General features: G+C 51.8%; 52 protein-coding genes (2 of these 52 running past the window's edge). 21 read left to right on the top strand and 31 right to left on the bottom strand.

All coding sequences use genetic code 11. The features are described from left to right. Nucleotides 1-690 carry the end of an aldehyde dehydrogenase family protein gene (locus ACO08I_RS06805; RefSeq protein ID WP_421948881.1) on the top strand. Its footprint begins 735 nt before the window's first position, so only the last 690 of its 1,425 coding nucleotides appear in the window; its start codon lies beyond the left edge, outside the window; the stop codon is at nucleotides 688-690. A gap of 87 nt (nucleotides 691-777) precedes the next feature. Further along, a complete protein-coding gene (locus tag ACO08I_RS06800; RefSeq protein ID WP_421948880.1) occupies nucleotides 778-4,005 on the top strand; it encodes a reprolysin-like metallopeptidase in 3,228 nt (1,075 codons plus the stop codon). Nucleotide 4,006: 1 nt separating this feature from the next. Here ACO08I_RS06800 and ACO08I_RS06795 read toward each other — a convergent pair whose 3' ends face one another. Next, a complete protein-coding gene (locus ACO08I_RS06795) occupies nucleotides 4,007-4,339 on the bottom strand; it encodes a hypothetical protein (RefSeq protein WP_044229204.1) in 333 nt (110 codons plus the stop codon). A 204-nt stretch (nucleotides 4,340-4,543) separates the two neighbouring features. Here ACO08I_RS06795 and ACO08I_RS06790 point away from each other — a divergent pair, with 204 nt between their 5' ends. The 8 genes from ACO08I_RS06790 to ACO08I_RS06755 all read left to right on the top strand — a co-directional run bounded on the left by ACO08I_RS06790 (nucleotide 4,544) and on the right by ACO08I_RS06755 (nucleotide 12,908). Continuing rightward, nucleotides 4,544-5,284: an electron transfer flavoprotein subunit beta/FixA family protein gene (locus tag ACO08I_RS06790; protein WP_282779319.1), complete on the top strand. Its 741-nt coding sequence runs from the start codon at nucleotides 4,544-4,546 to the stop codon at nucleotides 5,282-5,284. A gap of 39 nt (nucleotides 5,285-5,323) precedes the next feature. Further along, nucleotides 5,324-6,286 (top strand): electron transfer flavoprotein subunit alpha/FixB family protein, encoded by a 963-nt coding sequence (locus ACO08I_RS06785; RefSeq protein ID WP_173426326.1) that lies wholly within the window; start codon nucleotides 5,324-5,326, stop codon nucleotides 6,284-6,286. Between the two features lie 86 nt (nucleotides 6,287-6,372). Beyond that, complete coding sequence (gene rpsO, locus ACO08I_RS06780) at nucleotides 6,373-6,648, top strand: 30S ribosomal protein S15 (protein ID WP_044229196.1); 276 nt, start codon at nucleotides 6,373-6,375, stop codon at nucleotides 6,646-6,648. 455 nt (nucleotides 6,649-7,103) lie between these two features. After that, nucleotides 7,104-9,308, top strand: coding sequence for a polyribonucleotide nucleotidyltransferase (gene pnp / locus ACO08I_RS06775; protein WP_282779323.1), 2,205 nt, complete (start codon nucleotides 7,104-7,106; stop codon nucleotides 9,306-9,308). 336 nt (nucleotides 9,309-9,644) lie between these two features. Continuing rightward, complete coding sequence (locus ACO08I_RS06770) at nucleotides 9,645-10,514, top strand: sigma-70 family RNA polymerase sigma factor (protein ID WP_282779324.1); 870 nt, start codon at nucleotides 9,645-9,647, stop codon at nucleotides 10,512-10,514. Nucleotides 10,515-10,592: 78 nt separating this feature from the next. Next, entirely contained in the window at nucleotides 10,593-11,678 is a 1,086-nt protein-coding gene (locus tag ACO08I_RS06765; RefSeq protein WP_421948879.1) for an SH3 domain-containing protein, read from the top strand. Nucleotides 11,679-11,707: 29 nt separating this feature from the next. Beyond that, nucleotides 11,708-12,376: a hypothetical protein gene (locus ACO08I_RS06760; protein ID WP_282779327.1), complete on the top strand. Its 669-nt coding sequence runs from the start codon at nucleotides 11,708-11,710 to the stop codon at nucleotides 12,374-12,376. A gap of 109 nt (nucleotides 12,377-12,485) precedes the next feature. Next, nucleotides 12,486-12,908, top strand: a complete 423-nt coding sequence (locus ACO08I_RS06755) for a hypothetical protein (protein ID WP_282779329.1) — start codon at nucleotides 12,486-12,488, stop codon at nucleotides 12,906-12,908. A gap of 64 nt (nucleotides 12,909-12,972) precedes the next feature. On the opposite strand, the gene cmk is transcribed toward ACO08I_RS06755, so the two are convergent. The 7 genes from cmk to ACO08I_RS06720 form a co-directional block, all read right to left on the bottom strand. After that, entirely contained in the window at nucleotides 12,973-13,635 is a 663-nt protein-coding gene (gene cmk, locus ACO08I_RS06750; protein ID WP_421948878.1) for a (d)CMP kinase, read from the bottom strand. Between the two features lie 198 nt (nucleotides 13,636-13,833). Next, a complete protein-coding gene (locus ACO08I_RS06745) occupies nucleotides 13,834-15,345 on the bottom strand; it encodes a hypothetical protein (protein WP_421948877.1) in 1,512 nt (503 codons plus the stop codon). A 265-nt stretch (nucleotides 15,346-15,610) separates the two neighbouring features. After that, entirely contained in the window at nucleotides 15,611-15,832 is a 222-nt protein-coding gene (locus ACO08I_RS06740; protein WP_044146732.1) for a DUF2795 domain-containing protein, read from the bottom strand. Nucleotides 15,833-16,107: 275 nt separating this feature from the next. After that, nucleotides 16,108-17,301, bottom strand: a complete 1,194-nt coding sequence (locus tag ACO08I_RS06735; RefSeq protein ID WP_282779340.1) for a hypothetical protein — start codon at nucleotides 17,299-17,301, stop codon at nucleotides 16,108-16,110. 184 nt (nucleotides 17,302-17,485) lie between these two features. After that, nucleotides 17,486-18,550, bottom strand: coding sequence for a tRNA preQ1(34) S-adenosylmethionine ribosyltransferase-isomerase QueA (gene queA, locus ACO08I_RS06730; protein WP_044229173.1), 1,065 nt, complete (start codon nucleotides 18,548-18,550; stop codon nucleotides 17,486-17,488). Between the two features lie 159 nt (nucleotides 18,551-18,709). Next, a complete protein-coding gene (locus ACO08I_RS06725) occupies nucleotides 18,710-21,004 on the bottom strand; it encodes a BamA/TamA family outer membrane protein (RefSeq protein ID WP_421948876.1) in 2,295 nt (764 codons plus the stop codon). After that, nucleotides 20,997-25,991 (bottom strand): translocation/assembly module TamB domain-containing protein, encoded by a 4,995-nt coding sequence (locus tag ACO08I_RS06720; protein ID WP_421948875.1) that lies wholly within the window; start codon nucleotides 25,989-25,991, stop codon nucleotides 20,997-20,999. The genes ACO08I_RS06725 and ACO08I_RS06720 overlap by 8 nt, the downstream gene beginning before the upstream one ends. Nucleotides 25,992-26,505: 514 nt before the next feature. Between ACO08I_RS06720 and ACO08I_RS06715 the strand changes: the two genes are divergently transcribed. Beyond that, the gene (locus tag ACO08I_RS06715; protein WP_421948874.1) at nucleotides 26,506-27,108 is read left to right on the top strand and encodes a Uma2 family endonuclease; all 603 of its coding nucleotides are present in this window, start codon (nucleotides 26,506-26,508) and stop codon (nucleotides 27,106-27,108) included. A 12-nt stretch (nucleotides 27,109-27,120) separates the two neighbouring features. After that, nucleotides 27,121-27,600 (top strand): HAD domain-containing protein, encoded by a 480-nt coding sequence (locus ACO08I_RS06710; protein WP_421948873.1) that lies wholly within the window; start codon nucleotides 27,121-27,123, stop codon nucleotides 27,598-27,600. A gap of 73 nt (nucleotides 27,601-27,673) precedes the next feature. Here the strand turns inward: ACO08I_RS06710 and ACO08I_RS06705 are convergent, their stop codons facing one another. Beyond that, entirely contained in the window at nucleotides 27,674-28,093 is a 420-nt protein-coding gene (locus tag ACO08I_RS06705; RefSeq protein ID WP_044229163.1) for a nucleoside-diphosphate kinase, read from the bottom strand. A gap of 292 nt (nucleotides 28,094-28,385) precedes the next feature. On the opposite strand from ACO08I_RS06705, the gene ACO08I_RS06700 reads away from it, so the two are divergent. The 5 genes from ACO08I_RS06700 to ACO08I_RS06680 all read left to right on the top strand — a co-directional run bounded on the left by ACO08I_RS06700 (nucleotide 28,386) and on the right by ACO08I_RS06680 (nucleotide 33,217). Then, entirely contained in the window at nucleotides 28,386-29,399 is a 1,014-nt protein-coding gene (locus ACO08I_RS06700) for a DHH family phosphoesterase (RefSeq protein WP_282779357.1), read from the top strand. A gap of 37 nt (nucleotides 29,400-29,436) precedes the next feature. Then, nucleotides 29,437-30,330 carry an FKBP-type peptidyl-prolyl cis-trans isomerase gene (locus tag ACO08I_RS06695; protein WP_282779359.1) on the top strand — a complete coding sequence of 298 codons (894 nt, stop codon included), beginning with the start codon at nucleotides 29,437-29,439 and terminating at the stop codon, nucleotides 30,328-30,330. Nucleotides 30,331-30,443: 113 nt separating this feature from the next. Then, a protein-coding gene (prfB, locus tag ACO08I_RS06690) for a peptide chain release factor 2 (RefSeq protein ID WP_282779361.1) occupies nucleotides 30,444-31,536 on the top strand; the annotation gives its coding sequence in 2 pieces (ribosomal slippage) (nucleotides 30,444-30,503 and nucleotides 30,505-31,536; 1,092 coding nt in all). Between the two features lie 183 nt (nucleotides 31,537-31,719). Beyond that, nucleotides 31,720-32,067, top strand: a complete 348-nt coding sequence (locus tag ACO08I_RS06685) for a hypothetical protein (protein ID WP_282779367.1) — start codon at nucleotides 31,720-31,722, stop codon at nucleotides 32,065-32,067. A gap of 250 nt (nucleotides 32,068-32,317) precedes the next feature. Beyond that, nucleotides 32,318-33,217, top strand: coding sequence for a hypothetical protein (locus ACO08I_RS06680; RefSeq protein WP_421948872.1), 900 nt, complete (start codon nucleotides 32,318-32,320; stop codon nucleotides 33,215-33,217). On the opposite strand, the gene pfkA is transcribed toward ACO08I_RS06680, so the two are convergent. Together pfkA and ACO08I_RS06670 are read right to left on the bottom strand one after the other, a co-directional pair. After that, nucleotides 33,206-34,177: a 6-phosphofructokinase gene (pfkA, locus tag ACO08I_RS06675; RefSeq protein WP_421949711.1), complete on the bottom strand. Its 972-nt coding sequence runs from the start codon at nucleotides 34,175-34,177 to the stop codon at nucleotides 33,206-33,208. The two genes, ACO08I_RS06680 and pfkA, sit on opposite strands and share 12 nt — an antisense overlap. 148 nt (nucleotides 34,178-34,325) lie before the next feature. Continuing rightward, complete coding sequence (locus ACO08I_RS06670) at nucleotides 34,326-35,165, bottom strand: hypothetical protein (RefSeq protein WP_282779373.1); 840 nt, start codon at nucleotides 35,163-35,165, stop codon at nucleotides 34,326-34,328. A 232-nt stretch (nucleotides 35,166-35,397) separates the two neighbouring features. Between ACO08I_RS06670 and ccsA the strand changes: the two genes are divergently transcribed. After that, a complete protein-coding gene (gene ccsA, locus ACO08I_RS06665; RefSeq protein WP_421948871.1) occupies nucleotides 35,398-36,450 on the top strand; it encodes a cytochrome c biogenesis protein CcsA in 1,053 nt (350 codons plus the stop codon). A gap of 80 nt (nucleotides 36,451-36,530) precedes the next feature. Then, a complete protein-coding gene (locus ACO08I_RS06660) occupies nucleotides 36,531-38,117 on the top strand; it encodes an FMN-binding glutamate synthase family protein (RefSeq protein ID WP_282779377.1) in 1,587 nt (528 codons plus the stop codon). Here the strand turns inward: ACO08I_RS06660 and ACO08I_RS06655 are convergent. The 19 genes from ACO08I_RS06655 to ACO08I_RS06565 all read right to left on the bottom strand — a co-directional run bounded on the left by ACO08I_RS06655 (nucleotide 38,114) and on the right by ACO08I_RS06565 (nucleotide 56,005). Continuing rightward, nucleotides 38,114-38,968: an FRG domain-containing protein gene (locus tag ACO08I_RS06655; RefSeq protein WP_282779379.1), complete on the bottom strand. Its 855-nt coding sequence runs from the start codon at nucleotides 38,966-38,968 to the stop codon at nucleotides 38,114-38,116. The genes ACO08I_RS06660 and ACO08I_RS06655 overlap by 4 nt on opposite strands. 219 nt (nucleotides 38,969-39,187) lie before the next feature. Beyond that, nucleotides 39,188-39,970 carry a LytR/AlgR family response regulator transcription factor gene (locus ACO08I_RS06650; protein WP_421948870.1) on the bottom strand — a complete coding sequence of 261 codons (783 nt, stop codon included), beginning with the start codon at nucleotides 39,968-39,970 and terminating at the stop codon, nucleotides 39,188-39,190. Further along, nucleotides 39,967-41,070, bottom strand: coding sequence for a sensor histidine kinase (locus tag ACO08I_RS06645; RefSeq protein ID WP_421948869.1), 1,104 nt, complete (start codon nucleotides 41,068-41,070; stop codon nucleotides 39,967-39,969). Before ACO08I_RS06645 ends, ACO08I_RS06650 begins: the two co-directional genes overlap by 4 nt. Before the next feature lie 68 nt (nucleotides 41,071-41,138). Next, nucleotides 41,139-42,092: a D-2-hydroxyacid dehydrogenase gene (locus tag ACO08I_RS06640; protein ID WP_421948868.1), complete on the bottom strand. Its 954-nt coding sequence runs from the start codon at nucleotides 42,090-42,092 to the stop codon at nucleotides 41,139-41,141. 65 nt (nucleotides 42,093-42,157) lie between these two features. Then, nucleotides 42,158-43,318, bottom strand: a complete 1,161-nt coding sequence (locus ACO08I_RS06635) for an ArsA family ATPase (RefSeq protein ID WP_421948867.1) — start codon at nucleotides 43,316-43,318, stop codon at nucleotides 42,158-42,160. Between the two features lie 90 nt (nucleotides 43,319-43,408). After that, nucleotides 43,409-43,999 (bottom strand): DUF547 domain-containing protein, encoded by a 591-nt coding sequence (locus ACO08I_RS06630; RefSeq protein ID WP_282782123.1) that lies wholly within the window; start codon nucleotides 43,997-43,999, stop codon nucleotides 43,409-43,411. Between the two features lie 127 nt (nucleotides 44,000-44,126). Further along, nucleotides 44,127-46,136, bottom strand: a complete 2,010-nt coding sequence (locus tag ACO08I_RS06625; RefSeq protein WP_421948866.1) for a thioredoxin domain-containing protein — start codon at nucleotides 46,134-46,136, stop codon at nucleotides 44,127-44,129. A gap of 7 nt (nucleotides 46,137-46,143) precedes the next feature. Beyond that, nucleotides 46,144-46,767 carry a Tll0287-like domain-containing protein gene (locus ACO08I_RS06620; protein ID WP_421948865.1) on the bottom strand — a complete coding sequence of 208 codons (624 nt, stop codon included), beginning with the start codon at nucleotides 46,765-46,767 and terminating at the stop codon, nucleotides 46,144-46,146. A gap of 80 nt (nucleotides 46,768-46,847) precedes the next feature. Next, entirely contained in the window at nucleotides 46,848-48,299 is a 1,452-nt protein-coding gene (locus ACO08I_RS06615) for an MBL fold metallo-hydrolase (RefSeq protein WP_282782117.1), read from the bottom strand. A 181-nt stretch (nucleotides 48,300-48,480) separates the two neighbouring features. Further along, the gene (locus tag ACO08I_RS06610) at nucleotides 48,481-48,861 is read right to left on the bottom strand and encodes a hypothetical protein (RefSeq protein ID WP_282782116.1); all 381 of its coding nucleotides are present in this window, start codon (nucleotides 48,859-48,861) and stop codon (nucleotides 48,481-48,483) included. A 13-nt stretch (nucleotides 48,862-48,874) separates the two neighbouring features. Next, the gene (locus ACO08I_RS06605; protein ID WP_282782115.1) at nucleotides 48,875-49,297 is read right to left on the bottom strand and encodes an HPP family protein; all 423 of its coding nucleotides are present in this window, start codon (nucleotides 49,295-49,297) and stop codon (nucleotides 48,875-48,877) included. An 87-nt stretch (nucleotides 49,298-49,384) separates the two neighbouring features. Continuing rightward, nucleotides 49,385-50,071 carry a hypothetical protein gene (locus ACO08I_RS06600; protein WP_421948864.1) on the bottom strand — a complete coding sequence of 229 codons (687 nt, stop codon included), beginning with the start codon at nucleotides 50,069-50,071 and terminating at the stop codon, nucleotides 49,385-49,387. A gap of 164 nt (nucleotides 50,072-50,235) precedes the next feature. Further along, on the bottom strand, nucleotides 50,236-51,075 hold the full coding sequence (locus ACO08I_RS06595; protein ID WP_421948863.1) for a LytTR family DNA-binding domain-containing protein: 840 nt from the start codon (nucleotides 51,073-51,075) through the stop codon (nucleotides 50,236-50,238). Nucleotides 51,076-51,098: 23 nt separating this feature from the next. Continuing rightward, entirely contained in the window at nucleotides 51,099-51,965 is an 867-nt protein-coding gene (locus tag ACO08I_RS06590) for a hypothetical protein (RefSeq protein ID WP_421948862.1), read from the bottom strand. 58 nt (nucleotides 51,966-52,023) lie between these two features. Beyond that, on the bottom strand, nucleotides 52,024-52,485 hold the full coding sequence (locus ACO08I_RS06585) for a GNAT family N-acetyltransferase (protein WP_282774011.1): 462 nt from the start codon (nucleotides 52,483-52,485) through the stop codon (nucleotides 52,024-52,026). After that, nucleotides 52,482-52,931 (bottom strand): nuclear transport factor 2 family protein, encoded by a 450-nt coding sequence (locus tag ACO08I_RS06580; RefSeq protein WP_282774013.1) that lies wholly within the window; start codon nucleotides 52,929-52,931, stop codon nucleotides 52,482-52,484. The genes ACO08I_RS06585 and ACO08I_RS06580 overlap by 4 nt, the downstream gene beginning before the upstream one ends. A gap of 88 nt (nucleotides 52,932-53,019) precedes the next feature. Beyond that, entirely contained in the window at nucleotides 53,020-54,054 is a 1,035-nt protein-coding gene (cydB, locus tag ACO08I_RS06575; protein ID WP_282774015.1) for a cytochrome d ubiquinol oxidase subunit II, read from the bottom strand. 20 nt (nucleotides 54,055-54,074) lie between these two features. Further along, on the bottom strand, nucleotides 54,075-55,454 hold the full coding sequence (locus ACO08I_RS06570; protein WP_282774017.1) for a cytochrome ubiquinol oxidase subunit I: 1,380 nt from the start codon (nucleotides 55,452-55,454) through the stop codon (nucleotides 54,075-54,077). A 149-nt stretch (nucleotides 55,455-55,603) separates the two neighbouring features. Continuing rightward, entirely contained in the window at nucleotides 55,604-56,005 is a 402-nt protein-coding gene (locus ACO08I_RS06565) for a hypothetical protein (protein WP_421948861.1), read from the bottom strand. 87 nt (nucleotides 56,006-56,092) lie between these two features. On the opposite strand from ACO08I_RS06565, the gene ACO08I_RS06560 reads away from it, so the two are divergent. Then, nucleotides 56,093-56,413: a hypothetical protein gene (locus tag ACO08I_RS06560; protein ID WP_421948860.1), complete on the top strand. Its 321-nt coding sequence runs from the start codon at nucleotides 56,093-56,095 to the stop codon at nucleotides 56,411-56,413. A 32-nt stretch (nucleotides 56,414-56,445) separates the two neighbouring features. Further along, complete coding sequence (locus ACO08I_RS06555) at nucleotides 56,446-57,054, top strand: hypothetical protein (protein WP_421948859.1); 609 nt, start codon at nucleotides 56,446-56,448, stop codon at nucleotides 57,052-57,054. Here ACO08I_RS06555 and ACO08I_RS06550 read toward each other — a convergent pair. After that, nucleotides 57,051-57,671 carry the 3' portion of a potassium channel family protein gene (locus tag ACO08I_RS06550; protein ID WP_282774023.1) on the bottom strand. 87 nt of this gene lie beyond the right edge of the window, so only the last 621 of its 708 coding nucleotides appear in the window; its start codon lies beyond the right edge, outside the window — the gene reads right to left on this strand; the stop codon is at nucleotides 57,051-57,053. The two genes, ACO08I_RS06555 and ACO08I_RS06550, sit on opposite strands and share 4 nt — an antisense overlap.

The raw sequence follows: 57,671 nt of genomic DNA, 5'->3' as shown, positions 1-57,671 counted from the left end.
AAATTCCTGAACAGCGGGCAGATTTGCATTGCCCCGGATTACCTGTTTGTGCACGAAAGCCGGAAAGACGAGTTCGTCCGTTTGATGGCCGCTCAGCTGAAAGCCTTGTATGGAGAAGATGCCGCCCAATCCGGTGCCTACAACCGGATGGTCAACGGGAAGCACTTTGAGCGCGTGGCAGGCTACCTGAAGGACGCAGAGGAGCGGGGCGCGGTGGTGGAAATCGGCGGGCGGCAAGACCCGGAAACAGACTTTATCGAACCTACCCTGGTCAGCAGCGTGCCCGATGATGCCGATTTGATGCAAGAGGAAATCTTTGGCCCGGTGCTGCCCATTCGCACTTTCCGGGATTTATCTGAGCCCCTGCAGGTCATCAACGAAAAGGAAAAGCCTCTGGCCCTCTACATTTACAGCAAGGACGAGCGAAACATTAAGCGTATTATTCAGGAAACACGGGCAGGGGGCACCTGCATCAACAACAACGATGTGCATTTCATGCAGCCCAATCTGCCCTTCGGCGGCTCCAACAACAGCGGTATCGGTAAAAGCCACGGTTGGTATGGTTTCGAGGCATTTTCCAATGCCCGTGCCATTTACCGGCAACATCTGCCCGGTGCACTGGAGGTGCTCATGCCGCCTTATACCGATTTTAAGCAGCGCCTGATCGACTTAACGCTGAAGTGGTTTTGATTCTGTAGGGTGCCAGACATTCCGGCGATCTCTAAACCTTTTGGCGGGGTCTATCCTTTACATTCGCAAAAAAACAACTGAATTAGTATGAAGAGGACGACCCTGTTGATGCTGCTGTGGCTGAGCGGGCTTACCGCCGGTCTGGCGCAGCAACGCAATTACTGGAAAGACACCGCAACACCTGCGATTGGCTGGGCACAGCGCCTGATTGAACCGGAGGCTGCCCGGATTGTTGACATCGATAAAGCCACTTTGGAGGAGCTGCTTGAAGCCGCCCCGGTAGAAGGCAGCGTTACTGCTGCTCAGTCGGATTTTATTTTCACTCTGCCCACGCCAGATGGGGGTACGGAGCAGTTCCGGCTGGTCAACTCGCCCATCATGGCGCCCGGACTGGCCCGGCAGTTCCCCGGTATGCGGACCTTCCTGGGCAAAAGCCTGGACGACGGGCATGCCCTTGCCCGCATCGATTACACCCATAAAGGCTTCCATGCGATGGTGCTAAAGGGCAGCGATACCTATTATATAGACCCGTTTTACCATAACTACGATCATAGTGCACATCAGGTGTATTTCCGCCGGGATTTTACATCAGAAGAGACTTTCAACTGTGAGGTGGATCATGCGGAACCCATTGCCGGAAATACTGGCGGGAGCAGCGCTTTAGTGGGAGAGGAACTGCGGACCTACCGTTTGGCAGTAGCTGCAACGGGCGAATATACCCAGTTTCACGGTGGCACGGTGGCCGATGCTATGGCTGCTATTGTCACCACTATGAACCGGGTCAATGGCGTATACGAAACGGACATTTCCTCCCGGATGATCCTGATCGACAGCAACCATCTTATTGTCTACACCAACAGCGGCAGTGATCCTTATTCGGGCGGTAGCGGTGCTCACCTGGGGCAGAATCAGACCAACCTGGATACGACAATTGGTAATGCCAGCTATGATGTGGGCCATGTTTTCCATCGGGCTGGTGGGGGAGGAGTAGCTTCCCTGCGCTCGGTTTGTGATGATGAAGATAAAGCCCGGGGCTTTACCTCACAGTCGGTACCGGTAGGCGACCCCTTCGATATTGACTATGTAGCCCATGAGCTGGGGCACCAATTTGGCGGCAACCACACCCAAAACAACAACTGCAACCGGGTGTCTTCAGCTGCCATGGAGCCCGGCAGTGCCTCTACCATCATGGGGTATGCAGGGATTTGCCCGCCGGATTTGCAAAACAACAGCGACCCCTACTTCCATGCTATCAGCCAGGAGGAGATGATTGAGCATACGATTTTCGGAGGGGGTAACACCTGCGCAACAATTATTCCCACCGGTAATACGCCACCGGTAGTGGAAGCCGGAGAGAACGGGCTGTTTTTGCCCGTTTCCACGCCCTTTGAGCTCACGGGTACCGCAACAGACCTGGAAGGCGACTCCCTGACCTACTGCTGGGAGCAATTTGACCTGGGGCCATCCGCTCCACCCAATAACCCGGAGGGCAACTCGCCAATTTTCCGCTCCTTCGAGCCCACTACAGACTCCACGCGTGTGTTCCCACGCCTGCAGGACCTGGTTGCCAATACCACCACGATTGGTGAATATCTGCCGGACTACAACCGGGGGCTCCGTTTCCGGCTTACAGTGCGGGACAATCATGGCTTTGGTACCGGGATCAGTTTTGATGACCGTACGTTCAATGTGACTGAGCAGGCCGGGCCGTTCCGTGTACTCACACAGAATACGCCTGATACCTGGGAAGCAGGCAGCCTGCAGACAGTGGAATGGGACGTAGCCAATACCAATGTGCCTCCCGTAGCCGCCACCGGTGTAGATATCTTTCTTTCTGCAGATGGCGGGTTTACCTATCCCTATCAGCTGGCAGCAGGCGTGCCCAATGATGGTGCGGCACTTATTACCGTGCCAGATACGCTTTCCGGAACTGCTTTCCGGTATAAAATCAAAGCTGCGAATAACGTTTTTTTTGATATTAACAATGCGAATATTACAATTGAAGCGGTCACTGCGCCCGGGCTGGCCTTAGGCACGGAGAATGCCGAAGCTGAAGTCTGTGCTGGCGAAACCGCAGTCTACACGGTACAGGCGCAACCAATTTTAGGGCTGGCTACTGAGGTGGAATGGACGGTGGAAGGCCTGCCGGCATCGTTTTCCGTTGCGGTTATTGATCCGGTTACCCTGCCAGCCGAGGTCAGTGTGGAAGTCACTACGGTCAACGGCTTAACTACCGGTATTTATCCTTTTCAGTTGATTGGGAATAGCGGGGCAGCTGCGGACACGCTGGAGTTGGAAATCTCCTACGCTGCTCAGGCTCCCGGTGCCATAACGCTTCTGGCTCCGCAGGAGGGGAACAATAACACCCCGGTCACGCCTACTTTTACCTGGGCATCGAACCCTGATGCTTCTGCCTATGATATTGAGGTGGCGGCTGATGCTGGCTTTGCAGATATTCTGCTTGCCGCTGAAAGTATTGCAGATACCTTCTTAACCGTGACGAACCCTTTACCTGACAGCACTACCTTATTTTGGCGCGTCAGAGGGCGGAACTCAGCCTGTGGAGCAGGTAGTTTTACCATTCAGTCTTTCGAAACAGAAGGGCTCCGTTGTGAAATCTTTGAAGCTACGGATGTCCCGATTGATTTGGGTGCTCCCGGTCCCTTCGTAACCTCGCTGATCGAGGTGGAAGCCGATGCCCCGGTCCGGGATGTCAATATTGTTGAAATAGCAGGAAATTACAGTCCGCTCGATCGTATTGACTTCCGTCTGCGCGGCCCCAACGGTGATCTGCAGGATATATTTGTCGATAATGACTGCTCAGGTGGCTTCCTGTTCAATTTCTCAATTGATGATGCAGCCAATAGTGAAGTGCCCTGCCCACCTATAGGCGGCCCTTACCGTCCGGCAGAGCCTTTGGCGGTGTATAATGGTGCCTCTGCAGCAGGAGCCTGGCGCCTGGTGATGTTCAAGACCGGGCAGAATGGCTCGCTGGCACGTTGGTCGATTGAAATCTGCTACGGAGTGCCCATCATGACAAGTATAAGAGAAACACAGGCTGCCGCAGCGCTGCAGGTGTTCCCCAACCCGGCTCAGGAAAGAGTCACTGTAGCCTTTCCAGCAGGGGCACAGGTGCAGGGGCAGGTTGAGTTATTCAGCGCTACCGGCCAATTGCTGAAAACCGTTCCCATTCAGCCGGGCGACCGTGAGATCAGCCTGTCTGTAGACCAGTATCCTACGGGTCTGTATACTTTGGGATGGCGGAGCAGGGACGGCGCTATGCTAAGCATACAAAAACTGATCATTCAGCGATAAGCTATTCAAAGTCTTCCTCATCGCCCAGGGCGAGCTTGGCGCCTGCCAGTTCGCTCAGTGCATGTTGGTCACCGGCCCGTTTGGCGGCTTCCATACCTGTTTTGTAGGTTTGGAAGGCGTCAGCGGGCCGGTCCAGTTTTTCGTACAGCTTGCCGAGGTGGTAATAAGTACCAACGTAATCCGGGTCGTTTTGGGCGAGCGTTTCGTAGGCCATCCGGGCTTCGGGCCACTGCTCGTATTTTTCGTATTCTTTGGCAATGGCAAACTGTAAAAATGAGCTGCCAGGGTCCTCTTCGAGTAGCGACTGGAGCTGCTTAAGTCTTGTATTGTTCATTTGTTTATGTTTAAAAAATTGAATAGCAATGGTTTGATTCGGTGATTTGCTAAACTGTCATAGTTCAGCGAAAATTCGCTAAGCTACTTTTGGGTGTGAATAAAAGTAAGTATATTTGCACGAATTACAATTTTAGTGAAATAAGCGGCTTTTAGGCTGTCAACAGCCTAAGCCTAGCCAAAGAAACCACAAAAATACCCATTCATGAAATTATTGGTTTGTGTCAGTAAGACTCCGGAAACCACAGCCAAGATTGCTTTTACGGAGAGCAACACCCAATTTGATACTTCAGGCGTACAGTTCATCATGAACCCTTATGATGAATGGTATGCGCTGGTTCGTGCACTCGAACTGAAAGAAGCCAACGGCGGTAGCGTCACTCTTATCAATGTTGGCCCGGCTGCCAACGATACGGTAATCCGCAAAGGTCTTGCAATTGGGGCTGATGAGGCGGTACGGGTGGATGCAGAGCCGTCCAGTGCGCTTTTCGTTGCCAAACAGATTGCGGCTTATGCCAGGAAGGAAGCCTTCGATGTGGTCTTCCTGGGCAAGGAAACCATTGACTATAATGGTTCTGAGGTTGGCGCAATGGTGGCAGAATTACTTGATGTGCCTTTCATTTCCTATGCTTCTCATATGGAGATGGATGGCGATACGGCAACGGTCACGCGTGATATCGAGGGTGGTAACGAAGTTGTGGAGGTCAAAGCGCCATTCGTTGTTTCCGCAGCAAAAGGCCTGGCGGAGCAGCGCATCCCTAATATGCGGGGCATTATGATGGCGAAGCGCAAGCCTTTGAAAGTGGAACCAGCCGTGGAAGCGGAAGACCTTTCCGTAGCCGTGCACTACGAGCTGCCACCGGAAAAAGGCGATGTTAAGCTGGTTGATCCGGAGAACATGGACGAACTGGTCCGCCTCCTGCACGAAGAAGCCAAAGCGATATAATCGCGCTATTTCAGAACCCTCTCAAAGTCAATACATATTATGGTTTTAATATTTGCAGAAACCCAAAAAGGAAAATTCAAAAAAGCCGCTTACGAGCTGGCCTACTATGGCTACCAAACGGCTCAGGCATTGGGCACGGAATGTGCAGCCCTGGTGCTGGGCACTGCCGAAGGTGCAGAAGAGTTGGGTAAGTATGGGGCTTCAAAGGTCTATCATGTCACTGATACGGCACTGGATACTTTCGACAGTCAGGCTTACACCAAGGTGATCGCTGCGGCTGCGGAAAAGGCAGGTGCGAATGTGGTGATCGTAGGGCATACCTCCACGGGTAAGTCGTTGCTTGGGCGCCTGGCTGTGCGTATGAATGCCGGTTCTGTGCCTGCAGTCAATGCCATTCCCACTGTGGAAGGCGGCACTTTCAAGGTACGTAAACCTGTTTTTTCCGGTAAGGCTTTCGCAGATTACGAAGTGAAGTCAGAGAACAAAGTCCTTTCTCTCATGGGCAACTCCCTGCAGCCACAGGAAGTAGGGGAGCCCGCAAGCGTGGAAGCCCTGGACGTGGAAGTGCCGGCTGCACAGGTTACGGTGAAGGAAGTGAAGCGTATGGAAGGCCGCACGCCACTGCCGGAAGCTGAGCTGGTGGTCTCTGCCGGCCGCGGCATGAAAGGGCCGGAAAACTGGGGGATTATTGAAGAACTGGCAGAAACGATGGGTGCAACCACAGCTTGTTCCCGTCCGGTAGCGGATGCAGACTGGCGCCCTCACCACGAGCATGTGGGGCAGACCGGCGTTGCTATTCGGCCTAACCTCTACTTCGCTATTGGTATTTCCGGCGCGATTCAGCACCTTGCAGGGGTAAACAGCTCCAAGACCATTGTGGTGATCAATAAAGACCCGGAAGCGCCATTTTTTAAGGCTGCTGACTACGGTGTGGTTGGGGATCTGTTTGATGTGGTGCCCCGGCTAAACGAAGCCATGAAGAAGTTCAAAGCAGAGAATTAAGCTTTTGCCTTGCAAATTCCGGCAATTCGCGTATCTTTGCGCCGCTGTAACTGATTTATACAATCACTAACGGTTAAAAAAATATCATGGCAGAATACTTAACGAAAGAAAAGAAAGCTGAAATCTTTAATGAATTCGGCGGTTCTGAGAAAAACACCGGCTCCACAGAAGCACAGGTGGCATTGTTTACTTACCGGATCAAGGAGCTTTCCAAGCACCTGAATGACAATCCAAAAGACCACTCTTCCCGCCGTGCGCTACTGACGCTGGTAGGTAAGCGTAAGCGTCTGCTGGGCTATCTGGCGAAGAAAAACCTGGATGGATACCGTGCACTCATCGAGAAGCTGAATATCCGTAAATAATCCGGCTTTTGTCGGTGTATATGGCAGGGGCGTTCCTTACAAAGGAGCGCCCCTGTCTTAGTTCTGCATCTTTCTGTCCAATAATTTGTATGACTGCGCAGAAAATCGTAACAAAATTACGTATATTCGCCTCCGATAAAAGAAGCTAAGACAAACTAACGGGAGCAAGACCACTAGTGCGACGAGTCCGGTTTAACCGGTGACTGTTCCGGAATCCAAGGGTAAGAAAGTTACCTGTCCGGGAGCATTCAAGCACTTTTGAATCAATCCACTAGCAAAAAACCCGGCTAACGAAGGAAAATGAAGGTCACGATACCATCTCACAACCCTTATTCCTCCCTCAATTGCTGAAGACGGTTTCTCACGGGGTGTTTTCACCTCAGACCGGTCCCCTTGCATTTCGTTGTGATGCTTACGCAAAATGATTATTAGAAGTTAAACCAATCAAATTAAAGATGGGATTACAAACTCCTATTACCACGTCCTTTGACCTACCTGATGGACGGACCGTAACTATTGAAACCGGTAAGTTGGCGACTCAGGCTGATGGCTCGGTTGTGATCCGTGTCGGAGACACGATGCTCTTTTGTTCCGTGGTTTCTGCCAAAGAAGCCCGGGAAGGACAGCCTTTCTTCCCCCTCTCCGTCGATTATCAGGAAAAGTACGCCTCAGCAGGCCGTATCCCCGGCAACTTCTTCCGCCGGGAAGCCAAGTTATCTGATTACGAAGTACTGATTTCGCGTTTGGTAGACCGGGCGATCCGTCCGCTCTTCCCGGATGGCTATATGAACGATACACAGGTCATTATCAACCTCATTTCCGGTGAACAGGAAGTGTTACCTGATGCATTTGCGGCCCTGGCTGCTTCTTCAGCCCTGGCGGTATCCGATATTCCTTTCGCCGGACCAATTTCTGAGGTGCGTGTAGCGCGTATCAACGGACGCTATGTCGTTAACCCTTTCCGCTCCGATCTGGAAGACGCAGATCTGGACATCATCGTGGCCGCAACGATGGACAACGTAATGATGGTGGAAGGCGAAGCCAGCGAAGTGCCTGAAAGCGCCCTGATCGAAGCTATTAAGATTGGGCATGAAGCGATTAAGGTGCAGTGCCAGGCACAGCTGGAACTTGCTGAAAAAGTAGGGGAAAAAGCGACTGTCAAGCGGGAGTTCATCCCACCAGTGGTTGATGATACCGTGAAGGAAATCGTAGAAAGCAACACCCGCGATAAAATCCATGAAGTAGCTGCCGGCGCGCTGGATAAAGTGGCGCGTAAGGAGGGCTTCAAAGCCATCATCGAGGAGCTGATGGAAAAGCTGAAGGAAGAGAAGAGCGAGGAGTTCATGGAGGAGTACGGTGATGAGATCAAGGGCTACTACGATAAATTCAAGAAAGAAGTTATCCGTGAGATGGTGCTGACGGACAGCCGCCGCCTCGATGGCCGTAAGTTTGATGAAATCCGTGACATTTGGTGCGAGGTAGACTACCTGCCTTCCGCTCATGGTTCAGCTGTGTTCACCCGCGGCGAAACCCAGTCACTGACATCCCTGACCCTGGGTACCAAGCAGGATGAGCTGATGGTGGACACTGCTATGGACCACAGTTTCTCCAACTTTATCCTGCACTACAACTTCCCGGCATTCTCCGTAGGGGAAATTAAGCCAATGCGTGGACCTGGCCGCCGTGAGGTGGGGCATGCCAACCTGGCAGCCCGGTCACTGAAAAAAGTAATGCCGGAAGAAATGCCCTATACCATTCGGATCGTTTCCGATATTCTGGAGTCCAATGGTTCATCTTCCATGGCAACTGTTTGTGCAGGAGCGCTGGCTCTGATGGACGGAGGTATCCAAATCAAGGCACCGGTTTCCGGTATCGCAATGGGGATGATTTCTGACGGTAAAAGAACGGCTATCCTCTCTGATATCCTGGGCGACGAGGATGCACTGGGAGATATGGACTTCAAAGTGACGGGTACCGAAAATGGTATCACGGCCTGCCAGATGGACATCAAAATTGATGGCCTGCCCTATGAGGAACTGGAGAAAGCACTGAATCAGGCGCGTGAAGGACGGCTTCACATCCTCAATGAGATGAAAAAAGCCCTCGAAGCACCACGCGAAGACCTCAAGCCGCATGCACCGCGCATCGTTGAGATTATTATCGACAAGAGCTTTATCGGAGCCGTAATTGGCCCGGGTGGTAAAGTGATACAGGAGATTCAGGCAGAGACCGGCACCAATATCAACATCGAAGAAGTTGGGGACGAAGGTGTGGTCAGCATTGCCAGTGAGAACAAAGAGTCGATTGATGCTGCTCTTGCGCGCATCCGCCGCATTACATTCACCCCATCTGTGGGCGACACATATGATGCTGTGGTGAAAACCGTTATGCCTTACGGGGTTTTTGTAGACTTTATGGGCAAGAGCGGGCTACTGCACGTTTCAGAGATTGACCACGCCCGCGTTGATCGTGTGGAGGACTTCTTCCAGGAAGGGGATGAGGTACGCGTGAAACTTATTGGTGTAGATAAAAAGACTGGTAAGCTGCGTTTGTCCCGCAAAGCACTACTGCCAAGACCGGAAGGTGGTGGTGGAGACCGTGATAACGGACGCGGACGCGATGATAACCGTGGGGGTGGCAACCGCCGCAACCGCGACTAATACCATACTAGTGAATTAACAGATTAGCCGGGCTTCCGCAATTGGGGGCCTGGCTTTTTTGTTAGGGTAGTGACAAAATGTTGAATAGAAAAAATGCACTAAAAAAAAGGCTAAACGGCTTTAAAAGCTAAGAGAATCAGAAGAAACTGCCATATAGTGTGCGGCAACTAATCTCAGTTACGGAACTATTTTCAAATAATAGTTGTATTTTAAGTGGAAAAGGCGCATTTAATGCCTTTTTACTAAAAAGTCAAGTTTCCATAAAAGGGGCAACTTTTCTGCCTGTTTAGCGTAAATTTACAGTGTGGAATAGCTAACCCTAAAATTACCTTGCTTATGCGTCAGTTGAAAATTACAAATAAAATCACGGCCAGGGAGAGCCTTGCCCTGGACAAGTATTTGAATGATATTGGTAAGATTCCAATGCTTGCTCCGGAGGAAGAAGCCGAACTAGCCCGGCGCATCCGACAGGGCGATCAGGAAGCACTCGACAAGCTAACCCGCTCTAATCTCCGTTTTGTTGTATCTGTAGCCAAACAATATCAGAATCAGGGGCTATCCCTGAGCGATTTGATCAACGAAGGGAATGTCGGCCTCATGAAAGCTGCCCGCCGTTTTGATGAAACTAAAGGCTTTAAGTTTATCTCCTACGCCGTTTGGTGGATTCGGCAGTCTATCCTGCAAGCCATCGTGGAATACTCGCGGATTGTCCGGCTGCCGCTCAATAAGGTCGGCTCCTATAATAAAGTCAACGAGGCATTCCTGGCTTTTGTGCAGGAGTTCGAACGGGAGCCTACGCATGAAGAACTGGCTGAGTTGCTGGGCATGACACCTAAGGAAATTTCCAATATGCTGAAAGGCAATGGCCGGCATGTTTCCGTTGATGCCCCTATGAGTGGAGAAGATGGCGACAGCACTATGCTGGATGTCATTTCTATAGATGAAGAAGGCGCAAGCCCCGATGGCTCTCTAATGGATCAGTCACTTAAAGATGAAGTGCAGCAGGGCCTGTCTATACTCTCGCCCCGCGAAGTGGAGGTACTGTCTTCCTACTACGGGCTCAACGGCCAAAAGTCACTGACGCTGGAAGAAATCGGTGATCTCTATGGATTGACCCGTGAACGGGTCCGGCAAATAAAGGAGCGGGCCATCCGCCGCCTGCGCAAATCATATAACCGGAATGCGCTGAAGTCTTATCTGGGATAAAGTGCATTAACGTGATATAAAAAATTAGCGCCCATTTCAGGCAAGAGTCTGGAGTGGGCGTTTTTTCAATTGGGATTGATGAAAAGAGGCTTTTTTTTATTATCCATTATTTGCAGTTTACTGATTCTAAGCTGTGGTGAAGCTGCGGTCCCGGATGCAGCAGCCGGGATGGAGGAAAAACCAAACAGTGAAGATTCCGGGAAAACCAGCCCGGCATATCCGGCTGTTGAATTGGGCGTGCCCCTTTTTCAAATCCGTGAAGCTCCGGATGTTGAAAGCCTAGGGCTGGGCAATCTTCAAAAAGGCGACCTGCTTGAATTACTGGGCCCCGTTAGTGCGCATACCACCCGACTTACCATTGGGGAAAAGACCTTTTATCAGCCCTGGTTGTTGGTGCGTACCAAAGCGGGGACCGAAGGATGGGTGCATGCGGCAGTTATCGCCGGAGAAATTCCGGAAGGGCTCCGGCTAAAAGCCTTGATCGGAAAGGAGCTTGCTCAGGAAGCCGAAAGGTATGATCAGGCATTTCATGAGATGGAAGAGGCTGCTTCGGTGGTGCAAACCATACGGCAGGCGCATCAGTTATGTGAAGAGCTCACCTTGGTAATGCAGTTACAGCCGCCCGATATGGCATCGGAAGTTGCCCGTCTCCTTCCTGCACTATCTGTATCCTGGGTTGCATCAGCGGGTAGCTGGCATTTTTATGTTGATTATAAAGCTTTTAGTATGGCAGCTCGCCGTTCTGAAAGCTCCGCTGATGAGGCGCTGCTGGAGCTTTTTTATGCTGCTTACCCGGTAGACAGCATTGGCTATTTGTACCCGGCCTGGAAGCTGGAGGTGGATAACAGGAGCGTTTTCAGCCTGCTCGGCAAAGGCGTGCACACTTCTTTTTTGAACCGGTTAGACCAAACCAAACATCACCGGGACATAGCCGGGCCGGAAATCGAACAGCTCAAAGCACTTCTGATCAACGATATGACCGAACCAACTGTTTTGTACTGGGAGGCAAGGGAAAAAGTGCTTCAGGAACTGGAATCCATACTTGACAATACATTTACTGTGTTAACGACTTCAGATACCTTAGCTTTGCATCAGCGCCTGATGGGGTTGCGGGATACGGCAATCACAGATGAACGCCGCTTTAATTTCAGAGCAGGTCTTTAATTAAGAAGCTTACCAATCACAACAATCGAATGGGTTTATTTGCATTAATCACACTATTGGTCGTACTAACCGGAGCTGTACTCCTGGCGCGGGGGCTCAAAAACTTTATGCCGGGCGACAAACGCTTGTTCCAGGATATGCAACAATTAAAAGAAGAGATGCAGGAGTGGAAACCTGACCTGGTCCCGGTTTCCTCCGAAGAACTCGATGCCTTCTCCTTTAATCAGGTACAACGCTCTGTGCGTAAGCGGTTTGGGAAAACGGCAAAAGGGGTGTTTACGACCATTTACCACGAGCCCATATTGGCTTACACTTATAAGGAGTACTCCGGGCCGGGGCAGAAGGCTATTCTTTATGCAGAAACAGGAGAAAAGTCTTACTCATACATCAAAGACAAAAACGGAGTGCGTATTGCCGCCGGGCAGCGGCAGCTTGGTACCCTGAAAGAAGACGGTACGCTCTACGCCCCTAAAGGGAATAAGGCGGTAGCCAAGCTTGGGCAGCCTGCCAACCGTCTGCTGCCCGTGCGTACCGCCGACCGGGAGCTGGGCAGCCTGGTGGACCCACCGGAAGCGGCAGATGATGCCCTCGGACAACGTGCTTTTCAATTTGTACCGAATGACCTGGCTGAAGAGGAAAAAGATGTATTTCTTGCTCTGGCTACTCTGGAACTGGTGCATCGCACGTTGAAATCGTAAAAAAAACTGAAAATCATTTCTGGTTTCTCATCCATTCGCCTAGCTTTGATGAACCATTTGTATGTATGCCTGTTTGGCAACTGAATTCGATAGGTCAATTCAATATACTATGAAGTTACGGAAGAAAGCTAACCTTATCATATACCGGTTCCGTGAGCAGGGGCTCGAAATCTTTTTGGTCAATGCGGATGAAAAAGGTACCAAATGGGACCTGCCTCAGGGCGCAATGGACAATGATAAGTCCCGCACCTTCATTGAGGAAGACCGTCTGATCGAATTAGACCCGGTGGCGCAGGATAGCGGCGACCTGGAGAATGCAGTAGCGGTAGAGGGCGACTGGCACGAAATCCCATCACTGAAATCTATGCTCTCAGAGGATGCGCAGTACCTTAAGGATAAGATAAAGAGCGTAGAAAAAGGCACCTACTTTGCTCTGAAAGAGGCCGTAAAAAAAGTAATGCCTCACCAATATGAATTCCTGAAGGAGTTAAAAGATATTTTGGTAGACCGTAACTCGGTTAAAGACCTGTAGGAGAATCATAAGCAGAAAATAAAAGCGTGGGCAGCCTGAAAAAGGCAGCCCACGCTTTTTTGCTTCAGGCACCGGCCTGCCGGGCCAGAAAAATTGCCCGGTCCAGTTGCTCTTCCCGGTTCAGCAAAGTATTATCAATAATTACAGCATCGGCTGCCTGCCGCAGGGGGCTGTCCTCACGGGTGGAATCAATACGATCACGGTGGGTCAGATTCGCCTTCACTTCCTCCAGGGTTGCTTCCTGGCCTTTATGAGTTAGCTCATCGTATCTTCTGCGCGCCCTGATTTCCGGGTCAGCGGTGAGAAAAATCTTAAGTTCTGCTTTTGGGAAGACCACCGTTCCGATATCCCTGCCGTCCATAACGATCCCACGTTCTTCGCCCATTTGCTGTTGCTGGCTGACCATAGCCCGGCGCACTTCCGGAACCGCTGCCACCTCGCTAACGTAATTGGAAACGGACATCTGCCGGATTTCCCTTTCTACATCCCTGCCATTGAGGAGCGTATGGTTATTCTCTGCAAAGCGGATATTGATTTCCTGTAGTGCGGCTTTGACCCGCTCCTGGTCCTCCACATTAATATGGTGATCTAACAAGAATAGAGTAACGGCCCGGTACATCGCCCCTGAATCGATATAAGTATAGCCAAGGTGGCTGGCTAGGGATTTGGCAAGGGTGCTTTTTCCGCAGGAAGAGTAGCCATCAATGGCTATGATGATTTTTTTCACGTAGGCTTGGTTTTTCCGGGCGGTAAAGATAACGAACTACAACCGACTTTTTCAAAATCGTGTCAGGCAGTGCAGTTTCCACCTTTGATTTTAGAGCTAACAAAACACCTCCTGCTCTGATACGCTAACGGGATTGATCCTGTTGAGCTTCTTTCTTGCATCTGATCATTTACCGAAACATGCACCAAGGCCAAGCTGTTATCGGACATACTGTTGAATACGCTCCCAAAGCATTTCATAGGGGATAATTTCCAATTCTGCATTGACCCCCCTGTAAAAAAACGGGACACTTTTCAGTTGATTCAGGTACCGTTCCGTCCCGGTGGTCTCGCCGGGCTGGAAATCAGATTTGGCGTATTGCTGCAACAGCCGGATGAACTGTACCGGGCGGTGGTATTCCTCCCGGCGCAATTGCCGGTTGGCGTATTTTTTTAGGCGGTCGATCCGGTCCATTACTTCATTAAATTTGCGTTCCTCCAGCAGGAAGAGTATTTGAAGGATGAGTACGTGGACTGTAAAGATCCGCTGTTCCTTATTGTACGGCGTAGGTTTGCCAATAAATTTAGACGCTCGGAATTGTTTATTCTGCTGTTTTTGAAGTACAGGGTTTTCTTTTCCCTCCACCTGTATCAGGTACTCGATATAACCTTCGTATATGTCCCATTTTTCAACAATTTCGTTGTCCTGTTTACGGAGCTTGGAGTTGTTGTATACCAGCTTGAAAATAGCTACGCTCTGCAGGGGGTTATTGACGTGCATGGTTAGCAGAAAGTAGTAGTCCATGAAGTTGAACCAGTCCTCGCTTCCGGCTTTGAGCTCTTTCAGGCATTTTTCGGCTGTGGCCCTTCCATCGCGGTAGTTGCGCAGGTGGAGGTAAGCGGACATCTTTTTCGTCTGAAAGGTTACGGTCTTTTTATGCTGTTTATAGACTGCGTTTTTCTGTACAAACTGCTCGCCCTGTTCGCAGACTTCAAGCATGGATTCAAAATCCTGTTGGATTTCATAGGCAAAAATCCAGACCAGGTACATATTATAAAAGATAACGGGCGAGTCATACTGCTCAGATAAGCTCACAAGCGCTTCGCAATAGTCTTCAATATTTTCGGTCAGTTCCTGTGTTTTTGAAAGGGGCTTGTAGTAATTCATCACTACCCGTTGCAGGAGTTCTTCTGAGCGGATTTCGGCATTCAGAATATCATTGTACTCCTTAATGTAGTTATCGTATTCCTCATAATCACGCTCATCGCCTTGTTGAGCTGCATAGTCCCTCAGAATGCGTGAACTGTTAATGATAAGGTCAGCAAATTTGAATTTCAGGGAGGTCGTCAGAATTTGGCGGGCGAGCTGGGCTGCTGAGCTGGGAGCATTATACCAGATGAGCGTTTTGACAAGAGTCCAATCCTTATGGCAGGAATAATAAGCCCGGTCATAATTAGCCGCTTTTGGCATATTGATATCCAGGAAAAAGAGCGTATTCAACAAGCGCTTTCTGAAGCGGGACTTAAGCTGCCGGTATTTCGGGTCGGTTGGGCTGCATTTATAGAGCGTGGTGGCGGCTTCCCGGTCATTTTTGAATTTATTGTCGCGCAACGCCTCATAAAACTGGTTGAATTTGCTCTTGTTGTTGCGCAGGGAATGGTCATCAAAGATCTCGATTTTGCGTACTTTTCGCTTGGTTACGACACGAGCTATTTCGAGTAAGTTTTTCATCTACTGGTTTGGTTAAGGCCATGAGTAGTTTGGCCAGTGTGCATAATCTGTGACATTCAAAATAGGGCATTTTTTGACGAATGCCAATTAATACAGGTTTAAATTGCACTATTCGGGAGGGGCAAACAGGTCTGTTACGCGTTGGGGAGACTAAAATAAAAAAGGTTTTGAGTATTGACAAGCTACTCAAAACCTTTTATTGGAATTGTGACTAACTTTTTCGAGTACCAGGGTACTCAGAAAAGCAAAGCATAAAGCAAATAGCTTAGTATTCGTCTTCATTGAAGAGAAAGTCATCTTTGCGGGGGTAGTCCGGCCAGATTTCTTCCATTCCTTCGTACACTTCACCTTCATCCTCCATTTGCTGCAGGTTTTCGATCACTTCCAAAGGCGCTCCGGAGCGAATCGCGTAGTCGATCAGCTCATCGCGAGTAGCTGGCCATGGTGCGTCTTCCAGATGGTGAGCAAGTTCAAGTGTCCAATACATAGGTTGGCAAAGTTTGTTGTTAGTTGGCTGTTTTATTCAGGCTCCGGATTAACCTTTGAAACCAGGAAAAATCAAAAAACAGCCAATAGGAATTTTATAAAAGGTAAAAAGCGGCAACTAAGCAAATCGTAGGCGAAAAAATTAGGCTTAACGGGCAGTTATTTTTGTACGCAGCCACTGTTTATCCGTTTACCCACCTACTTTCGGCAAAAGTAAAAAACCTAACGTATTATCCAAATATTTATTACGCTTTTTAAATGCGGCCGGTAACTTACTTATTTCTCCTGCTTAACGCCGGACATGGAATAGTGTTTAAGTACCGTAAATGGTTTTTGTTCGTATCCCCTGGGTACCTGCCCTACCTTTTGGTCCCGTACCGGGCCGGTAGGGTCTGTGAAGTAGTAATTGCGCCCCTCGTAGGGTATGGTGCTGCCAGGTGCCGCTGGCAATGCCATCGCCAGGGTAAGGTGGTCAGGGTAGGCTACTACCAGGGTAGGGATGGGGAGTAAGGTTTTTGCCAGTTGGAAAAACAGCGCAGTACGGTCTTCACAATCAGAAAAAGGATGAATGAAGACCTCTTCGGCCACCATAGGCTTACTGCATCCAAAGTAGGCTTTGTCTTCTTTGTATTCAAAGGCAGAACGGGTAAAAGCAGCCAGCAGCTCGGCTGTCTGCCACTCATTTTTGCCTTTGATCATCTCACGCAGCGGAGGAATCAGGCTTTGAAACAGCTGAGGCGACAAAGGCACCTCCAGGTATTGTGTTTCTGCTACAATGGGGTAGTCCTCCATGTAGGCGGCGATATTTTCATCCACCTCGACTTCCAGGGCATGCCATTCATTCTGGTAAAAAAAGCTAACCTTCTGCCGCTTAAGCATAGGGCGCAGCCGGGGCAGATCTCTAAAGGCAAAGGTGAAGGCATGTCCATCCCCGTTAGGGACGAACCCCAGCATGTAGAGGGCCCGCTGTGGAGCCCTGCCCGCCCGTACCTCGGTGAGGTTGATAAAGGACCGGCCCCGGTCCTGAATGATAGGGGCTTCAAACACCTCGTCCATAGTGAATACATAAAGGTACGCTTCGTCTTCAAGGTAAGTCAGCCGGGTATCATAGCCACTCTGCGACATAATAAACCAGGCACTCAGCGTACGGTCTACAGGCTCATGTTGCCCGTATATTTGCATCAGTACCTGCCTGACGAGTTTGTAATACAGCCAGTCATTGAGCCGGAAAGCACGCCGGGCCTGCTGCAGGCTTCTGATCAGCACATCGTACTTCGTCGTACTCATTTGACGGAAATAAGCCCTTAAGCCCAGCTCTGTCATTTCCGGGCGCGGGATCTGCAGCAAATCCGTTTGGTACTGAATGGGCACTTGCTCCGTGAAAAAGGGAATGGTGATCTCCTCACAGTTGGAAGCCGGTAAAGCCTTTCCCAGAATCAAAAGCAATGAAAGGAGTAAAATCCGGGGCATGTCGTAAATATGATCTGTTACCGCAGCAGTTTGATGAAAAGGCTGCGCTTTAGCTGTTTAAACCAGAAGTAGACGTCCCTGTAAACGCTACTCCATGAAATGTACGAAGTAAAAAGCGTATCTAAAAGGCCTTCAGATACGCTTTGTTATGTGAGTAATGTACACAATATTTCTGATGATTGTGCTATATAATGAGCATAGCGTCACCATAAGCAAAGAACCGGTACTTTTCCTTGACTGCCTGCTTGTAAGCTTCCATGATCAGGTCGTACCCGCCAAAAGCACACACCATAATCATCAGGCTGGATTTGGGCAGGTGAAAGTTGGTGACCATGGCATCCGGGATGCTAAATTCATAAGGCGGATAGATAAACAGATTGGTCCACCCTTCGGCTTCCTTGAGCATATTCTCAGCAGAAACGGCTGATTCGATAGCCCGCATGCTTGTCGTACCTACCGCACAGACCCTGTGCTCTCCTGCTTTGGCTTTGTTGACCGTCTCCACGGCATTATTGTCAATTTTGAAGTACTCCGCATCCATTTTGTGCTTGGACAGGTCCTCCACGTCTATACTGCGGAAGGTGCCCAGACCGATGTGGAGAGTGAGCTCGGCAAATTCAACACCCTTGATTTCCAGCCGCTTAAGTAGTTCGTCGCTATAGTGCAATCCTGCAGTAGGCGCTGCAACAGCGCCCATTTCCTTCGCGAAAAGTGTCTGATAGCGGTCCCGGTCCAGGGTTTCTGCCTTACGCCCTATTTCTTTAGGCAGGGGCGTGGTGCCAAGCCGGTGCAGATCTTTCTGAAAATTCTCATCGCTATCGTCATAAATGAAACGGATAGTCCTGCCGCGGGAGGTCGTATTGTCCACTACTTCAGCTACCAGTACATCATTGTCGTGTTCATCACTGAAATAGAGTTTATTGCCAACTCTGATTTTACGGGCAGGGTCAACCAGGACATCCCAAAGACGGGATTCGCTGTTGAGCTCGCGCAGGAGGAACACCTCGATGTCCGCACCGGTTTTTTCCTTTTTGCCGTACAGACGAGCGGGGAATACCTTGGTATTATTGAAAATCATGGCATCGCCCTCATCAAAGTACTCGAGGATGTCTTTAAACGTCCGGTGTTCGATTTTACCTGAGTCCCGGTGAACGACCATCAACCTGGAATCGTGGCGGTTGTCGGCTGGGTATTTGGCAATGAGTTCGGGTGGTAATGTAAAATCAAATTGAGACAGCTTGGTCCTCATATTGTCTTATACTTTTTCGGGTAAAACGGAATCAGCGGGCTTTTCTCTTCCCTGTTTTTGAAAACAGCAAAGTTGCTCCAAGATAAATTCCGGCAATGATACTAAAAAATGGCGATTTTGACTGAGTATAACCTATGGATATATTCAGAATCTTAGAAATCAGAACGGATAACCAATCGCAAGGTTGTAAACAATATTTTCCGTCCTCCAGTTCGGAGATCCAAATGCAACCTCATCAAAAACCCAGCGGTTGCCTGGTTCGTTGTAAGGCTTACGGAAGGGAAACGCTATATCCAGTCGGAGTACAAAGTAGGAAATGTCCAGCCGGAGGCCAAGCCCGCCGCCAATAGCGATTTGACGATAGAATTCATCCCATTGGAAAACGCCCGATTCGGTACCGGTATCCGCCGGGCCTTGTTCTACCAGCCAGATATTACCCGCGTCTACAAAGGCGGCACCCTTGAGGTAGCTGATGATGGGAAAACGGTATTCCACATTCGCTTCCAGCTTCAGGTCCCCGGTCTGGTCCTGAAAGGTCTCGGCATTCAGTGCTTCCACCGGGGTCGCACCCGGGCCAAGGGTACGGATTTGCCAGGCTCTTATGCTGTTGCTTCCGCCCACAAAAAACTGCCGGATGTAGGGAATAGAGCTGGCATTGCCATAGGGCTGAGCAATCCCAATGTTTAACCGGGCCAGCCAGTCGGTTTGTTTTTGGTACCAATGGTATTGAATACCCGCATCGACTCTTAGAAACTGTGCAAAGGGCATACCCAGTAACTGGTAGGGAGTGGAGCCATCCGGGGATAATAAACGGGCAATACCGTAGCTCAGATTACCAGCCGGCTCCACGGAGGCAAACATCGTCAGATAGTCCTCCCGCTTACCGGGGCGCCTTTCACTATAGTTGTACTCAAAAATGGTGCTTAGTATGAGGTTGTCTTCGAAAGATGCCCTGAGCCTCGGGTTGCCGGCCAGCCGTTCCTCAAACTGATCCGTGCTGCTCAGCAGTTGGGTGCGGGTCAGTTGTACTGGCTTCCAGGTGTACCGGTGCAACCGGCCGGGCTGCCAGTCAAAACCGTAGGAACCAGACAGGGAAAACAGTGAAAAATTGTTGGTCCGCCGCTGGAAATCACCCCGGAGTTGGGCCGTGGTACTGGATTGCCAGGCCTGCTCTCCTTTCAGCCAGTTGTAAGGCGCAACCATTCCTGGTAGCCGAAGACTGGCCTCGAGCCCGATATTGTAGCTGTTGATAAAGTCGACCTCTCCGCCAATCTGTGTGGCAATGTTGGTAGAGAGCTTGAGGTTGAACCGTTCGGCACCCCCAAACAGGTTGCGGTGGGCATAGTTGAGGTTGACACCGCCATTCAGGGAACTGCTCGCTGTGCTCAGGGAGCTGACTTCCAGCTCGGCAGAGAAGTTTTGCGTCAGATTTGGAGTCAGATAGAAAGAACGGTCCAAAAACAGGCTGTCGCCCTCCTCGCGGACCTCCACCTTCAGGTTGACAAATTTGTAGGCGCCCAGCCCCATCAGCCGGTTGGTTGACTTTTGCTGCAGGGACTGTACGAACAGGTCGCCCTTGTCCTGAAGAATAGTGCGGCTGAGGACCTGTGGCTTGACAAAGTCTCGGTTTTGGAGGTACAAAATACCTTCTTCCTCCACTGTATCCTTATAATTCCATTCGGGCTCTTCCAGGTAGTAAACGGGATATACCTTTGTTTGACCAATATAATGCCGTTGATAAGGGTTGCCGGATGGCGATTCTGCAAGCCTCAGGAAAGCCTTTACATTATGCTGCTCAGCGGTGGTATCAAGGAAGTAGTAAAAATGCCGGGGGCTTAGCCCGTAGAATCCATTCTCATTGCCGGAATTGGCCAGCCTCGACCGCTCCTCAGACAGGCGCTGCGTCTGATAAGGCTGATTTTGCCAGACAGAGGAGTCCGAATGGGCTTTCTGAATAAAGCGGCCGATGTCATTAGTGTCTGCTGGCCAGTCCATACCTGTCAGCTCATAGCGGGTACCCGGTGATAACCGATAGACTGCAGAGACCGTTTGCTTTTTCCGGATGGTATCCATTTGTACCCGGGCCTGCAGGTACCCCTGGTCCAGCAGTTGCTTTTCAAGCCGCAGCTGGCTGGTTTCCGCTTCCTGGAAATCAAAAATCGCCGGTGGTTCTCCGAGTTTGCGTTGGACCCATCGGTTAAACTTGCGGTCTTTCCCACTTGCAGCGTTGTAGATGCCCAGCCGGACAGGCATGCCCAGAAAGGACTGATTGGGTTGCTGGGCAATAGCGCTTTCCAGTGCAGTAGAGCTTACTTCGGGCTTTGAGCCGGTGTATTCCAGTTTTGCTCCGGTGTAGAGGTACTGCCCTTCCTGCAAGGTTCGGGTAGGCTGGCAACTAACGGCCAGGAGCAGTAAAACGGACAAGCCAGAGATGTGTAGCAGCGTTTTAGTCATCGGTATTATTCTTTTGAGTACTGTCCCGGCGCAGATCGCCGAAGGAGCGCTGATAGATAAGACTGGCACCGGTGCGTATACCGTTGGAGAAAATGTCGTAGTCCGGGCGCCGGAATACCCGCACTTTGTAGCGGCCGTCTTCAGTAAGCTGATACTCCAGGCGGAAGTCTCCGGCAAGGACGGTGTTTTGCCCGGCAGCTTCGCTGTCGCTCATGCCCAGGTTGCCGCCCACCTGAACCGAAAGCCGGTCATTGAACAACTGTTTGGACAGGCCAAGGTTGACTTCCGTGACAGTTTCTCCAGAAGCGGCAGAAGCATCCGTAGTATAAGAGTCAACGCCAATACTGAGGTCCACGCCCTCTACATAGTTTTCTGCCAGCCGGTTAAGCTGATTGGTGAGCAGGGTGCTTACGCTTGACAGCGCGATATTCTCACCTGCGGTCGCCAGGTTACTGCCCCCTGATCCCAGAAAGGCATTGAAGAGCAACAGGCCAAAGACCTGTTTATTCAGCTCAGACTGATTCCCGCGCAGCTGAGCCATCTTTTGATTGAGGATGGATTCCAGATTGGCAGAAACCTGCTCGCCCAGCTGAATGTCGAACAGCAATTCGGGCTGTTGCAAATCACCTTCCAGGTCCAGCAGTACTTTGACTTGCTGTCGGCGGCGGGCAGCGCGCTCCTGTTCGGGCGTGAGCTCAGTCTCCTGTTGTATAAGGCCAAGAACCGGCGTCTCTGTCTGATAAGCTGCACGGATGTCGAAGCGGGCTTGCAGCGGGTCGCCCGGGAGGTAAATGCTGCTGCCTTCTACAATAGAAAAGCTACGTTTGACCAGCCCTTCGTAGTTCATCTGGTAGCTCCCGGAAGTCACTTCGATATTTCCAGTGGTGGACATTTGCCCGTTGGCATTGAGCTCCACGAAAAGATTGGCGCGGCCACGGGCCTGCAGCTGATCTCCGGTAGAAGGGTCAATGATCGCTGTTATCTGGGCATCAGGGGTTAGGTTGAGCTGCAAAGTGAGGTTGTAGCCCGAAGAGCCCGTTTCGTATACTTTTTCGGACCGTGCGGCAGTATCCGCAGCAAATGCCTCAGGCGACTGAAAAATGATGTAGTCTTCACTGACAATGGCTTGCTCTTCGCTCAGCGGCAGGGCGGTGAGGGCGGTGCCGGGCAGGGTAGTCGTTTCCACATTGACATTGAGGTCATCAATAGGGCCCCGGACCTGTGCATCGGCGCTCACGAAGACTTTGCCGTAAAACAGGTCATTGTCTCCGGCATTAGTGTTGAGCACCTGGAACCGGGAGGTGGTGAACCTCAGGTCCGTTTCAATATTACCGAAATGTTCATGCCGGATCACCCCGCTTAGCTGAGCCGGTTGATTGTTGCCATCCACAAGCGCCATGTTGCCGAGTTGGATACTGTTTTCTGTCAATTTAATCTGATGACTTGGCACGGTGAACCGGGTTTGCAGGTAATTGACAAATGCGGATAGGCTGTCTGCGGTAATTGTGCCGGTTCCCAGCGGCTTATCGGTGGAGCCGCGGAGTGCCAACCGGGCACTAATAGCGCCCTTTAGTTCTTTGACGGCACCCTGTGTGAAAAACTCAAATGGTGCAATGGGGAGTTGATCAGCGTTAAGGTCTGCCTGAAGCGCGCCTTGCTCAAGGTTGTAGGTCCCTTTCAGATTCAGGCGTTCTTTGGGGTCTTTCAGCAAAAGGCTGAGTTTGAGCTGCCTGGGGTCAGTATCAGGCTGAAGGCTTAGCTCCATCTGCCCGAGAGTGGCCCCATTCAGTTGCAGGTCGCTCACCTGGGCGTCCACCACATATTGCAATAGGGTGTCCAGGGGTTGAAGCTTCGCCTGCGCGTTCAGCCGGCCGCTGAGCAAGGTCGTGTCCTGCCCGACCAACTTACTGATTTCCTTTAATCGGAACTGCTCAAAACGCACCTGAAGGGGAGGCACGGCGGCGCCAGCTTCCGGCGAAAGGGTCTGCAATGCAATGCCTTGCTGATTGCGGGATATACGGAGGTCAGCAGACTGCAAGGCCTCTGGAGAGAATACGACGGAGTTGCCGGAAGACACCTCCCAGGGCCGGCTGTTTAGCATAAAGTCTGGCAGCACTTGTACGCGGTAGGCGTTGGAGTCGGGCTCCAGGAGGGCGTTGAGGCGGAGGCGGGTTTTCTGATCCCCGCCTTTGATGAGCAGGTTGAGGTCCATACTGTCGCGGTACAGCCGGGTGCTAAGTTGGGTAGGCCCCACAAGGAGCTGGGTGTCCTGTCTGACAGCCTGAATATTTAGGGATTGCCAGAGCGCATCGGCAGATTGGCCATCCAGTGCCAGGCTGTCGATGATGATGCCGGCGTAGGACAGGCTGGGTATACCGCCTTTTAGGTCAAGGCGCTTCTCCGGGGTGCTGAATTCAAACCGGATCCAGGCGGTATCCAGCTGCTCCAGGTCAGGCACAAAAAACCGGGTCAGGGGCACGGGGTTGTCCAGCTCCAGGGTGAAGACAAAGTCCTGCTCCGGCAGTTCGGGAGCCACCTTTGTGCTGTCGGGGGGCTCTGCCGGACTGACCCATTTTTTAACGGGGAAGTATCCATCGGTAAATTCAGCCAGAGCAGGTACGAGCGCTGCTAAGCGGAAGTCTCCCCTCATGTCTGCACGGAGGAAGGGGCTTCGGAAGCGGACCACTCTTTGTCCCTGTGCTATGCCCGTTGCCGTGAGTTCAAGCTGTTCAGCGGTATAGCTCTGCTGTCCGTCGCTCAGGCGTAAATCTTTGATGCTGGCTGTTCCTTCCAGATCGTGCAGCTGGCTCCCTGTCAATTCAGTACTCATGCTGGCGGTTACGCGCAGTGTGGTAGGGTAGAGGTTGAGCTTTTGCAAATTCAGCGTATCCAGGCTGGCATCGAAGCGGAAGGTGGGCAGGCTGTCGGTCAGGTTCGCCAGTCCTTCAAAGTGGAACTTTAAATTGGGATCATTGATATCCAGTCGCCCTTCAAATTCCCGGGCATTGATCCGGCCGTCGAGGCTCAGCCCCTGGTAGGCATAACCGAAAGCTTCGAGCTGGGTGATATTGCCATCAAGATTAGCGTTGATACTGTCGGGAGAGAGCCCGCGGCCTTCCCCCCGCAGTTCGAGGGAAAGGTTGCCCAATTCGGGGTTGTTAAGTACCTGTCCCATAGCAAGGGCTTCCAGCTTTAGCTCCCCTTGGTAGCTGGCATTTGCATAGTCTTCCGTAAACCGGAGCTGGATATCGTGATTGGCCGTGCCGGCCTCAGTCCGCAGTGTGCCATCCAGCTTAAAGTCGGTCAGTGTGCCGGCTATGGTTCCGTTATAGTAGCTGTGGCCAAATGCTTCAAGCGGAGCCGGTATGGTGTCATTTAGGAAACCCCGCAAATCGGCGGGCTGTGTGCGCAGGGAGTCTACGGTAAAGGTGAACTGTAGCTTTTCCGGAGAAGTGATGTCACTGGCCTGTAGCTGACCAAACATTGCGGTGAAGCTTTGGCTACGCAATGCCAACCGGTTAACTTTTAATTGCCGGGTGTTGCCTTTGATGAAACCCGTGAGCCTTAGCTGCCCGAGTGGCGCAAGACCTTCAGCTGGCAGGGGCTGCCCTTTTAGGTATTGGTTGAGCTGCGCGGGAGAAAGGTCTATGGACTGCAGGACCACCTGTAGTGCTAATTCTTCGGGCAGGGTAGCGTTGGCGATGGCACCACTTAGCCGGGCATTCAGTGCCTGCCCCCATTTCAGCCGGAACTGCCCGATGTTGAGGTCAGACACATAGCCATCCACCTGGCCGGATAATTCCAGGGGCGGTAATGGGCGAGGAGCCAGGAAGGGTAGGGGGCCACTCCAGTAATACAGGTCTTCCTGGTCTATCTTTCCGGTGCCGAGGCTGACGGACAGGTGCACGGATTCCGTGAAATTGGCAAGGTCGCCGAATTGATCGTACTGTAACTTCAGGGTGGAAGGGGCGAGGCTGCTCTTTGGGGTCTGAAAAGACAGTTGAGTCAGAGCGGCACTGCTGTCTGAAAGCAGTAAACTGGTATTGAGCGATTGCAATTCGAACCCATTCCATTCCTTAAAGGCGAGGTTGTTCATTTGCCCGGACAGCGCCAGGCTATCCCAGCGTAATTCAGTGGCATCAAGTGCCAGGTTTTGAAAATGCAGATGGGCAGGGTCGAAGCGCCCGCCCGGCCCGGCAGGCTGCGTGAAGTCATCGTAAGCGACATCCACAGCATCAAGCCCCATTTCCCGTACCTCAATTGTCCAGCCGGGAAAGGGGAAGGCGATGGCTGTGTCGGCGGTATCCCCGGGGGCACTGGATACGGCTTCTTCCGTATTGCCCCACATAGCTACTGATGCAAAGGACTGTTTTAGCTGGAATCGATTAATACCGACTTTCTGCTGATTGAGGTCGAATTGATGAAGGGCGCTTTCCAGTGTGCCGATCCGGGTGTAAACGGCCATTTTGCTCAGGCTGTCGGTCCACGAGAAACGCACATTATCCAGGTCCAGTGCTTTAAGGTCGAACTTCCAGGGAGAAGGTTTGGATGTAGTGGTGTCTGGGGTAGTGCTTCCAAAAGCGTCGAGCAGGTAGGTAAAATTAAAGGTGCTGTCGGGACGGCGCTCCAGGTGCGCAACAGCGTCCTGCAGCGTAAACTGGCTCAGCTGTATTTCTGATTGGAACGGGGCGAAAATACTAAGCTGCGCATCAATCCGACCGGCATATAATAAGGTGTCTTGCTGCTGGTCCTCAAGGTAGACCCCTTCCAAAACCAGCTGATTGAAAAAATCAATGTAAATCCTGTCAATGTCAAAGCGCGTTTGTATCCGTTCTTCCAGATAGCCCGTTGCCTTATCCGCTATCTTTTGCTGTATGGCAGGAAACTGCAGGGCTGTCCACAGTAATACCACGAGCAGCATCAGGGCGAGCAGAGCATAGCTCAACCATTTGAGCAGTTTGTTGAGCAAAGGATACGGTGTGTTCAAAGGCGGAGGCTTTTGTACTTGAAAAGGTCTGTAAATAGAACGGTAAGTAGAGGGCGAAGTTTGGAAAGCGTCAGAACTGCCGGCATTATTTTTCCGCAGCAACCCTCTGCATTTTAGAGCTATAGCTGCTGGGGTAGAGCTTCCCGCTCTGTTCCAGCTTATCCAGGCTTTTTGGGCTAGGCACCAAGCTAGTGCCTCAAGCCATAAACCCTTGACACCCCAAGTTTCGTTCTTTTCCGCCTACTCTTCGTTGAAGAACCGCTCCTTTAGCTGGGGCTAAAGTCGCGAACCTTCGCCTTGATAAGTCGAAAAATAACTTCAACTTAAGTATCAGAGATATATGACTTGAGACACTAGGCAAACCGCAAATGCTGCCGGGCTATTCAAAAAGTGCCATTGGTTATGCACAGGGGCGCTGGACTTTAACCGGAGAATTCCTTATGTTTGAATGGGCGGCTCGGCTGCGCTGTTAAAAGTGTAGCTTTTGAGGCTATCCCGTAAACGAGTGAAATATATGAAAGAAGCAGTTGGAACTATACCAGCCTCATTGATTTATGAAATGGTCGAAGACCAACCGATTTACTATAGAGGATATCAACAATTTCTAAATCCGAAGGGGCAAAAAACAGGGCCAATAGGTAGTAGCTTCCTGCAATCACTGATTATATCGAACCTCGTCCTTTTTATAAATAAGCACCTCGGGAGCAGGTATATTGTGCTTACCAATGGGGTAGGGATTCAATTGTCAAAGGGAACCTGGAGAGCAGCAGATATTGCCCTGTTTGAACCTGGTCAGATTGATATTTCACAGGCCAGTAATAAATACATTAACGTCTCTCCAAAGGTGGTGATTGAAATCGATACCAAGGCTGAAGTTGCTGAGATCAGCGATACTTTTTCCTACTACAACGAAAAAACGGAGCAACTTTTGGATTTCGGAGTAGAAAAGGTCATTTGGATTTTTACGGATTCAAAGAAGACCCTCATTGCCACTCAAAAGAAGGAGTGGGCATTAGTAGATTGGTCTAAAAACATTAAGATCACTGACGGCCTTGAGATTAACATAGAGGAAGTCATTCATGACATTCAGGGTGGAATGGGTGATGCCAATGACTGATTTTTATGCCTGATGGACAAGATCATATTTTTGGATTTGGACGGTGTTCTCATCAATCCCTTCCCTGCCTGGAAGCCGGATGAGGAAGACCGGGACGGCTATGCCCGGTTCAATCCGGACTGTACCGCCCACCTTCGTACCCTCCTGGAAGCTTATCCGGCCTTAAAAATTGTCATCAGTTCTTCCCGCAGGGTAGGGAAAAGCCTGGAGGAGCTGGAGGCTATTTTTGCTTTTCGGGGCATTAAAAATAAAGTCATCGGCAAAATACCTGAGCCCGGGGAGCAATATCTTAGCCGGGCAGAGGAGATTGTACAGTATGTCGGGCAGCAGGGGCTGCGCCACTTTCTCATTCTTGATGATGACCGTTCATTGTTGCAGCTTCCAACAGCTTATGCTCCTTATCTTGTTTTGACTGAGTACCGGGCCGGATTTGACGAAGCGTGTCTGGAGAAAGCCATAGGAATTGTGGAGGGATGGGAAAATAAAACTTAGAAAGCCCACCTTTCTCAAAGAAAAGCGGGCTTTCCGGTCTGGCTTAAAAGCCAGGATGTGCGGTGAACGGTCCTTAGAACATCTCCGTAGCCGCAAAGTGGAAGCTGGCTTCCCGGGCTGCGTTCTCATCGGAGTCGGCACCGTGTACAGCGTTCTCACCAATACTTTTGGCAAACAGCGCACGGATGGTGCCAGGTGCTGCTTCAGCGGGGTTAGTAGCGCCGATCAGCGTACGGAAGTCTTCTACTGCGTTGTCTTTTTCCAGTACAGCCGCCACGATTGGTCCGGAAGACATGAAATCAACAAGCTCGCCGTAGAAAGGGCGCTCCTTATGCACTTCGTAAAATTCGCCGGCTTTCTCGGTGGAAAGCTTGGTCAGCTTCATTGCTACAATGCGAAATCCAGCTTCGTTGATTTTGGCGAGGATGGCGCCGATGTGCCCGGCTTTGACGGCGTCGGGCTTGATCATGGTGAAGGTCTTGTTACCAGCCATATTGTGTTTAGATTTTTTGCAGTTTTGAAAATTCGCTGCAAAAGTAAGCAAACCTCCCCAAAGCTGGGTAGTCTGAGAAGGATAAAGCGCAGAACTTTCTCCGTTAACAGTACGCTGAAATGCCGGAAAGGGATGGTAGGTGAGGCCGCGCCTTTTCCGCAGTGGCAGAACATTTGTTGAGCCCTGGCAGGATTAACCCTTTCATTTTCAATCCCTTTTACAACCGTCTTCCTTTATTCTTGGTTAAATTCATTAATTTTCTCAACTTCGCGGTCTGACGCTGTAAGATACAATGGAGAACATCACACAACTAAAGGCACTGCTCGGAGTGCCAAAAAATATAGTCATTACGACCCACCGTAATCCTGATGGCGATGCCATTGGGTCGAGTCTTGGGCTTTATCACTTTCTTAATAAAGGGGGGCATACGGTTCGTATGATCACGCCTTCTGAATATCCGGAAAACTTTTCCTGGATGCCGGAGATCGAGAAGATGGTGGTTTATGACATTGATCCCGAGTATTCCCAGGAGCTGGTGGAGAAAGCGGACATCATTTTTTGCCTGGATTTCAATGCACTCGATCGTATTGATAAACTCGGCGACCTGATCGAGCCCACCAAGTGCCACAAAGTGATGATCGACCACCACCTTTACCCGGAAGGGTTTGCTGATTTCCTGCTTTCGGACACTACTGCGAGTTCCACCTGTGAACTTATTGTGGACTTCATCCATCTTCTGGGGATGGAATCCGATCTGGATGTAAAAATCGGGGAGTGTCTTTTTACCGGTATTATTACGGATACGGGCTCTTTCCGCTACAGTACATCGGCTAAGCTTTACCGCATCGTTGGAGAGCTGGTGGAGCTGGGCGTGGACGATTACAAGCTGCAGGACCTCATCAATAACAGCATGAAGGAAAAGCACCTGCGCCTACTCGGGCATTGCCTGAACAACCGTATGGAAATCCTCGAAGAATACAATACCGGGATTTTTTACCTCACGAAGCAGGATTACGAAGACTTTGACATTCAGAGAGGCGATACAGAGGGGATCGTGAACTACCTGCTGAAGATCAAAAATGTAAAGATGGCGGCTTTCATCATGGAGCAGCCCAAGATCGTCAAGATTTCCCTGCGGTCTAAAGGTGATTTTTCCGTTCAGGAGATTGCCCAAAAACATTTCAAGGGCGGCGGGCACAAAAACGCTTCCGGCGGGTTTTCTTTTCAGCCACTGGAAACAACTCTGAAGCGTTTCAAAGGAGTGCTGCCACAGTACAGGGATAAGCTGGCAGCCGCTGTTATTTAGAATAATTCACTCATTTATATCAACAGACCAAGATTTTATGCGAATCCAATTGCTTTTTATTTTGCTCGTTGGGCTCACGGCGGCATCCTGCCAGCAGGAACCGACGTTGCAAACCACACCGAGCGGCTTTGAATACATGCTGCATACCGATAATGGTGGCGAAAAGCCGGTTGCCGGTGATTATGTGACTTTTCACGCTTACATGCGCAATGGGGACTCCATTGTCTACAGCAGCCGTGATCAGCCGAAGCCACCTTTTCTTCAAATTCCTGCAGAGGCTCCGGCTAACCGCCCGCCCAATCCTATTGAGGAAGTGCTGCAGCTGATGGGAGATGGCGACAGTGCTACGGTGCTTATTGCGCTGGATACTTTGCCACAGAAGCCCAAAGGCTTTGAAAATACAGATGTGATGTACTACGATTTGGTCATCGCAGATATCAAGTCTGCTCAGGATTATGCTGCTGAGCAAAATGCCAAAATGGAAGAAGCTCGTAAAAAGGCAGAAGAGATGCAAAAGCGAATGCCTGAGGTAGAAGCTTTAGTTCAGGCTACCCTGGAAGGCTATAAGAATGGCACATTGGGCGATCAGTTGAAAGAAACCGGTTCCGGTCTGAAGTATGTCATCCACGAAGAAGGCGATGGTGCACAGGCTGCCCCCGGTAAAACGGTTGGCGTTCATTACTATGGTGTGCTGGTTGAAGATGGAAATAAATTCGATGACTCCTTCAGCCGTGGGCGGGCACTAGACTTGCCACTTGGTCAGGGCCGGGTCATTCCGGGCTGGGAAGAAGGCATTGCCCTTTTTAAAGGCGGAACAAAGGCCACACTTTTCATCCCGGCAGAGCTGGGCTACGGTGAGGCAGGTTCTCCTCCTGCGATTCCGGGTGGCGCAGAGCTTATGTTTTACGTAGAGCTGGGCGAAGTACAATAGCTATAATAATTGAATTCAACGCGGCGGCACCGTGTCGGAAAGACTGGGTGCTGCCGTCTCTTTTTTTAACAGCGGGCAGTGCCTGGGCATTGCTCCAAACCACGACAGAAGGTATGACTGCAGATCAGTTGAAAAACTTGCAGGACCGCCTGGCTGCTTTAGGGAGGTATCTTTGACGTCGGTAACCGGCGCATGCAAATCAAAGATAAAGAACAGCAGTCCATGGACCCCAGTTTCTGGGATGATCCAAAGCGGGCCGAAACGATTCTTAAAGAACTGAAAAGCCATAAAAACTGGCTGAGCCTCCACGATGAGCTGGAGGGCAAAATTGAAGACCTCGAAGTCCTCTACGAATTCTACAAGGAAGGAGAGGGCACTGAAGAAGAGGTCGATAAGCGCTACGATGAAGCATTGGCTGCATTGGAGGATGCCGAGTTCCGTTCCACCCTCAACAAGGAGGAAGACGAACTGAACGCCATACTGGAAATCAATGCCGGTGCGGGTGGTACCGAAGCCAACGACTGGGCCGAAATGCTCATGCGTATGTATGTCATGTGGGCAGAACGCAGCGGGTACAAGCTCTCGGAGCTTAATAAGCAGGAGGGCGATGTAGCCGGTATCAAGTCAGTATCTCTGGAGATACAGGGCGACTTCGCCTACGGCTGGCTTAAAGGGGAGAATGGCGTCCACCGCCTGGTGCGTATCAGTCCCTTCAATGCCCAAGGCAAGCGGATGACCTCCTTCGCTTCGGTTTTCGTGCACCCCATGATTGACGACCGCATTGAGGTGGAAATTAACCCGGCAGACCTGGAATGGGACACCTTCCGTGCTTCCGGTGCGGGCGGGCAGCACGTCAACAAGACGGAATCTGCCGTGCGGGTACGTCACCTGCCGTCAGGTGTAGTGGCGGAATGCCAGCAGGAGCGTTCCCAGCATATGAACCGCGAGAAGGCGATGCAAATGCTCAAAAGCCGTCTCTACGAGCTTGAGCTCCAAAAGCAGCTGGCTGAAAAAGATAAAGTTGAGGCTCAAAAGATGAAAAACGAGTGGGGCTCCCAAATCCGCTCCTACGTATTGGATGACCGCCGGGTAAAAGACCACCGTACCGGCCACCAAACCAGCCAAACAGACGCTGTCCTGGACGGCGACCTCGATGGCTTCCTCAAAGCCTATCTGATGAATGACTCGGTGGAGGGAGGGGAGTAAACCCCGTGTCTCATCGGGTTTACTAAGCTAAGCCATTGCCTGGGCATTTACCCGGTGTGCTTTTGGTTTGCTCCTGGTCAGCACGCCCGGTGAAAGAAGAGCGCCGAGCGAAACAGCCTCACCGGGTGCACTAAGCTAAGCCGTTGGAGGGGCATTCACCCGGTGTGCTTTTTTCCTGTGTCTATGTTCAATACGCCCGGCGAAGGGAGTGCGCCGGGCGAAACTATCTCACCGGGTGTAGCTATTGCCGGGGCATTCGCCCGGTGTGCTTTTGGTTTGCTCCTGGTCAGCATGCCCGGCGAAGGGCCCGACTACGTTTTAGACTACGTCGGGCGGAGAGTGCGCCGGGCGAGACCGCCTCACCGGGTTCGCTTTTCCGGGGCTCTTTGCGGGTGTTGGTGGAATGAGGGGCTAGCAGCCTGTCGGAGATGTGCTGATGCGGCGAGAGCGAGCAAATATTGCTCTGAACAAGGCACGAAGAAGGAACATAGCCTGAGCTACGTGACTGATGAGCAACGAAGTGCAGAATAATATTTGCCGTTCGCAGACCATTGAGCGCCTCTCCGACAGGCTGCTAGGGTAAGCTTAAGCAGAGCTCCTGGCGAAGTCTAGGCTCAAGCTCTACACCAGCAGCGCTCTGCTCTCCGGCAAGTTGCATGGGAAAAGCCGGAGCAGAGCACCAGGTCGCTTGCTTCTCCCGCCCAAATGCTTACCATCCCATTTCCCCCCCCCCCAATGCAATACCTTTAGCCCCATTTCACGTTAAAAAAGCTAAAAAAGGATGCCGCAAAAATCTTCCACCCTCTGGTTCCGCATTTTGCAATGGAGTGCCGCGAGTGTACTGTTCGCCCGCGGCTGGCAGCATTTGTACTGGGATGCGCCCTTTCGCACCCTGCTTTGGGACCAGGCATGGATGGAAGGTGCCGTACAAACCGTTCTGGGCATGGACTGGCAAGCCTATGTCACCCACCCAAATACCGATTGGTGGATTCAGCAGATGGTATTCGGCACCGGCGTATTTTACGTGCTGGCTGGGTTGGTAGCGATTACCGTCCAACGTTGGGGCAGGGCCGGTCAAGTGGTGTTATGGATGAGCAGCTTTAGCCTGTTGATCCTGGCGGGGCTGTACTGCAAAGAAAAGTTTTTCTTCCTGGGCCAGTTTTTGGAATACGCCCTTCAGTTTACGGCACCGGCAGTACTGGCCTGGGTAGCCGTTGCGCCGGGCCGGCGGTTCAACCGGTCTTTGCTGCTGTTCCTTAAAGTTTGCATTGCGCTGACCTTTACCTGCCACGGGCTGTACGCAGCAGGATATTATCCCCGGCCAGGCTACTTTGTCTTTATGGTCATGAGTATACTGGGAGTGGATGAAGTTGCAGCCGTTTATTTTTTGCAGGTTGCTGCTGCCCTGGATTTTATCCTGAGCGTACTGATTTTCCTGCCGGGGCGCGTCGCCCGCATCGCACTGGCTTATGCCGTGTTTTGGGGGCTGTCCACCACCATCGCCCGCCCATGGGCTTATGCCTATGTGGCAACGTGGGATACCGTGCTGTTGCAATGGGTGCACGAAGCAATCATGCGTTTCCCGCACTTTCTGGTGCCGGCACTTGCTCTTGGGCTATCGGGCGGATTCAAACGGCTGCCCCAAATCAGACAGCAGTTTGAGTTGGTCCTAAAGCGCTAGAATTTCCGCCATCCGGACCAGGTCATTGTCCAGGTTTTTGGACTTGGTAATGGCCTCCGCAAATGGTGTGTATTTGATTTTGCCGTTGACCAGACCAGTCATGACATTCTGTTGGCCTTTTACCAACCCTTCCACAGCATGAAAGCCCAGGCGGCTGGAAAGTACCCGGTCAAGTGCAGTGGGTGATCCGCCACGCTGCAGGTGGCCAATAATGGTCACTTTGGTATCGTAAAAATCAAACTTTTCCTTGACCTGAGCCGCGATCTCACTGGCGTTACCATTTTTATTGCCCTCTGCAACGATGACTACGCTGAAGAGCTTCTTGCGCCGGGCGCCCATCTTCAGGAACTCCACCAGTTCCTCAATCGTAGTATCCGTTTCCGGGATCAGAGCACTGGCTGCACCGCTACCGATAGCGGTATTCAGGGCAATGAAGCCTGCGTGCCGCCCCATTACCTCCACAAAAAACAACCGGTTGTGAGAATCGGCGGTGTCCCGGATTTTATCTACTGCTTCGATGGCGGTATTCACTGCCGTATCAAAGCCGATGGTCATGTCCGTACCGTAAAGATCGTTGTCTATCGTGCCCGGCACGCCAATAAATGGAATATTATACTCTTCGGTAAAAACAGAAGCTCCCGTAAAGGTACCATTGCCCCCAATGGCTATGCAGGCTTCAATATCATGCGCGAGCAGGGTCTCATAGGCAGAGCGCCGCCCTTCCGGAGTCATGAACCGTTGGCTTCGGGCTGTCTTGAGAATCGTGCCTCCCCGGTGGATGATATTGCCCACATCGCGGCGCTCCAGGCGCTCCAGATCGCCATCGATCATACCTTCATACCCTCTGCGGATACCGTAGACGTGCATATCGTGAAAAGAAGCGTTACGCACAACGGCCCTGACGGCAGCATTCATGCCCGGGGCATCGCCACCGGAAGTAAAAACAGCAATGCGTTTGATCTCCTTGCTCATTCGTTTAGTTTTATCCTTGTGTCAAATGCGACTCCATTTTTATTCGTGCTCTATACCAATCGGCTCTCTGAAGGGTTGAGCCCTGCATATCAGGCCATCGGGGTTTGTCCACTAACCAAGCCGCAAAAGTAGGCATTTATTCTTCGGTGTGGAAGCGGACCAGCTCATCAATCGGCTTCTGAATAAAGTTCCCCATCTCCATATCCCGCGCATCAAGGATGACACTTAGTGTTTGCTTAAAGTAGTACGCTACCGAGCCGATAAAATGCACAGGCAGGCTCATGTGGTTTTTATATTTGCGTACGTGCCGGTCAATAAACTGCTCAAAGGAATCAAACAGGATCCGCTGAATGAACGGGTGGTCCTGATGATCGCCCATAAACTTGGTAAACGAAGCGAGGTACACATTGGGCGGCTTACCGCTATACACGTTATCCAGAATAGATTGTTTGCCTCCTTTCAGGCTTTCTTCCAGTTCATCGTGCAGCTTCTTAGGCATCTCCCGGTAAAAAAAGGCCCGGATGAGGCGCTTGCCCAGGTGGGTGCCGGAGCCTTCATCGCCCAGCAGGTAGCCAAGGTTGGTCACGTTGTCAATCACATCCTTTCCATCGTACAAACAGCTGTTGGAACCCGTGCCGATAATGCAGGAAATGCCCGGGTCATGCCCGCAGGTGGCGCGGGCGGCCCCCAGCAGGTCGTGGTGCACTTCAATGTCTGCATTCGCGAAAATACGGTCCAGCGCTTTCTGTACGGTGCTCTTCAGCCGGGCATCCCAGCAGCCGGCGCCGTAGTAAAAAACTTTACTCGCCTCTTCCGTGGCAACTTCCGGTACTAAAGACTTCTGGAGCTCATTAAAAATGACCTCCTCAGAATGAAAAACCGGGTTAAACCCCATTGTGGTAATACTCTGTATCCCCGAGCCGCTGATCATCTTCCAGTCGGCTTTGGTCGAGCCACTATCTACTACTACTATCATGACTGTCCTTTTAACTCGGCTAAAGGTAGTGTAAATTATACACTAAGTAAAAAATTCGGTTTCAATTTTTTCCCTGCTATTCTGTTTGGTTTGGGCGTTGATTCCGTCCCATTTTTTCGGTATGCGGTTTCGGTTCGCTTGTTGCGCCCCTGATCTGACCTGTTCCTGACAGATATAGTTGCCTATTCCCGCAAAATATAGTTATTTCAAGCCCTGAAGTGAAAATGAGATTATGACAACATACTGGTGGAAAATTCTGGGCGTCCTTATCTTATGCTATGTGTTCATAGCCGGGATGATTGTACCGCTTAATCCGGGCATTTCCGGCGTGTCTCCGGGCAGTCTGCGCACGGGGCAGGAAGCTGTTTTGACAATCACAGGCTACAATTCCATGTACACCCAAAGCCCGGAAGTCCGGGTCTGGCTGAAAATGGATGATGAACGTGCCCTTGGCGCACAAGCCGTTAAGGTATTGGATGATCGCCGACTGGAAGCTACCTTTGCCATTCCACCCTACCTTCCGGTGAACCGCAAAGTCCAGGATTTTACACTGGTGGTGGATAACGAAAAGGATGGCACCTCCGTCCTGCCCAGTGCGGTGTTTGTCACTCAGGATAGTGTGGCGCCCGAGCTGGGTGCTGCTGCCTTTCCCAATACACCCATAGAAGGGCTGAACGAACGCTGGACTTTCACCTTCCCCTTCCGGAATATCCTGTATGAAACGATCCGCAATACGTACTTTCACGTTGCGCTGTGGTTCGCGATGATCTTTATCTTCATCGGTGCCCTTACCTATAGTATCCGCTACCTTCGCCAAAGTGACCTGCGGCAGGACTGCAATGCACAGGCATTTACCAAGGTAGGCATCCTCTTTGGTATACTGGGCCTGGCAACCGGTGCCATTTGGGCTAAACACACCTGGGGTGCCTACTGGAGCGGTGATGTCAAGCAAAATATGACCGTCATTGCGCTGTTGATCTACCTGGCCTACTTTATCCTTCGCGCTGTATTTGATGACCCGGACAAGCGGGCGCGCATTTCAGCGGTGTACAACATTTTTGCTTTTGCTGCCCTCATCCCCCTCATCTACGTCATCCCGCGCCTGACCGACAGCCTGCACCCGGGCGCAGGGGGCAATCCGGCACTGGGCGGTGAGGATTTGGACAACACCATGCGGCTGGTCTTCTATCCGGCTATCATCGGATGGACCCTTATCGGGCTATGGATGGCTAGTCTGCTCGCCCGCCTGGAGAAAGTACGCTTGAAGTGGTTTGATGTGCTGTAGCGCACGCCTGCTAACTTTTTAAAGCCTGCTTCCACACCTGTGAAGCCTGATTTGGAATTGGACAAATGACCTGAAAAACCATGAGAAACGAATTCTTAGTCTTTGCATTTTTATCCCTTGGTATACTTCTTTTGGGTGCCTATTTCTTTTGGCCGCCACTTATCTGGGGGTTAGTGTTGCTGGCACCGGTACTTGGGCTCGGCTTTTATGATATGGTGCAGACCCGCCACACGGTGATGCGCAATTTTCCGGTTTTTGGCCGGGGGCGGTATGTGTTGGAGGAACTTCGCCCGAAGCTCTACCAGTATTTCATTGAATCTGATACCAACGGGCGCCCCATCAACCGGATTTACCGCTCGGTGGTCTATCAGCGGGCGAAAAAGGTACGCGATACTACGCCCTTTGGGACACAGCTCGACCTTTACCGGGAAGGGTATGAATGGCTCAACCACTCCATCGCTGCCAAAGATGCCCACGACCTCGTACAGGACCCACGGGTGACGGTTGGGAATGCAGCCTGCCGTCAGCCCTATTCTGCCAGCCTCCTGAATGTATCCGCTATGAGCTTTGGCTCCCTGAGCAAAAATGCCATTATGGCGCTCAATGGTGGTGCTGAAATGGGTGGTTTTGCCCACAACACCGGAGAGGGCGGCATCAGCCCTTACCACGAAAAGCACAACGGCGACCTGATCTATCAGTTTGGTACCGGTTACTTTGGCTGCCGCACGCCAGACGGGCAGTTTTCCCCCGAAGCCTTCGCGGAGCGCGCGGCTTCTCCACAGGTGAAAATGATAGAAGTGAAATTGTCACAGGGCGCCAAGCCTGGCCACGGTGGCATTCTGCCGGCAGCGAAGAACACACCAGAAATTGCCAAAATCAGAGGGGTCAAAGTGGGGACTTCGGTACTCTCTCCTCCCGGGCACAAGGCTTTCTCCACCCCTCAGGGCCTGGTGGCGTTCATCGGGCAGCTTAGGGAGCTTTCGAAAGGCAAGCCGGTGGGCTTCAAGCTTTGCATGGGCAGTCGTTCGGAGTTCATGGCTATCTGCAAAGCCATGATTGAGGCCGATATCTACCCGGACTTTATCGCTGTGGATGGGGGAGAAGGCGGTACCGGCGCTGCCCCGCCCGAGTTTTCCAATTCAGTGGGCATGCCCTTCCGGGAAGGCCTGGCGACCGCGTATGACATTTTGCATGGTTTTGGCATTAAGCAGCATATTAAGCTTTTTGCTTCCGGAAAGATCCTTACGGGTTTCCACATGTTCCGGGCCTTTGCGCTGGGTGCCGACGCCTGCTACAGCGCCCGTGCCATGATGCTGGCGCTGGGCTGCATTCAGGCCCTGGAGTGCAATAAAAACAACTGCCCAACCGGCGTGGCTACCCAACGCCCCGAACTGGTGCAGGGGCTGGTAGTAAGCGATAAAAAAGTACGTGTGGCGAATTTTCAGCAGGAAACCATCAAAAACTTTGTGGAACTGCTGGGCGCTGCCGGGCTGGAACACCCGGATCAGATTACCCGCCATCATATTTATCGCCGGATCAGCATGCATGAGGTCAGGCGGTACAGTGATTTATACCCGGAAATGCCCGAAGGCTGCCTGCGGGATGAGCATATGATTCCTGCGGACTGGCAGATGGATTGGAAAATGGCACGGGCCGACCGGTTCTAAGACCCCTCGGACGGCCGTTCGTCCTGGCTTTCCGAAATCTTTCTGGGCGAAGGTTCCAGGCGCACATCCCGATAGTGGCGCTTGAGCCAGGTGGCCAGCCCGTCAAGACCAGGGAACAGAACCCGCTCGTTAATATTAGACTGGTCCAGCTTATCCCGGATTTCCCACTTGAGCTCTGCCGGGATAATGATCTTAAAGTAGCGCACCTTGCGTCCGATCAGCCAGTCACTGAGCAAGGTGTTGGGGTCCGACATCATGGAAAAGACAGCATATTGATTCACAATCCGGTCATCGATTGATGGAGGCTCGAAGAAAACGGCGAAATCGTCATTTTTCAGATTTCCGAGCTTGGACAGGCTGTCCACGGCACGCTCCAGCATTTCAGCGGTAAAGATATGAGACCCTTCCTCTTCTATGATGAGCGCGAGCTGATCGGGCAGATGTAATTTCGAATCTACATAGTTGACCGCCCAGATGACGCCGTCCCGGTCGTAGCGGTTAAAGTCATTGGTAGTGAAATGCAAGGCAACATAGGGCGAGTAAGTCCAGTCGAGCAGGCGGGTGGGCAGGCCGTGGTGCTGAGCCAGCGCCAGCCAGTTCCAGACGGAGGTATACTCTGAGCGGATTTGCTTGTGAGAGTACTTCCGGAAATTGCGCAACAGGTGCTTTTCCAGGTGCGATTCTCCCAACCGGTTGAGGGTGGAAGTCAGCTCGAAATTGATATCCTCCATGCCCCGGTACACATAGCCCGAGCGGAAGCGCTGCAACTGGTCATTCCAGGAGTCGTGGTAAAGTATGTCTTGCAGTTCGTTCCAGGTTTTTACCCGGATGGTTTCCCCTTGTGTAAGCATGCTGCAAAGGTAGGTAGATTTCAGGAGGGATGCAGGTTTGAATAGGATGGATCGCCAGGGTGGGCAAAAAAAAGGCGACGCAGCCAAAAAGACTGGGTCGCCATTGCCACATCATCATAATTTTTAAAATCGGGTAACTTCTTTACTGTTTCAAAGATAGAGGGCTAATCCGCTGTCTGCAAGGGATTTGTGATCAGTGGTGGGAATTGTGGTGAATGGTTAAGCGTCTTCGCCCCGGGCTTCCAGGTATTGATGGATTTCGGTCTTATAACCCCGGCTTGATGCCAGCGCCTCACCGTTGCGCAGGTGAAGGGTATACTGATTGTTCCCATCGTACTGCACCCGCTCAATAGCATTAGTGTTGACCAGTAACGATCGGTGGATACGGAGGAACTGCCCTGCCGGCAGCGCATCTGCCACGGATTGCAAGGTCTGCCGGATGAGGTGCCTGCGAGACCCGGTATGCGCAATGAGGTAGTTGCCATCGGCTTCAAAATGCTGTACGTCCAGCACATTGATCTCAAGGGTGCGGCCTTTGTCCTTGACTTCCAGAAACTGCAGCCCGGGGGCGCTTTGTGCTTCGTGCTGTTTTAGCATATGGACCATCTTTTGGTGCAGCTCTGCATTTTCCCTGGTCTGTATCTGCTCCCGGGCGTGGTCCAGCGCCTGCCCGAAGCGGTCATCATCGTAGGGCTTGAGCAGATAATCCACTGCATGCACATCAAAAGCCTTGAGCGCATACTGATCATAGGCCGTGACAAAAATGATGAAAGGCAGTGGCTTGAGTTCTTCCTGCTGCAGGACATCAAAGCCATTCAGGTCAGGCATTTCTATATCGAGAAAAACGAGGTCCGGCTGGTAATCCCGCATTTGCCTCAGTGCTTCCCGGCCATTTTTGCATTCTCCAATACATATCACGCCTTCGGCTTGTTCCAGCAGTTTGACAATCCGCGCCCGGGCCAGGGGCTCATCGTCTACGACAAGTGCACGGATGACTTTCATAGCGTTGGTTTTTGAGTGGGAATGGCCAGGGTGACCACAAAGCCTTCGCCGGGAGCAGATTGCAACCCGAAGCCTGCCCGCTCCCCGTAAAGCAGGGACAGGCGCTCCCGCACATTCTGCAGCCCAATGCCTTTTTTGAGCAAGGCTGACTGTTCGGCGGTACTGCCTTTTCCGTTGTCCCGTACCTCCAAGAGCAGCTGCTGTCCATCGGCGATCCGACCGGCAATAGTGATTTTCCCATCTCCGCTTTGACTGGCAAACCCATGTTTGATGGCGTTTTCAACGAGCGGTTGCAGAATCAAGCTCGGTACCTGCACCTGTTGTGCCTGCTCTTCTATATCGAATTCAACTTCCAGCCGGTCCTGAAAGCGGGTCTGCTCTATTTTGAGGTAGTTTTGAATGAACTCCAGCTCTTCCCGCAGGGGAATAAGGTTGCTTTTTTCCTGGTCCAGAACCACCCTCAGCAGGCTACCCAGCCGGGAGACGATACGCTGGGCTTCCTTTTTATCAAATTCCATGAGGGCGGAAATGGTGTTCAGGGTATTGAACAGGAAGTGGGGCTGTAGTTGCAGGCGCAGGGCATTGAGTTGTGCGCCCGAGAGCTGCGACTGTATTTCTGCCATGGCAATCCGCTGATCGCGCAGCTTCCGCTGAAAATTGATCGCCGAGTAAATGGTGTAAATGATACCGAACTCCACCATACGTGAAATCAGGGCAGCAGGAAGGGCACGGAAAATATGCCGGAACGTATCCGCCGAAATCAGCTCCTTGCCGGTAAAGTGCAGCATCCCAAAGAACAGAATATTGGAGACCAGTTCGTGCAGGACAGAAAGCCCGAACCCGATCAGCAGAATGCTGCCAATCAGGCGGTAGCGATCCTGATGCTCCTGAGTGCGCCTGATCCAATGGTGTACCAGCGGAAAAAGGATGCCCCAGGTAGAGTAGTTGGCCACATGCAGCCACAGCCGTGGCCATTCAAACTGATAATTTTCCCGCAGGTAAAGCAGAAATAGGTAGTCTCTAAGGCTCCACAGCAAACCCAGCCCGATCGCGATCAGGATGGCAATACCCCAGGAAATGGGTGGCTTACGAAGGTTCATAGGGCAAATTTAAGGCAAATTCATGCACTTGCCTACCGCCATGTGGCCGGCGCTTTGTATTGGGACGATTAGTTGACCACATTTTGCGGTGCTCCTGCCTGAAAGGCCCTGATGTTGTTCAGGGTGATGTCCATAAGGCGCTGCCGGGCTTCCAGCGAGGCCCATGCCAGGTGAGGCGTGAGGATGCAGTTCGGGGCGCTGATGAGCACATTGCCTTCTTTGGGTGGCTCGGTGCTGAGCACATCGAGTGCAGCTCCTGCCAGTTGCTTCTCCTGGAGGGCAAGCTTCAGGTCTGCTTCCTGTATCAGTCCGCCCCGGCCGGTATTGATGAGGTAGGCCGTGGATTTCATGCGCTGCATCAGTTGGGCATTCACAATCTCACGATTGGCCTCAGAAAGAGGGGCATGCAGAGAGATGACATCACTTCGTTCGAACAATTCCTCCAGGCTGACAAACTCCACGCCGGGGCGGGCATCCCGCTCGGGGTGTTTGTGGGTTGCCAGGATTTTCATGCCAAATGCCTGCGCCAGGTCCGCCACCCGCTGCCCGATGCGCCCGAAGCCGTAAATGCCAAAGATTTTTCCAGCCAGTTCAGGTAAGGTGCGCAAGGTATAGGCAAAATCATCGCTGCGCTGCCATTCGCCCGCCTGCACGCTGATGTGGTGTTGGTACACCTTATTGGTTAGCGCCAGCAGGAGCGCAAAAACGTGCTGCGCAACGGAATCCGTACTGTACCCCACTGCATTGCATACCGGAATACCGCGTTCCCGGGCGGCTTGTAAATCGACGTTATTGTACCCGGTAGCGGTGACGCAAATACAATTCAAATTGGGGAGTTGCGCCAGCTCGTTTTTCCCCAGCACCACTTTATTGACGAGGAGGATATCCGCCGGCCGTCCCCGTTCCACCACCTGTTCTTTGGGCGTAAAGTCATGGATTTCGTACTCGCCGAAGGTGCTTAGCCCTTCCCAGCTCAGGTCTCCGGGGTTAAGCGTTCTTCCGTCAAGCGCTATTATTTTCATAAGCGTTGCTGTTTTGTTGTGTCAGGGTGGAAGGTACAAAAAAGCAAAACAGCAATTGTCCTGTGCTATCTTTTCAATTGTACCTCCAGCCATGGGGCTTCAAAAGTATAACCTTCTACCTGCAGGTAATTGGCAAAGCGGGGCAGGGCGATGGTCCGCCTTTGGTTGCCAATGGATACGACGAGCTCGTCCCCGTATTTGTTGACGGTGAAATCTTTGTCCTGTACGAAGGGGAGTTTCAGGCGGGCAGTGTACCCTCCGGTAATCTCCCGCAGTTCGAAGGGCTTGTCTTGATACAGCACTTCCATAAAGTCTTTCCGGCCGCCGTAGAGCGACTGCCCGATTTCCTGTAGCAGTTCCTGCCCAAACACCTCCCGCCCCTGATGGGCGAGTTTGAAGATGGGCAGGGGCTGAAAACTTTGCTCGATTTCCTCAAGGTAGTCCGCCTGTTGGTCCAGGTACTGCTCAAAACCTCCCGCCCGGGCTGCTTCCGGCAAAATGCGGTTGACCAGAACGGCATCCACATTGTATCCATAAAGCTGCAGGTAGGTCAATGCCCGTTTGGCTTCCCGGATGACCATGCGCTCCGGATTAAGGACAACGCGTATACTTGAAATCTCCGGGTCCTGCATGACTTTCTGTATGCGTTCCAGCTTGTCAAAGAGCCGCTCCAGTTCGTCCAGCCCGTAGTCCAGCGGTATTCCAGTCATACCCCGGACCATTGCCCCAAACCCCTTCATGGCAAACCGTTGTCCCGGGAAGGCTTTCATGACCCAGGACTGTGTGACCTGCGGAAGCGACAGCAGGCTCAGCGTTTCGCCCGTAGGCGCACTGTCAATGACGATAAGGTCATAGAGGCCCTCCCTGTGGTACTCCTCCAGCCACAAAAATGCGGAAGCCTCCTCCATGCCGGGCAGGGCGGAGAGCTCCTCCGCAACTACATTTTCCACGCCCTGAAAGCGGAAGGTGGCCAGCATGAGCTGCCGGACGTTTTCCCAGTGCTTTTTCATAGAGTAGTACACATCCACCTCCTGAGCGAAGAGGTTAGGGGCAATCTCCTGAGGCTCGGGGGTGAGCTCCTGATCAAGGGCATCGGAAAGGCTGTGGGCGGGGTCAGTGGAAAGGATGAGTGTCTTGGTGCCGTACTGAGCGGCCTGCAGAGCTGTTGCCGCAGCCAGTGTGGTCTTTCCCACGCCTCCCTTTCCGGTGAAGAGCATAATGCGCATAGCTTCGAGATTTAGTTATGCTTTAAAAGGAAAGGCAGTCCAAAAAGTTAGGGAGATATAAGTATCGGAGAGGGTTGACTTAAGGACGTTTTAAGAGCTGAACCGATAAAGGGCTTCCTGCCAATCATAGGGCTGAAAACGGATTCGCCAGTTGTGCTGCTTCAGGCCCAGGGTGCGGACTAACAATTTTCTGATACCATGAAATCCTCCAAAATCGCCAAGGTACCAGCGCATGAGCGGGGTGGTATGCAAAACGCTCTGTGTTTCGTCAACAACGGTTTCCTGCTCCAGAAAACCGTGCGTGGCAACATCTAATTGCTCGCTGATCATATCTTCCCGGTAAAAACCAATGGGCGGGCAGCCGCGTGCCCCACAGTTGAGCGCAAAGTGAATACGGTAGTCCGGACGCCGAAGCATCAATTTATAAACGCTTAACCTGAATAAGGGGCTGGGGAGATAGCCCAAAGCCCATTTGGCCCGGCACCGCCTTAGAATCCCGTGCTCAATATCATCAAGGCTGAAGCGTTTACCGGCAATAGGGACAAGGGGCTCCCGAAAAATATCGGGGCGTTCCCATCCCTGTTGCCGCAAAAGCAAAAAGTAAGCATTGTAAATATTGATCCAAAAAGCTTTTCGGGCATCCTCGGTATTCAGCGCCTGCTGAAGCTCCGGAATAGTCATAGACATGAGTGTTGCCTCAAGTGGACGGCTTGGCTTACGGTCCCTTAGTGCTAACAGTAATTGCTCAGCAATTTGCGGTAAGGTGTGTTTGGATGGTGTTATGGCGAATGTGTTTATCGGGTGAAGATCAGTGTTTGACCACCAGATCAATATCTCTCACCTTGTAAACAGGTCTCTGGCACTGATAGTTCCGGCAAACATAGATTGGAGTTCGGGCTTCCTCACCGCGGTGGGCCAGCAGTGGATAAGCCCCGGTGGGCGTATCGGTGCTCATCAGGATGTAGTAGCCCCAGTACTGCTGATTGATGGCATGACTTTGGGCAGGCGCTTCGGGGCCGACTACTGCGAGTTCGAGCCAGCCTTGCTCCTGTGCCAGCAGGGCTTGCCCCCAGGTAGCATGGGGCAGGGGGTGCTCCTGCAAACGGGCACGGGCGGCTGCTATCATGGAACTGCTCCGGTCGGTCCATTCCGGCCGGTGGAGCAGTAAGCCGAGTTGTTGCAGGTTCATAGCCATAACGGCGTTGGGCGCAGGGGTGTCTTCTTCGCTTACCTCAAAGGCAAGGTCAGGGGCGTCTTGCAGCGTTTTCGGAGCAAAGCTCAACAGAGGGCTTTGGCGTTTTTGGAACAGGTTATAGGTTTGTTCCGTTGCCGTGCGAGCCTTCTCAAGCCAGCGGGTATCCTGAGTGACTTTATGCGCAAGCAGCAAAGCCTGTATGTAATAAGCATAGCCGTCGAGATAGGCGTGGTGCGCGCTTCCCTGCTGATGGAGCAGTAAGCCTTCGCTATCGGTCTGGTTTTGTTCGAGTTGCTGCAGGATGGCAAGCCCGGTCTGCAGGTCGGCGGGCTGCTGCGTAACGAGGTAGGCTTCCAGAAAAGCTGATGCAGTGAGGGCGTTCCAGGCGGTCAGGAGCTGTTCGTCCCGGGCGGGGCAGGGGCGTTGTTCCCGAAGCCGGAAGAGTTTTGCCTTGCAGCTATCCAGATAAGCCTGAACGGTGGCTTCAGATAGCCCCAATCGGTTGGCAAAGCTGGAAACGGACTGATTTGCATAGAGGATATTCCGGTTGTCCCAGTTGCCCTCCTGCGTAATGTGGTAGTATTCAAAAAACCAGTAAGGCTCCCGGGGCAGCAGGGCGGTCAGTTCATCATATGTCCAGGTGTAAAAAGCGCCTTCGATACCTGCTGTTTCTGCACTGAGCGCGGCATAAAACAGCCCGTTGGGCGCTTGCAGTTCCCGTTTCAGAAAGCCGAGTGCAGACCGGATTGCCTGCAGGTAAGCCTGCCGGGGCTGCCAGCGCTGCAATTTACTGAGCAAGCTGGCCATCAGGGCGTTGTCGTAGAGCATTTTCTCAAAATGGGGTACCCGCCACTCATGGTCTACGGTGTACCTTGCAAAACCGCCCCCTACAGGATCGTGCAGGCTACCCTGAAGCATGCGCTCCAGAGAATGATGGAGATGCTGATAACTGCTGAGGTCAGAATGGTACCAGGCCTGATGCAAAAGCCACTCCAGCGCCATGGTATTGGGGAATTTACTGCTTTGCCCGAAGCCACCATGAAGGGTATCGAAGTGGCGTTGAAGCCCGGCGGCTAAAGATTGGCTGTTCGCGGCCTGTTGCTCAGCCGTTTGGGCAGGAGCCGCCTGCAGGCGCACCATTTTTGTGGCCGTACGGTCGGCTTCGTTTTCTACAGTGCGCCGGTTTTGGTAAAAATTATAAGCGACGAGTTGCAGGGTGTCCATCCATCCGGCACGTTTGGCATTGGCCTGAGGAGGGAAGTAGGTACCTGCGTAAAAGGGGCGCTGCCCGGGGGTGAGGAAAACATGCAGTGGCCAGCCGCCATCGCCGGTGAGGGCTTCGCAGGCGCGCATGAAGTGGCGGTCGAGGTCTGGCCGTTCTTCCCGGTCAATCTTTATGCAAATGAAGTGCTGATTCATGAATTCCGCGACGGCAGTGTCCTCGAAGCTTTCCCGGGCCATCACATGGCACCAGTGGCAGGTGCTGTACCCGATACTTAGTATGATCGGTTTGTCTTCCTGCCGGGCTTGTGCCAGGGTACGCTCATTCCAGCATTGCCAGTGCACCGGTTGATGGGCATGTTGGCGGAGGTAGGGACTGATGGCGTCGCGGAGTTCATTCATGCCGGAATTAATTCGGTGCGGGGAAGGTGATGCTCCAGATACCGCGCAGGTCGCCTGCTTCATATCCGATAGCATTGTCTTCAGGGTAGAGTTCCTGAATGACAGCATAGTCTTCGGCTTTCAGGGTCTCGCCCAGCTTGCCATGGCATTTGAGGCAGAGGTCTTGCATCATGATGGGGGCATAAAAAGCGATTTCACCCGAAGCCAGTTGGCGGATTTGGGGTTTGGGCTGCTCACCAGCCGCTGCCTGTGCGTGGTAGGCATCGAGGATTTCCTGTTCCCGTGGGGTAGGCGCATCTTTGGGGTTGCGGACTTTGTTGCTGGCGCGGCGGATTTGGGCGTTGTACTGCCCGGAGAGGCTGTCGACAAGCGGGTAGGCAACGGTGTTGCAGTACTGGGCCGCATTCTTTACCCCACCTTCCTGCATGGCGGCTTTGAGCTGTCCGCTGAGGACTTTAAAGGTGCCCATGGCGATTTCCATACCCTGTTTTTTGTACTGCGCAGTGTCCAGGGTGGAAGGGGCTGAAGCCTCCTCCGTTGGTGTCTTTTCGGAATCTTTGGATGGGGAACAGGCGGTGCTCATGGCAAATAAGCCGAGGGCAACCACCAGAATAGTGAATAAGGATTTCATGGTAATAGGATTGATTGGTGTTGTGAAAACAAAAAGAGCCCGGCGACCGAAGTCACCGGGCTTGTAAAAGGTCATTCTATTTATGCGACGGCGTTGATCGCCTCGTCAATCGTGTCTTGTGACAGTGTGCTTGGGCAAGCGTAGTCCGTTACCGGTGCTTCGCTCGCTTCAATAGCGCGCCATCCGCCGATGATGTCCACCAGATTGTGGAAGCCCCGGGCTTTGAGGATGGAAGCGGTGATCAGGGAGCGATAGCCACCCAGACAGTGCAGGTAGTACGTTTCGCTGCGCTCCAGCCGGTTCATATTCTTGTTGATATAGTCTAGCGGGAAGTTGCGGGCTGTAGTGACATGCTGGGAGAGGAACTCTGTTGGCTTGCGTACATCAAGCGTAGTGGGCACCTCGCCGGCAGCCAGGCGCTTGGCATATTCCTCAGCAGTGACGGCTTCTACCGAATCGGTTTCTTTGCCAGCGGCTTTCCAGGCATCAATACCTCCGTTGAGGAAGCCCAGGGTGTTGTCGTAGCCTACGCGGGCCAGACGGGTCACCACTTCTTCCTCCCGGCCAGCTTCTGCCAGGAATACGATAGGTTGTTGCAGATCGCCAACCAAGGCGCCGACCCAGGGCGCGAAGTTGCCGTCGATACCAATAAAGATGGAGTTCGGGATATGGCTTTCGCGGAAAGCGGCTTCGCTGCGGGTGTCGAGTACGAGTGCTTCATGCTGCTCTACAACCTCTTCGAAAGAAGCGGGGTCGAGGGCAACGGCACCAGTTTCCAACACCTGATCAAAGCTGGCGTAACCGGCTTTGTTCATTTTAGCGTTTGCGGCGAAATACTGCGGTGGTGGCATAAGGCCAGCGGTGAGTTCTTTGATGAACTCCTCTTTGGTCATATCGGCACGCAGGGCATAGTTGGTCTTCTTCTGATTGCCAAGCGTGTCCCAGGTTTCATCGCTCATATTCTTGCCGCAGGCAGAACCTGCACCGTGGCCGGGATATACGATGACCTCATCGGGCAGCGTCATGATTTTCTCACGCAGACTGTCAAAAAGCCATCCTGCGAGGTCTTCGGTTGTGACTTCACCAGTCTTCTGTGCCAGGTCGGGGCGGCCTACATCGCCAATGAAGAGGGTATCGCCGGTAAAGATGCTGTGTTCCTTTCCTTTCTCATCAATAAGCAGGAAGGTGGTGCTTTCCGGGGTGTGGCCTGGGGTGTGGAGGACCTTGATGGTCAGCTTACCCAGTTTGATCTCTTCGCCATCAGTAGCCATATGCTTATCGAAAGCGGTTTCTGCTTTCGGGCCGTAAACGATGGTGGCACCGGTTTTTTTCGCCAGGTCGATGTGCCCGGAAACAAAGTCTGCGTGGAAGTGAGTTTCGAAAATATACTTCAGTTCTGCCCCTTCCTCGCGCAGTTTGTCAAGGTAGGGTTTGGTTTCACGCAATGGATCAATGATGGCTGCTTCGCCGTCGCTTTCAATGTAGTAAGCGGCCTCTGCCAGGCAACCGGTATAAATCTGTTCGACTTTCATATCTATCGAGAATTTTTAGTGTTCGGTTTAAATAAATAACACTACAAAGGTAAGGGAGGATGAGCATGAGATCAGTGACGGGCGTCACAAATTAGGCAGGTACTTAAAAAGCCTGCTGCAAATGGTTATGCAGCAGGCTTCGGTTGGTTTCGCTGGTTTGGAATATTGTCAGGTTGGCGGGCTATAAATATTTGGCCAGGAAGCCGTAAAACTTACGCTTCAGGTCACTGTAAATATGGCGGTAAGACTCCATTTCCCCTTTCATGTACTCATGGAAATCAGGGTCTGTGGGTACTTCTTCGCCGCGGCGCATCGCTTCGCCAATTTTTTGCTCGTGCACCTTGATGTTGTGGTGCAATTCTTCCAATACTTCACGTTGGCGGATGAACTGATTCTGAAACTGTTCCAGAAGGCTGAGCACCTGTGTGTCATTATTCTTGATCACCAGGTCCTCCAGGCGGTGCTCATAGATTTTGAGCTCGTCGGAGAAAAAGCTCAGCTCGTTCATCCAGAGGCGGTGTTCGAAGTGGAGCTTCTCAATTGAATTCGTTGTCGTCACCATATCAGTATATTTTTTATTCGGTTAATTGCTTGCGTTGTTCCAGCAGGTAGCGGAGCAGGTCCTGAGTGGTAATGATGCCCACCAGGGTGTCGCCGTCTACGACCGGGAGGGCATGCATGATGTTGGACAGAAAAACGGTGGCCACCTCATGCACGGGTGTGTCGGGTGTGGTGGTGGCCAGCTGCCGGGTCATAATATCCCGGACCAGTACGGATTCGATGTCCTGCCGGAAATGAGCGAGCAAGTGATTGGCCCTGGAGAAATCCGACCGGGTGACAAGCCCTTTGAGTTGCCCTTCCTCATTTACAACAGGAATGTGGTGAATATTGTAAGCCCGAAAGCATTGCTCGATGGCCTGCAGGTTGTCTTCTGGCTTTAGCACCACTAAATCCCGGCTCATCAGTTCGCTTACAGGAATGGGGATAGATTTGATCATGATGCTGTTGGTTAGTTGTGTATTGGCAAGATGCGCAAGCTTCCCGCGAGTTGCGATGAGGTTTGTCAGGAGGGGTAGTGAGGTTTGTCAGACCGCCCGATACTTACGCTTCATGTAGCGGGAATATATTATGCCTAAAACCGTAGGCAAAATCCACGGAATGATCATCCACTGATGATGGAAGTGCAGCAAACCAACCAGTATACGGCTGCCGCCAAAGGCTGCAAAAGCCGTATAAGCCGCAATGCCTGAAATGATGGTGCCCTGAATGTGCATTTTCAGCCGCTGCTCTTTTTGCATGGCAACTGCTTTACGCCGGAACAAGTCCCGCCCTGAGGGTAGTGCCAGCAGCCCAAAGAAGCCCATCATGGTGCCCATGCCAAGGAAATGGTACTTCAGGCCTCCCATCAGGATCATGCCGATACCGGAAGCGAACAGCACGGCCAGGAAGATTTTTCGAACGATGAAATACCGGTTGGACCATTCCCCGCCCTGTTTCAGGATTTCATGGCTATACCACAGCGGATAGGCGGTTATGATGGACAAATACCCAAGGTAGAGGGCGGCCATGTAGTGGTTCAGGATAAGGTTACAGATGCTAAGTAATAGTGCGGTAACGACGACCACCCACATGCAGTAGAAATAGTACAGCCCGTAGGTACGGTGTTTCGGGCTGCCTTTAGGCAAACCAACGGGGAGCCAGAACAGGATGAGGCTTAGCGCGCCAAATGGAATATGGATCCAAAGCAAAAGGTCGTGTAATTGAGCTGCCATAACATTTCGTATTTAGTGAAGTATGCCAGCAAACTTAAAGGGTTGGCAGAGACCGGTCAAGCGGGTAGTGATGGATGGCCGGAACAGGGCTTAATGACAAAGAGAGTGTGACCAATGACAAGGCGCTGGGATGTCTGACAAAGGGAAAATTCCCGATTGAACGACTACGCCTCTCTAAATACAGGAACATAGCTCCTCGATACCGGCACAGTTTTAGGGCAATCTGCGAGGGTGAGCATCAGCCCCTGCGCATTGCCTGCCGCGTCCGCTACGGCAGTCCTGTTGACCAGATAAGACCGGTGGCACCGCACGATGGCCTTGTCATCAATCTGGTCCAGAATGCTTTTCAGGGTAGCGCGTTCGGTTTGTTCTCTCAGTTCGTTCGCCTCATCCAGGTATCCGATACGAACGTAGTTTTGCAGGGCTTCAATGTACCGGATGTTGTGAGTGGGGATGCCAAATAAGGCTTCCGTGGCTTGTGGCCCGGGTGGTGCAGGATGAGGATGCTCCTGATTGATTTCCTTCGCTATAGCCAGGTATTTATGTTCCTGCCGGATCAGCGACAGCAGGCCCAGTGCCACCATGGGGAAAAAGCCGACCATAAAGGTCCCGTAAATCATACTTGGAAAAAATTCCCAGCGGATATCCCCAAAGAACAGCAGGCGGGCGTAAAGGAAATTACACAGGCTGATGGTTAGCATAATGCCGGACATGTACACGATCCAGTGCCCGAAGGTGAACTGACGCTCATGGCGCAGTGAGGATAAAAAACCGTAGATCAGCTGAAATACCAAGGCTCCTGCAAAAGTCATAAGCCCAAACCCAAGGCACGTCAAAGCCTTCCCCGATTCAATAGTGGAGATGCCAAAGGGCTGAAAGATATACAGGAACAGCGCTACAAACAGGCTGATGAGCGCAATATTCCGGAAATACTTCGGCCAGCTTTCCGTCTCCGGAAAAGGTTTTTGGAGGAACTGCCGAATGGTAGGTACAATAGCGGTCATATCTTTTTTAGTCTTAGGGATAATCAGGGCTGTTCAATGCCGATGACTTCTGTCTCATTAGGGTTGGCTTCTTGCTCTGCCTCCTGCATCACTTGTTCCACCTTCCATTTTTCTGAGAAGGGTGCGTTGATCCAGGAGGCGTTGGATGCGATTAACGCAATGATACCAATTACCATAGCCACTATGGATAAGGTGCAGCCTTGGTTGGCTTCTTCTTGCAAACCGGAGGCATTAGGATCTTGACCGCCGGAAAATATAATTGAGATTGTTATCGCAATTAGGGCAATGCTGGCCGCAACAAGACCAACAATTAGTCCAACACCCAAAGCTACTCCTCCAAAAATACCCAGACCATTCTTAATTTTGATTTTCAAAACCTTTTCTCTGGGAATGGAGATCGTGGAATTGTAGTGGGATTTCAGGACAAGATGGGTTTCGGTTATATCGTCCAGTACATCAACTACCTTCCGTTTCTTATCCTGATCGAGATATACCACTTTCAGTTTGATCCCTTTTTTGAATCGTTTTTGGACTGACTTCTTATCCTTCTTAGTAAGGATCCATTCAGGGACTTTAGTGTCTTTGATTTCTGAATGGGCTGTTTCTTGGACTTCTTCGATTGGGATATGCGTGGTGGTGTCCTTTTGAGCGCTTCTCTTACTGGCATCGTGGTACTTGATCTCTGCTACCATTTTGAGCGGGATGACCTGTGCCTGACTGGGCTGTTTTCCGCACAATTTGCAGTATACCTTGCTGTTGGCTACGGAATCAACGGTCACCTCAAGCGGGCGGCCCGGATGTAAAATCAGCGTATCACATTTTTCCTGAGCGTTCACGAATGAAAAAGACAGCAAACAAACGAAGGCAGTGAGGAATCGGAGGTGGTACATGGTGTATTGGGGTTTGTGTGTAGCTAAAATACAAAGTTATCCGCAGAGTTAGCAATGTTTAAGGCAGCAGTAGCTCCAGTACAAGGCGGTGCCGGCAGTGGATACCATTTTCAATAATCGGCGCTGAGTAGTTTTTGGTAAAGTAATGCCGCTCCAGGCGCAGCAGCTCGAATCCTGCTTTTTGGTAGAACGCCAGCTGTCCAATACTGGAATTGCCAGTAGCGACCTGCAAGCGCTGAACCCCCTGCCTTTCAGCCTCAGCAATCAGAAAGTTAAGCAGTTGCTTTCCCATCCCTTTGCCCTGAAGGCCGGGCTTGATCGCAATATTCATAATTTCGGCGGTGGGTTCAGGTTCCTCTTCCACGGCTTGGAGCACCGCCACGCCGCAAATGGTGTCCGTTTCCATAACCCAAACCTGGCCGGTACGGCAGTAAGCCTGTACTTTCGCTTCGTCCGGATCAGCCTCCAACAGAAGCGGCATAGGCAGGGATTGACTGCTCTCAAGTCGCCGGAAGGTCATCGGGCCATATACTTTTCGAGGCTGCGGCGGGCAGAAGCCTGTACCTTTTTTTGAAAAAAGGGCGTCCAGCCAATGAGGTAACCCGTGGGGCCAAAGGCTTGCTGTGCCCACCGGTAAAAGTTGAACTGATCCTGATGCCGGTAGATTTTCCCATCCCGCAGCTCAAAGTTGGCCTGTATGTTATTGATGATTTTTCGCCCTGTTGCGGAAAAGGTGTAGATCGCCTGCCAGTTGGCAGAGGCGTGGTTGCCCTGCAGGTGCACATCTGAGAAACTCAACTCCAGGTCTTTGCCGGCAGAGACGAGCATGGCCCACATGGCGCAGGTCTCCTCATAGTTGAGGCTTGGGAATACCGGGTCGGCAAACCGGGCATCAGGAGCGTAGCAGGCCTGCATGGCGGCGCTGTCTTTGCGTTGGAAGGCGGTGTAGAAATCTTTAATAATCATGCACTAAAATAAAAAAAGGCAGGGAATTCCTCCCTGCCCGAATGGTTTCGTCTGCATGAAACCAAAAATGATCGTCATGAAATAAGTCTTAATAGCTGGTTTCGTCCAGCTCCACCTTGCCCCGGAAAGTCCAAAAGACAAAAGCCGTATACGCCAGTACTAAAGGAGTCCCGATAGCCGCAATGGTAAGCATAATGCCGAGTGATTTCTCGGAAGAGGCGGCATTGTAAATCGTAATGTTGTAAGCCTCGTCCACGGTAGACAGCAGCATCACCGGATAGAGTTCAATCGCTACAACGATCAGCAGCAGGCTCATGGTGATAGCCGAGAAAATAAACCCATCCCGGAACCGCCGCTTGGAGATCAGGCGCGGGATGTTGGCAATGCTCAAAAAGGCAAGCACGGGCACAACGAACAGCCACGGCAAATCTTTGAAGCGGTCCGTAAGGTGTGGGATGTAAATCAGGGTATACAGGGTGACCAGGCTAAACGTTACGATAAAAAAGATAATCGCCCGCCGGGCCAGAATAGACAGTTTGGCGTACAGCCGCCCTTCCGTTTTCATCAGGAGGTAAAGTGCACCGTGAGTAGAGAATAACGCCAGTGTCGTGACGCCCACGAGGAGGGCATAGGGGTTGAGAAACTCCAGCCAGTGCCCCTGGAAGTTGCCCTGCGGCCCGATTTCAATCCCAATCAGTACGTTGCCCAGCACAACGCCCAGCAGGACAGAAAGGGCAATACTCGCCACGCTGTAGCTGATATCCCACATGGTCCGCCACCACTTCATTTCCTCCTTGCTTCGGAATTCAATCGATATTGCTCTAAAGATGAGGAACAAAAGAAACAACATAAACGGGATGTACATGCCCGAGAACAAACTGGCATAGACCACCGGGAACCCTGCAAAGAGGGCGCCTCCGCCAATCACAAGCCAAACCTCATTGCCATCCCAGACCGGCCCCACTGCATTGAGGGCAATACGCCGGCTTTTTTCTTTCTTAAAAAACAAATGTAAAGCTCCGGCACCCAGGTCAAACCCGTCGAGTATGGCGTAGCCGCTGAACAGCCCGCCAATAACGAGAAACCAAAGTGTCGGATAATCTAATCCAAATAAAGTTGCCATATCTTTTCAGGTTAGCTTTTCTATAATTTTCCGGCTGCTTCCGCCATCTCTTCATGCCGGGAACGGTGGTCTTGTAGTTGGTCCTCGCTCGGGCCATGCTTGATCTTTTTGTTCAGCATGTAAATGAACAGGGCAAACAATAGCGCATAAATCAGGAAAAACATGATCAGCGAGAACAGAACCTGATTAGCCTGCACGGAAGCCGAAAGCGCATCACTGGTCCGCAGCAAACCATAGACCACCCAGGGCTGCCGGCCCATTTCGGCTGCAAACCAGCCAAACTGATTGGCAAGATTTGGCAGCAGGACTGCAAAGACAAAGACCCAAAGCAGCCAGCGTTGCTCAAACAGCTTGCCCCGCCACCACTGAAAGGAGGCATAAAGCGTCAGCGCAATCATAATCATGCCAAATGCCACCATAAAGTGGTAAAACTGGAAAATAGCATTCAGTGCCGGTGGCTGATCTTCGATGGGGAAGGCATTCAGCCCGGTGACCGGCTCATTGAAGTCGAAATGCAGCAGGAAGGACAATCCTCCCGGAATCGGAATACCGGTAACCTGCTGCGACTCTTTATCCACCCAACCCATGAGGTACATATCTGCCGGCGCATCAGCCTCGAAGTGGCCTTCCAGCGCTGCGAGTTTGGCGGGTTGATTTTCGGCGACCCCATCTGCAGAGGCATGACCGGCGACCAGTTGCCCCAATGAGACAATGGTGGCTACAATCAGGGCGATTTTAAAGGCTTTCTTGGATAGCTCCACATGACGGTTGCGCAGGAGGTAGTAGGCATGCACGCTCAGTACCAGGAAAGCGCCTGCCAGGAAAGCGCCCAGCCATACATGCACCAGCCGTTCCACACTCGACGGGTTGAAGACCATTGCCCAGAAGTCGGTGATTTCCGCCCGGGCATCCAGGCCTTCGCCCACCACATGAAAGCCCGCCGGTGTCTGCTGCCAGGAATTAGCGACAACTATCCAGACTGCACTGAACATAGAGCCCAGCCATACGCCCAGCGTAGCGATAAAGTGTACCCGCGGGCTCACCCGGTTCCAACCAAAGAGCAGCACACCCAAAAAGCCGCTTTCGAGGGCAAAGGCAAAAATCCCCTCAGCCGCCAGCGCACTGCCAAAGACATCGCCCACGTACCTCGAATACGTGGCCCAGTTGGTACCAAACTCAAACTCCATGACAATACCTGTGGCTACGCCGATGCCAAAGGTCAGGGCAAAGATTTTGGTCCAAAACTTCGCCAGTACATGGTATTCTTTATTGCCGGTGCGCAGGTACTGCCCCTCCAGGGCGACCATGATCAGTCCCAGCCCAATGCTCAGTGGAGGATAGATGTAGTGGAACGCGACCGTAAAGGCAAATTGAATTCTGGAGAGAATTTCTACGTCCATTGTTATTAGTTTTATGTGAGGTTAGCGTGCTTTCTGAGAAAACGGCCAACATTATGGTTAAATTCAGTGACACTTTGGGGTATCCACATCAAAAATAGCGGTAAAACAGCCTGTTTGGTTAGGGCTTTTCCGGGAGTCTGTGGTACTTTTTACTTATTTCCCTGCCGGTGCTGCAGTTCATGGCTGATCATCTCCCCAACCCGGTCAAGATGGCCCTGCCCTTTGAAAAAGGTGTGCATAAAATAGAGCCCGAAGAAGAACAGCAAAAAAGAAAAAGGAAAGAAAGCCAGGAAAATAAGCCCCAACCGGGTCATGCCGGTTTTGAGGCAAAGCCCCCACAGGACTAACCAAACCGGTGAGGTAGCTACCGCACCGATGAAAAAACGCTGGAACTTTTTAAAGAGGGTATTCTTTACCTCCCATTGCCCGCGCAGCCGTAGTAACTGCCCGGTAGGATAGAAGGAGGCGCCCAGAGATTCCAGCTCAGACAGCTCGTCAGCGGCACCTTGTTCGAGGTTCTTCAGTAAGTGGTCGAGGTTATCGGGGCGCATGGCTTATGGGTATCTCCTTTTGATCTTAAACGGAAAGATGGGCAAAGAGTTGTGAAGTGCAAAACCAGACTTTCTTAATTTAGGGACATGAAACTTAAAGATATCACTTCATCTTTCTCCGGGCGTTCTGCTTCACCTGAGAACGACCTCGGCTTCGGCAGCGGCATTACGTCTGGCGAAGACCGGCTGATCAACCGCGATGGTTCCTACAATATCCTGCGCCGGGGAGGTAAGGCATGGCGGCCCTACCAGGCATTGGTGGAAATGTCCTGGTTGCGGTTTTTTGCGCTGATCACAGCTATTTACATAGTGGTCAATTCCGGTTTTGCACTGATTTACCTGACTATTGGTCTGGAGTATTTGTCTGGTGCAGAACCTACCGGCTCGCCTGCAGGTGACTTTTTGTAGCTTTTTTCTTTAGTGTCCAGACCTTTACCACGGTGGGGTATGGTGCGATTAGCCCCACGGGTATCGCCGCCAACATCATTGCTTCCATTGACGCATTAGTGGGCCTGATGGGGTTCGCGTTGGCTACAGGGCTCTTCTTTGCCCGCTTTGCCCAGCCGCAATCAAGCATTTTGTTCAGTAAAAAGGCGGTCGTCCGGCCCTACAAGGATACGCCCTATGAGAGTTTCCAGTTCCAAATCGTTAATCAGCGCAACAATAAGCTGATTAACCTCAGCGCCAAAGTCAGCATGTCGTGGGTGGATAAAGACGAAAAAGGGCAAAAAGTCCGGCGCTTCACTTTGCTGGAACTGGAACGGGACAAGGTCCTCCTCTTTCCGCTCAACTGGGTGTTGGTTCACATTATTGATAAAGACAGCCCGCTCTGGCAGAAGACACCGGAAGAACTGCAAGCGATGCGCCCGGAATTCCTGGTGTTGCTCCAAGGCTACGATGAAACCTTTGCTCAGGATGTCCACGCCAACAGCTCGTATATTTTCAAAGATTTGGTCTGGGGCAAAAAGTTCCGGCGCATATATTTTCCGGAAGAAGGGCATACTGTTCTGGAACTGGACTGGATTGATGAATTGGAAGAAGAGGTTTAGTCTTCTGAATGATCTTCATAAGCCTCCAGCATATCCTGTATTTGCTGAGTTTTGCCAAAAAGGACCAGCCGGTCGGATGCCTGAAGGGTGGTGTCCGGGCGCACAACGCCTATTACTTCCCGGTAACCTTTGCTGACGCCCCAGATAGACCGCCGCTTGCGCTCTTTCAGCAAAGTGACGATGGTGACGGACCATTCATCGGGCAAAGCCAGTTCCTCCACGGTCTTTTCTATCATTTTTTCCGGCACCTTAACCTCAAGGATGCTGAATTGGCTGTCGAGCGTCAGCGATTTCAACGCACCGTCCACCAGTAACCGATTGGCCAGCTGATCAGCGAATTCGGCTTCCGGATGGATGATCTCATCTACCCCCATGGCTTCCAGTATGGTATGATGGATATCGGAAATGGCCCGGGCAATAAGGGTAGCGTTCTTTCGCCTCTCCTTGGCAAAAGCAGTAGCGGTCACGGAAGCGCCAATGTCCTCACCTATCGTCACAAGGATGGTGTCTGCCCCTTCAAGCGGTAGTTTATCCATGCTAAGTTCGTCGGAAGTGTCCAGCTCAATGGTATGGGTGAGCCCATCTTTTAGCAAATTTACAGGCTCAGGGCGCTTGTC

The organism is Phaeodactylibacter xiamenensis (assembly GCF_965229835.1).
Lineage (GTDB): Bacteria > Bacteroidota > Bacteroidia > Chitinophagales > Saprospiraceae > Phaeodactylibacter > Phaeodactylibacter xiamenensis.
The sequence above is the reverse complement of the archived record's forward strand: the minus strand, read 5'-3'. Positions and strand labels throughout refer to the sequence as shown.

Bases quoted from the DNA above. Each gene is read 5' to 3' on its own strand.
- ACO08I_RS06605 (WP_282782115.1), bottom strand. From the start codon at position 49,297: ATGATCAAATCTATCCCCATTCCTGTAAGCGAACTGATGAGCCGGGAT.
- ACO08I_RS06650 (WP_421948870.1), bottom strand. From the start codon at position 39,970: ATGAAAGTCATCCGTGCACTTGTCGTAGACGATGAGCCCCTGGCCCGG.
- ACO08I_RS06615 (WP_282782117.1), bottom strand. From the start codon at position 48,299: ATGAAAGTCGAACAGATTTATACCGGTTGCCTGGCAGAGGCCGCTTAC.
- ACO08I_RS06660 (WP_282779377.1), top strand. From the start codon at position 36,531: ATGAGAAACGAATTCTTAGTCTTTGCATTTTTATCCCTTGGTATACTT.
- ACO08I_RS06770 (WP_282779324.1), top strand. From the start codon at position 9,645: ATGCGTCAGTTGAAAATTACAAATAAAATCACGGCCAGGGAGAGCCTT.
- ACO08I_RS06640 (WP_421948868.1), bottom strand. From the start codon at position 42,092: ATGAAAATAATAGCGCTTGACGGAAGAACGCTTAACCCCGGAGACCTG.
- ACO08I_RS06655 (WP_282779379.1), bottom strand. From the start codon at position 38,968: ATGCTTACACAAGGGGAAACCATCCGGGTAAAAACCTGGAACGAACTG.
- ACO08I_RS06790 (WP_282779319.1), top strand. From the start codon at position 4,544: ATGAAATTATTGGTTTGTGTCAGTAAGACTCCGGAAACCACAGCCAAG.
- ccsA (WP_421948871.1), top strand. From the start codon at position 35,398: ATGACAACATACTGGTGGAAAATTCTGGGCGTCCTTATCTTATGCTAT.
- ACO08I_RS06685 (WP_282779367.1), top strand. From the start codon at position 31,720: ATGTTCAATACGCCCGGCGAAGGGAGTGCGCCGGGCGAAACTATCTCA.
- ACO08I_RS06570 (WP_282774017.1), bottom strand. From the start codon at position 55,454: ATGGACGTAGAAATTCTCTCCAGAATTCAATTTGCCTTTACGGTCGCG.
- ACO08I_RS06595 (WP_421948863.1), bottom strand. From the start codon at position 51,075: ATGACCGCTATTGTACCTACCATTCGGCAGTTCCTCCAAAAACCTTTT.
- ACO08I_RS06630 (WP_282782123.1), bottom strand. From the start codon at position 43,999: ATGACTATTCCGGAGCTTCAGCAGGCGCTGAATACCGAGGATGCCCGA.
- ACO08I_RS06740 (WP_044146732.1), bottom strand. From the start codon at position 15,832: ATGTATTGGACACTTGAACTTGCTCACCATCTGGAAGACGCACCATGG.
- ACO08I_RS06710 (WP_421948873.1), top strand. From the start codon at position 27,121: ATGGACAAGATCATATTTTTGGATTTGGACGGTGTTCTCATCAATCCC.
- ACO08I_RS06680 (WP_421948872.1), top strand. From the start codon at position 32,318: ATGCCGCAAAAATCTTCCACCCTCTGGTTCCGCATTTTGCAATGGAGT.
- ACO08I_RS06635 (WP_421948867.1), bottom strand. From the start codon at position 43,318: ATGCGCATTATGCTCTTCACCGGAAAGGGAGGCGTGGGAAAGACCACA.
- ACO08I_RS06600 (WP_421948864.1), bottom strand. From the start codon at position 50,071: ATGGCAGCTCAATTACACGACCTTTTGCTTTGGATCCATATTCCATTT.
- ACO08I_RS06585 (WP_282774011.1), bottom strand. From the start codon at position 52,485: ATGACCTTCCGGCGACTTGAGAGCAGTCAATCCCTGCCTATGCCGCTT.
- ACO08I_RS06755 (WP_282779329.1), top strand. From the start codon at position 12,486: ATGAAGTTACGGAAGAAAGCTAACCTTATCATATACCGGTTCCGTGAG.
- ACO08I_RS06620 (WP_421948865.1), bottom strand. From the start codon at position 46,767: ATGAAATCCTTATTCACTATTCTGGTGGTTGCCCTCGGCTTATTTGCC.
- ACO08I_RS06800 (WP_421948880.1), top strand. From the start codon at position 778: ATGAAGAGGACGACCCTGTTGATGCTGCTGTGGCTGAGCGGGCTTACC.
- queA (WP_044229173.1), bottom strand. From the start codon at position 18,550: ATGAGGACCAAGCTGTCTCAATTTGATTTTACATTACCACCCGAACTC.
- ACO08I_RS06565 (WP_421948861.1), bottom strand. From the start codon at position 56,005: ATGCGCCCCGATAACCTCGACCACTTACTGAAGAACCTCGAACAAGGT.
- ACO08I_RS06625 (WP_421948866.1), bottom strand. From the start codon at position 46,136: ATGAATGAACTCCGCGACGCCATCAGTCCCTACCTCCGCCAACATGCC.
- ACO08I_RS06795 (WP_044229204.1), bottom strand. From the start codon at position 4,339: ATGAACAATACAAGACTTAAGCAGCTCCAGTCGCTACTCGAAGAGGAC.
- ACO08I_RS06610 (WP_282782116.1), bottom strand. From the start codon at position 48,861: ATGGTGACGACAACGAATTCAATTGAGAAGCTCCACTTCGAACACCGC.
- ACO08I_RS06645 (WP_421948869.1), bottom strand. From the start codon at position 41,070: ATGAACCTTCGTAAGCCACCCATTTCCTGGGGTATTGCCATCCTGATC.
- ACO08I_RS06695 (WP_282779359.1), top strand. From the start codon at position 29,437: ATGCGAATCCAATTGCTTTTTATTTTGCTCGTTGGGCTCACGGCGGCA.
- pnp (WP_282779323.1), top strand. From the start codon at position 7,104: ATGGGATTACAAACTCCTATTACCACGTCCTTTGACCTACCTGATGGA.
- ACO08I_RS06735 (WP_282779340.1), bottom strand. From the start codon at position 17,301: ATGCCCCGGATTTTACTCCTTTCATTGCTTTTGATTCTGGGAAAGGCT.
- ACO08I_RS06765 (WP_421948879.1), top strand. From the start codon at position 10,593: ATGAAAAGAGGCTTTTTTTTATTATCCATTATTTGCAGTTTACTGATT.
- ACO08I_RS06560 (WP_421948860.1), top strand. From the start codon at position 56,093: ATGAAACTTAAAGATATCACTTCATCTTTCTCCGGGCGTTCTGCTTCA.
- ACO08I_RS06700 (WP_282779357.1), top strand. From the start codon at position 28,386: ATGGAGAACATCACACAACTAAAGGCACTGCTCGGAGTGCCAAAAAAT.
- ACO08I_RS06705 (WP_044229163.1), bottom strand. From the start codon at position 28,093: ATGGCTGGTAACAAGACCTTCACCATGATCAAGCCCGACGCCGTCAAA.
- ACO08I_RS06760 (WP_282779327.1), top strand. From the start codon at position 11,708: ATGGGTTTATTTGCATTAATCACACTATTGGTCGTACTAACCGGAGCT.
- ACO08I_RS06670 (WP_282779373.1), bottom strand. From the start codon at position 35,165: ATGATAGTAGTAGTAGATAGTGGCTCGACCAAAGCCGACTGGAAGATG.
- rpsO (WP_044229196.1), top strand. From the start codon at position 6,373: ATGGCAGAATACTTAACGAAAGAAAAGAAAGCTGAAATCTTTAATGAA.
- ACO08I_RS06725 (WP_421948876.1), bottom strand. From the start codon at position 21,004: ATGACTAAAACGCTGCTACACATCTCTGGCTTGTCCGTTTTACTGCTC.
- cydB (WP_282774015.1), bottom strand. From the start codon at position 54,054: ATGGCAACTTTATTTGGATTAGATTATCCGACACTTTGGTTTCTCGTT.
- ACO08I_RS06785 (WP_173426326.1), top strand. From the start codon at position 5,324: ATGGTTTTAATATTTGCAGAAACCCAAAAAGGAAAATTCAAAAAAGCC.
- ACO08I_RS06715 (WP_421948874.1), top strand. From the start codon at position 26,506: ATGAAAGAAGCAGTTGGAACTATACCAGCCTCATTGATTTATGAAATG.
- ACO08I_RS06590 (WP_421948862.1), bottom strand. From the start codon at position 51,965: ATGTACCACCTCCGATTCCTCACTGCCTTCGTTTGTTTGCTGTCTTTT.
- ACO08I_RS06580 (WP_282774013.1), bottom strand. From the start codon at position 52,931: ATGATTATTAAAGATTTCTACACCGCCTTCCAACGCAAAGACAGCGCC.
- ACO08I_RS06745 (WP_421948877.1), bottom strand. From the start codon at position 15,345: ATGAAAAACTTACTCGAAATAGCTCGTGTCGTAACCAAGCGAAAAGTA.